We start from the raw sequence: 57,671 nt of genomic DNA on the forward strand, positions 1-57,671 counted from the left end.
CGTCACCACCATTACCTTTACCGTAATATCCAGACAATAACGCCCGCATCTTTGCCATTTTAGATTTTGGATGAAAGGATTTAAATTTTAGATTATCAACTTTTCTCTCAAAAATTGCTTAGATGTCCGTCACTCTACCAACTAAAGATAAATTTTCTTGTGGGAAGATGATCTTATAGAAAGACAGAGAACTAAATTACTTTTGACTTTTAACTTTTGACTTTTGACTTGTTATGCACGCCTTATCGATTCCCACCTGGATTATTCATATTTCTAGCGTTATTGAGTGGATTGTCGCCATTTGGTTAATCTGGACTTATGGCGAACTTACTAATAACCGCAGTTGGTGGGGATTATCCCTTGCCATGTTACCAGCTTTAGTCAGCGCCATGTGTGCTTGTACCTGGCATTATTTCGACAACGCCGAATCTCTGGAATGGCTGGTAACGCTTCAAGCTACCATGACCTTAGTTGGTAATTTTACGCTTTGGGCAGCAGCGTATTTGATTTGGCGTTCTACCAAGTCTGTTAACACTGTTGAACCAAAACCTATCAAATCAGAACAATGATTTCTAAAGAAACCCTGTTTGCACTTTCACTGTTTCCCTATTTGGGTTTCTTGTGGTTTATCAGCCGCAGTCCGCAAATGCCGCGTTTAGCGCTGTATGGATTTTATGGCACTCTCGTCTTTGTTGCCATCACCATCCCAGCCGGAATTTATGCTGTATTGCATTATGGCAAGTCTTTGGCAGATGTGGATTGGTTGCACGGTGGTGCAGAAGTATTTTTGACGCTTTCTAATATTTTGCTTGTACTGGGTTTTGGACAGGCTGTAAGGCAATTAAAAATGAAAAATTAAAAACATTGAGATCATCCCACCCCTAAAAGGGTATGGGATTTCACGTTGCCTGTTAACAGGCAACGTCAACGGCATCGGGGCATCTCTCACCCCATCTTTAAAAAGAGTGGGTTTTCCCGACGCCTTTTTATAAACCCAGCATAGCCAGTGTTTGATTGCATTGAGTTTTGAGGAAAAGGTAAATGGACGTAATTCCAGCGATTGATTTACTAGAAGGTCACTGTGTGCGACTGTATCAAGGAGACTACGATCGCTCGCAAGTTTTTAGCGATAATCCTGCTGATGTTGCCAAACAGTGGGTAGATCAGGGTGCTACCAGATTGCATATAGTTGATTTAGATGGTGCTAAAGCGGGTAAAGTAGTAAACCTGGGGGCAATCGAAGCGATCGCTCATGCTGTGTCAGTGCCCATTGAAATTGGTGGAGGATTACGCGATCGCACCAGCGTGCAACAAGTATTCAATCTAGGGATACAGTGGGCAATTCTCGGAACCATCGCTGTAGAACAACCCCAGCTAGTGCAAGAACTCTGCCAAGAATTTCCCGAACAGATTATTATCGGTATTGATGCCCGTAACGGCCGCGTAGCAACTCGCGGGTGGTTAGAAACCTCAGAAGTTTTAGCAACCCAACTGGCTGTACAAATGCAAGAATTGGGTGCAGCAGCGATAATTTACACAGATATCCACCGGGACGGTACACTTATAGGCCCCAATTTAGAAGCTTTGCGAGAACTTGCAGCAGTAATTTCCATCCCGATAATTGCTTCTGGTGGCGTAAGTTCTGTTACCGATTTGTTGAGTTTGTTAGCGTTAGAACCTCAAGGCGTGACTGGTGTGATTGTCGGACGTGCTTTATATACTGGAGATATTTTACTCAAAGAAGCGTTGCGAGCGATCGGGCCTGGGCGGATACAGGATATTCCACCCAATCTAGGTTTTTCAACCTTTGCTTGACATTTTCAACCTTTGCCAAAAGGTTTTGCCTATGTTTAATGTACAGATGTGTCTGTATACACAGATACATCTGTACTATGGCTATTTCAAACCAAAAGTCGCTTTCTAAAAGCTTACTACTGGTATCAAATGGACGAATTGATTCAATTACCAAGTCTGTTATTCTTTTATCAAATAAAATTTACGTGCTGACTGAAAGGATTTTCCTCTCAATGCATAACGCTTCCAATTTCTCGTTAGTGGAAACAACACTAGTAGAACAATTCTACAAAATCTGTATAACTTGATTCTAAATTAAGTATCGTTCAGAGTTAAGATAACAAAATTATCTAAAATTGTGCTTCAAACTACAAAAATTGTTAAAACAACTAACTAATACCATATTTCCAGCCTCGGTCTTCCGACTAGACAGTGGTTTAACTTTTATTCATCAAGAAATTCCCACTACTCCTGTAGTTGTGGCGGATGTTTGGGTGCGTGCTGGAGCAAGCCTAGAGCCAGAACCGTGGTTCGGCATGGCACACTTTTTAGAACACATGATTTTTAAAGGTACGGCGACGCTACCCCCTGGAATGTTCGATTCCAAAGTTGAAAACCGGGGTGGCGTGAGTAATGCGGCGACAAGCTATGATTATGCTCATTATTCACTCACCACAGCTGCCCCTTATTTAAAAGATACTCTGCCCTACTTGGGAGAACTACTGCTCAATGCGGCAATTCCAGAAGATGAATTTAGCCGCGAACGGGACGTGGTGCTAGAGGAAATTCGCTCTTGTCAGGATGATTCTGACTGGATAGGATTTCAAGCTCTGATTCAAAGCGTTTATCCGCATCACCCTTACGGACGTTCGGTGCTGGGTACTGAGCAGGAACTGATGCAGCAATCACCAGAAGCAATGCGCTGTTTTCACCACGCCCACTATCAGCCGGAAAACATGACGGTGGTAATTGCCGGGGGTATAGCCCAGGAATCAGCTTTGGAAATGGTAAATCATTCATTTGCTGATTTTGCCGAACGCTCTAATTGTCCGCAGTTTGAGAAAGTGACAAAGCCAACGATAACAGGAATTCACCGTCAAGAACTGTGTTTACCACGCATAGAGCAAGCGCGATTGTTGATGGCGTGGCTGGTACCCGGAGTAGAAGAAATCCGCGCTGGCTTTGGTTTAGATTTGTTGTCGGTGTTATTGGCAGAAGGTCGAACTTCGCGTTTAGTGCGCGATTTGCGAGAAGATTTGCAATTGGTACAAGGAATTTGCAGTAATTTTTCTCTACAACGGGAATCAAGTTTATTTACAATTACTGCCTGGTTAGAACCAGAAAATCTGGAGGAAGTTGAGTCCTTGATTTGCGCTCATTTAGATGATTTGCAGACTAGAGGAATTAGCGAACAGGAACTTGCTCGTACACGCAGGCTGTTATGTAACGAGTATGCGTTTTCTACCGAAACGCCCAATCAGCTTACAGGACTTTATGGCTATTACAATACCATCGCCCAAGTTGAATTAGCTGTGACATATCCGCAGCAGATTCAGTCTTTTGATGCCCAAGAACTACAAAAATTAGCTAAACAGTATCTTTCGCCGCAGAATTATGCGGTTACTGTACTTAAACCATGTTAGTCATTGGGGATTGGGCATGGGGCATTAGTTTTTGACAAATGACAAATGACAAAGGACAAAGGACAAATGACAACCTTGCTGCAAAAATCACCTATCCATCGCACCGTATTGAACAATGGCATTGTGGTGCTGGTGGCAGAAAATCCTGCTGCGGACATTATTGCGGCACGAATCTTTCTGCGTGCCGGTAGTTGTAACGAAAATCGGGAGCAAGCAGGGTTGGCACATTTGCTATCAGCAGTGATGACAAAGGGATGCGATGGACTTTCTAGTTTGGAAATTGCTGAAAAAGTCGAGTCTGTAGGGGCGAGTTTGAGTGCAGATGCTGGCAGTGATTATTTTTTGCTATCTTTCAAAACGGTAACATCTGATTTTGGAGAAATTTTAACATTGGCAGGGCAGATTTTGCGATCGCCTACTTTTCCCGAAACTCAAGTGGAACTAGAACGGCGTTTAGCACTCCAAGATATTCGTTCCCAAAAAGAGCAACCGTTCAATGTTGCCTTTGAACAAATGCGGCAGGTAATGTACCAAAATCATCCCTACTCCATGTCAGTGCTGGGAGATGAAACTACTATGAGCCGCTTAACTCGTGCAGATTTAGTGGAGTATCACCAAACTTATTTCCGTCCAGATAATGTAGTAATTAGTATTGCTGGTAGAGTCACACCCACAGATGCAGCAGCGTTGGTGGAAGAAGTTTTTGCTGATTGGCAAGCGCCAGCCCAAGCACTACCAATACTGAATTTACCTGAGATTAGAGTGGAACCGCAGGTAAGGATTAAGCCAATACAGACACAACAATCAATCGTGATGCTTGGTTATTTGGGAACCTCGGTGAGTTCTGTTGACTATGCCGCCCTAAAGTTGCTGTGTACCTACTTGGGAAATGGGCTTTCTAGCCGCTTGTTTGTCGAATTGCGGGAAAAGCGCGGTTTAGCTTATGAAGTATCCGCCTTTTACTCTACGAGACTATTTCCAGCCTCATTTGTGGTTTACATGGGTACAGCACCGGAAAATACCACCATTGCCTTAGAGGGACTACGTACAGAAGTAGATTTATTGTCTACCGTCGAAGTATCCCAAAGCGCACTCCAAGCAGCTAAAAATAAAATATTGGGGCAGTACGCCTTGGGTAAACAAACGAATGGGCAAATTGCTCAGATATACGGCTGGTATGAAATTTTGGGTTTAGGAATTGATTTTGACACCAAGTTTCAAGAATTGATTGCGGCTGTGAGTGCTAAGGATGCGATCGCATCAGCTTGTAAGTATTTAAAAGAGCCTTACTTGTCTTTGGTTGGTCAAGAAGAAGCGATTAATCGAGCGATCGCGTAACTGAAAATGTGGAATCGTAAAATGCAGCAGCTGTTTTTTAGAGCAAGCGGCTGTACCATTAGCATGAGAATATTCTGGGAGTAAATTCCATGCAAAGCAGCCTGACAGCAAGTATTTTGAGTTACTTAAAATTACTAGATCCAACTGTAAATCGCTGTAGAATGGAAAAACGGCAAAAGGGTTGGTGGGCAAAGAGGTCTAAATCGTTATCAGCCATTGAAATACTCTTGTTCTGCACTACGCCTCTGCTTATTGCTTCAACGGCTGTAGTATCAATAGCAGCACCACAAAAAATTGCCCAAGTAAATCCTGGAAATACTATCAACCGCCCTATCCTCAAAGTTGGTAGCCAAGGCGAACGCGTGGCTGAACTTCAGGCAGCTCTGAAACTTTTGGGTTTTTACTCTGGTGCCGTAGATGGTACATATACTGAGAATACCGCCAGCGCTGTTTCCCGATTTAAACAAGCAGCTGGCTTAAATCCAGATGGCGTTGTTGATGCCAGCACTTGGCAACGACTTTTCCCTAATCAACCAGAAGTAGCATCAACCGTCCCTTCATCCCAGCCAAGATTTAACTCAGCTACGAATTTTCCTGTTCCAACTCAGGCTAACAACCTCACCAGTGTTGCAAATCCCAACCCCCCAAGACAAGCTGTAACACAAGTCCCGACTAACCCCGAACCAAGACCTACTACCACAAGACAAGTTGCGACTAACCTTGAGCCAAGACCTACTACCCCAAAAAAAGCTGTAACACAAGTTGCTACTAGCCCTGAGCCAAGACCTGCTACCCCAAGAAAAACTACAACTTCAAGCACACAAAAAACGCCGAATCGTCCTACATCAAATACTAGAACTCAGTCAACTACACGGGCTGGGCAAACTACTCGAACTCAGTCAAAGACAACTACTCAGCGAACCCCTGGGATTCAATACACCTCAGAAGGATTGCCAATTTTGCGTATAGGATTACGTGGTTCTGAAGTTGTTAAGTTGCAACAACAATTGAAAAAGCTTGGTTTCTTGAAAGGCGATGCCGATGGAGACTTTGGCGAGACAACTGAGGCAGCTGTGAAAGCAGCACAAAAGCGCTATGGTTTAGAAGCTGACGGTGTAGTTGGTGGCTCTACCTGGGAGGCTCTTTTGCGGCGTTAGTCTTGCTAATGAGCATCTACTTTGCCTGTAACTAAAGGCGCGGACAAGATGCTTCAAAGTTCTGAACTTATTTCTTTTTTAGAAATCCCCAAAGTACAGAGGTTTTTCAACTTCAATAAACCTCTGTAAAGATTTTGCGCTTACAGAAATTTTTATGAATTTAATGCGGTACATCCTGCAATAGGATAAAGATACACCGATTAGAAGTATTTCTCTATGCCAGCACTGAAAAATTACATTACTTTTGGGCTGACAGAAAATAATGGCAACTTTAAAAGTCAAGCACAGGAACATCTGATAGTGTTACAGATCACAATCGGTAACAGTGAAATTAATTAAACTTACTGCTAATTCCTCTAAAAAACCTTATGAAACACTTTTTATTAACTTGGCTCGGTACTGCGGTGGCCTTATTTCTTACTGCTAATATCGTTCCGGGATTCTTTATCAAGAATTTTGTGACTGCCTTGATTGCTGCCCTTGTTATTGGTCTGGTTAATGCATTTATTAGACCAATCTTGCGGATTTTGACATTTCCGATTACCTTGCTCACCTTTGGTTTATTTACATTAGTGATCAATGCTTTAACTCTTTGGTTGGCAAGTGCTTTAACTCCTGGTTCTGGGTTTGAGATTCGGGGCTTTTTACCTGCTTTGTTAGGTTCAATTGTGCTAGCTATTGTTTCTAGCGTAATTAACTATTTTTTGAGAGTTGTTGACTAGAAAAATTAGTACAGTTTTGTAATAAGCTGTTCCACGTTTAACTTGCATAACTAGGGCGCTCATATTGCCCACCCCACAAGAGTTATGTATAATTCGCTTATGCAAATTATACCAATTCAAATAATGTTTGCGACACATCAATTATTTGTAAGGGCACAACATTGTTGTGCCCCTACCCATCTGTCGCATTCTTTTTTCAAATTGGTATTAAATGTTTTTCACTCTAGCAATTCCGGAGTGGGGGCTTGGGCAACAGCTAGTGTTACTGCTCCTGGTTGCCCTTCTAGCTTGAAAATCTGTTTAGGAATTAGGAATCTTACTCCCAATGCTTCTGTGCTGGTAAAAGGGGAAACAGTCAACAATGGGGTTTGAGTAGCTGCAAGAATAGCAGCTGCCTCTGCTACGCTAGGTGTACCTACTTTGTGTTCGGTAATTGTGGCAGGGTTGGGGACACAGACACAGCGAAGGATTTGGGCAGAAAAAGTTTTTAGGGGCAAGTTGCGGAGATGGCAAAGTTTTACTAAACCAAATTCTGAGGCTTTAGTGTCAATTGTAGCAATCCCTGCGATCGCACTTTGACAAAGTTGATTTTCTCGAAAGACTTGCTCTATTGCCCAATCAATTAACTGCCATGAGGTTCCCCGTTTACAACCAACTCCTACCCATAAAACCTGCTGCACTTGGTGTATTTCCTGATTCAATTCGTCAGATTTTGGTTTACTCCAACAGCCATCCAAATAAATCTCCCACCGTCAGCCTCAACTCACTTGCAAAATCTGGGACAGGGAGTAAAGCTTCTAATTCATCCAACATGATTGGCTGTTGATTGCGGATGTATACGAATACCGTTTGTTCTTCTGGATCAATCAGCCAACCCATTTGTGTTTCATAATTCAGGCAATGCAGAATATTTTTTGTAACTTTCGTTTGTCTTTGGTCAGGTGATAGAATCTCGATAGTCCAATCGGGAGCTGCTGAAAATAAATTTGCTACCCTGCCATTTTCTTTGCGAGGTATTCTCTCCCAAGTAAATACCGCTACATCCGGGATAATTGATCTACCTCCAAAGGTACACCGCAGTTCTGGATATGCTCGTGCAACTCTTTGGGGTTTCAATATAGAATTAATAAAAACAATCAGTTCACCTTGAATAGTGCTATGTTCTCCCTGTGCCTTTGGTTTTTGAATAATTTGACCATTGATGTATTCACTAGCGGGTTTCGTTTCTGGTAGCTTTAGAAACTCTGCCAAAGTTATGTTTTTAGATGGTGTTTGTACCATTTGCGATCGCCTCCAAGTCAAGCAATTCTGATTAAAAAACCGCAAAGTACACAAAGAAAAAATCAGCTTGACTCTTACTCTGCGTACCTTTGCGTTAAAAAAAATTACATCCTCTCCAATACCTCAATTCCCAACAACTCCAATCCCAACTTCAAAGTTCTAGCAGTCAAATCACACAGAATCAAGCGCGATGTTCGTTGTGGTTCCTGTGCCTCCAACACCTGAACCCCTTGATTGCGGTCATAAAACTGATTAAACTTTTTACTCAGTTCATACAAATACTCACATAAACGATTGGGGAGCAAATCTTGCTCTACATTACTAATAACTTCATCCAGTTGAAGTAAATATTTTGCCAGTGCTAATTCTGTTTCATGTTGCAACAAGACAGCATTGTTTCCCAACTTCTCAAAGTTAATGTCACCCTTGCGGCTAATCCCCTGAATCCGCGCATAAGCATACAGCATATAGGGCGCAGTATTACCTTTAAAATCCAGCATCTTATCATAGCTGAAGATGTAGTTGCTGGTGCGGTTTTGGCTTAAGTCTGCATACTTAACTGCACTGATCCCAACTACCCTAGCAACTTCATTAATAAATTCTTCAGTTTCTTGGCGTTCTTCTTCTTGTAATCTAGTTTTTAGATCAGTATGGGCACGAGAAACAGCTTCATCTAATAAATCCCGCAACCGCACAGTATCTCCAGAACGAGTTTTGAATTTCTTCCCATCTTCTCCTAACACCAACCCAAAGGGGATATGAACTAATTCCACATCATCGGGAATCCATCCAGCTTTGCGTGCCACCTGGAAAAATTGGGCAAAGTGGTTTCCTTGTCCAGCATCTGTTACATAAACTATCCGCTTTGCTTGATCCTTTTGAATCCGGTAGCGGAGAGATGCTAAATCTGTTGTAGCGTAGTTATAGCCGCCATCTGATTTCTGTACAATTAAGGGCAAAGGTTCACCTTCTCTATTTGTAAACCCTTCCAAGAAAACGCATTTTGCCCCTTGGTTTTCTACCAGTAAGCCAGATTTTTCTAAATCATCTACAACGCCAGATAGTAAAGGGTTATAAAAAGATTCCCCACGTTCAATTATCTGGACATCCAGCAAGTCATAAATTATTTGAAACTCTTGCCGCGACTGTTCGCACAGCAGTTTCCAAGCATGAAGTGTATCTTCTGCACCTGCTTGTAATCTGACAACTTCTTGCCGTGCTGTTTCTTGAAAAACTGCATCTGTATCAAACCGTTGTTTGGCTTTGCGGTAAAAAGAAACTAAATCACCAATGTCTAAAGCATTAGCGGTGGTAAGCGCGTCTGGGTAAACTTCCCGCAGATAGGTGATTAACATTCCAAACTGCGTACCCCAATCGCCCACATGATTTAACCGCAGAACATCGTGTCCTTGAAATTCTAAAATTCGGGCGATGGAATCACCAATAATCGTAGAACGCAAGTGTCCAACGTGCATTTCTTTAGCAATATTTGGACTGGAAAAATCCACAATTTCCCGCTTGGGCGTTTTTGCAGATGGAACTCCCAACCTGGGATCAGCTTGTATTTCGTTCAGTTGTGCTTCTAGGTATACCGTTTTCAGTTTCAGATTGATAAATCCTGGCCCAGCGATTTCTGGCGGTTCGCAGATTTCGGATACATTTAGTTTCTCAACGATCGCACCTGCGATCGCTCTTGGTTGCTTTCCTAATTTTTTACTCAAGGATAAAGCCACATTCGCCTGATAATCACCAAATTTAGGATTACTAGCAGAAACCAAAATTGGATCTACTCCAGCGAAGTCAGCGCCAAAAGCCGCAACTATTGCGGCTCTTAGCTGAACTTTTAGTTTTTCTTGTGTAGCGTTCATATATAAATTTTATCTGGGAGAGAGAAAATGTAGCTCTAGAAAAGCTTGATTATTAACTTTAGCATTTCATTTTGAGCCACTCGATTCATAGAAATGTTTTTGTCCCTCTACTTAGCAATGCTGAAACCCACGACAAAATTACGGACATAAATTACGACACAATGTCGTTTACTCTTCTTTCTCAATAAGACTACTCTATCTGTGATATAAATTTCACCTATACAGATAAGCGTTAGCATGACAATACGCGAAGTTATCAAACGACTAGAAGCTGATGGTTGGTATCTTGCCAGAACTAAAGGTAGTCATCGACAGTTCAAACATCCAGATAAATCCAGTACTGTAACAGTGTCTGGTAAACCAAATGTGGATGTGCCAATTGGTACTCTTAAAAATATCTGGAGACAAGCTCAATTGGAGGAATACTAATGCGTTATACAGTTGTGATTGAAAAAGGAGAAACTAGCTATGGCGCTTATATCCCTGATTTACCAGGTTGTGTAGCTGTGGGTGAAACTTTAGAAGAAGTCAAGCAGATGATTGCAGAAGCTGTTGAATTTCATATAGAAGGAATGCTAGAAGATGGTTTACCTATTCCTAAACCTACAAGCATCGCTCATGAGGTTGAAGTTGCAAACTACAGTAAAACATAATTATCGGAAACCACTAAATTAGCTCTAAACAATCCTTCTAGAAATTTAAGTCTATGTAAAATGCGATCGCACCGCACTTTTGGGTTACATAACTCATTCACTGTGTAGCTGCAAGTCACCCAGTAAATGAATTAAGGCAGAGAAGATGAAAGAATCGAGTTGTATTGAAGCTTCTCTCCTTCTGCCCAAGCAAGGCACAACTGACGGAAACGATCGCCCCGCACCTCAAAATTCGGGTACTGATCGAAACTCGCACAAGCCGGAGATAGCAACACCACAGGCGCTTCATACTCCTTAGCTAATTCCGCCGCTCTAGGAACTGCTCTTTCCATCGTTTCCACAATGTGGTAGGAATAATACCCTACTTCTTGGAGGCGTTGGGCAAATGCGGGTGCAGCAGAGCCAATCAATAACACAGCAGCAGCTTTGGTTTGAATTTGTGCTAGCCAGCCAGTATCATCACCTGCTTTAGCTTCTCCACCAGCAATTAAAATCGCTGGACTTTTCACAGATGCTAAACCAACTTCAGCAGCATCGTAGTTAGTGGCTTTACTGTCGTTAATGAAATCAATACCTTCCCAAGTGCAGATATGCTCCAAACGATGAGCAACACCGGGGAATTCAACAATAGCACGTGCGATCGCATCACGGTTAATTCCCGCTAATCGTGCCGTTGCTACTGCCATCAAGAGATTTTGTTGGTTATGTTCTCCCACCATTCGCAAAGTAGATACTTTCACAATCGGTTCTGGTGCAGAGGTTGCAGTCAATTTTTCCACAACCCAGTCGTCTGCTATGTAAAAGCCTTTTTCGCTAATTAGGAAATCTTTTCCTTTTACACTTGTCCAATAAGCATTAGGCCAAGCACTTAAACCTTGTTGCCTCAAGTAGGGATCATCGCCATTGAATACTTGGAATTCGGACTGACGCAACAACTTGGCTTTGATGTTGTAATAATTCTCTAAAGTCTTATGGCGACTAAGATGATCTGGTGTGAAAGTCGTCCAAACACCGATACGTGGTGCAAGAGAACTCGAAGATTCTATTTGATAGCTGCTAACTTCCGCAATCACCCAATCGAGTGAAGAGTGAGGAGTTAGGAGTGAGGAGTTAGGAGTTAAGAGTGAGGAATTATCAAATGCTTCCCCTGCCTCCCCTGCTCCCCCTGCTCCCTGCTCCCTGCTCCCTGCCCCTCTCCCCTTCCAAGATAGGGCAACATCACAAGCAGCGTAGCCAATATTACCGCAGGCAGGTGCATTTAATCCTGCTGCTTGAAAAATGGCAGCAATTAAAGCTGTGGTAGTAGTTTTGCCGTTAGTACCTGTAATTCCTACCCAAGGTAACGAGCGTAAATTTCGCCAAGCGAGTTCCATTTCGCCAATGGTTTCAATACCTAATTGGCGTGCCTTGATTAATACGGGAATATCCCAAGGCACGCCAGGACTAACAACTATTAATTGGGGTAAATTATCACCATTCAATTCTAGGGATTGGCCTAGTTTCACGGTTATTTGCTCGGCAGCGAGTTCTTGTTGTTGTTGTAGGAGGGTTTCGGAGGTGTTGCTATCACTTAGCTCAACCTCCCAACCTTCTCCTTTCAACAATCTCGCCGCAGCAACACCGGACTTTCCCAATCCAATTACAGTAGCTCTAGGCATAGATTGCAGCAGAGTCCCTGGTTAAGCACTCCCTATAGTAGCGTCTATTGGCAAAAATTACACAACTTTTTGTTGATCTACGCTACAGATTTTTGACGATCGCACCAAAATCAGCTAAGACACGGGCATGATTGCGAACCAATCCCAGTAAGTGCAATCGATTACGCTTAATTTCTGGATCGGAGTCCATAACTAATACGCTATCTGGGCCATCAAAGAAGTTACTAACTGTCGGAGCAATTTTTGCTAGTGCTGCTATTAACAGTTGATAATTTCGTGTCTGCTGTGCTGTTTTAGTTTGCGGTACTGATTCGATTAAGGCATTATACAAAGTTGCCTCAGAGGGTTTTTGGAATAATTCTGGACGAACTACTGTTGTCGGTTCTAGCTGTTTTGTATCCAGATCACCTTGGGCGGCTAATCGTGTGGAACGGTTAACGGTTTCGTAGATGTTATCTAAGGTACTGTCATTGCGAATTTGTTGTAAGTATAAGGCGCGATCGCGCACATCCAATAAATCCTTTAACGTCCGTTCTGTGTATTCTGGGTCATTTTCTCCCAAAACTGCATTTACCAAGTCGTAATCAATCTGCTTTTCTTCTTGTAGTAAAGTGCGGATGCGTTGTAAGAAAAAGTCTTGTAATGCTGCGGTTAATGATGCCCGCTCTTTTTGATACTTTGCTGCAAAATCTGTTGCTATTTGTGCCAATAAATCATCTAAATTTATCGGCAAATTATAAAACCAAGTAATTTTAACTACAGCATTAGCAGCACGGCGTAAGGCGAAGGGATCAGACGAGCCAGAAGGAATTAAGCCTAAACCAAAGATACTCACCAAGGTATCTAATCTATCTGCCAAACCGACAATTTGACCCGTCAGCGTTTCGGGTAAAATATCACCTGCTCCCATTGGCAAGTAATGTTGATAAATTGCTTTCGCTACTTCGGCATCTTCACCACTGGCTAAGGCATATTTTTCTCCCATGATGCCTTGTAATTCGGGGAATTCATATACCATTTGAGTAACCAAATCTGCTTTACATAATAAAGCAGCACGTTGGATTTTTTGGCTTTGATTTTCTGCTAATTCTAATTGGGTAGTTATTCGCTCGGCAATCTTAACTACTCTATCTACCTTGGTACGCACCGAACCCAATTCTTCTTGGAAGGTGACTTTTTCTAACTGGGGTAAAAAGCTATCTATTGGCTTAGTTAAATCAGCTTCGTAGAAAAATCTGCCATCAGCTAATCTGGCACGAATTACTCTTTCATTCCCGACGGCAACAATATCTGATTTCTTGGGATCAGCATTAGAAATGGTGATGAAATTGGGCAATAATTCTTGCTCAGAACTATCTGGTTTGAATACAGGAAAATAACGCTGATGAGTCACCATGACTTCAGTAATTACCTCAGTTGGTAATTCCAAAAATTCTGGTTCAAATTTACCGACAACTGTAGAAGGATATTCTACAAGGTTGGTTACTTCCTCTAACAAATCGGGGTAAATTACCGTATACCCGCCTAAATTCTCTGCTACTGCCCTTACTTGCTCTTTGATAATATTTGCCCGTTCTTCTGGGTCAACGTTGACATAACCAGACTTGAGGGCGGTAACATAATCACTCGCTTGAGCAATTGTCACAGGTTCAGGATGCAAAACCCGATGACCTTGAGAAATGCGATCGCTCTGAATCGTTTTAGAACCATTTACTAATTCTAGAGGTAGCACCGTCTCATCTAACAAAGCTACCAGCCAGCGAATCGGTCGAGAAAATCTCCCATCTCCATCTCCCCAACGCATTAAACGTTTACCTTCCAAACCCCAAATCCATTGAAAAACCAGTTCTGTCAAAATTTCTGCCACAGGACGGCCGGGAATTTTTTTTTGCACGAAGACAAATTCCCCTTTGTCAGTGGGGCGAAGGAAGAGCGCATCCAGTTCCACACCTTGCTTTTTGGCAAAGCCGACAGCTGCTGCTGTCGGCTGACCATCTTTAAAGGCGGCTTGGGCGGGGGGCCCTTTAATTTCTTCTTCTCGGTCTGCTTGCTGAGATGGTAGACCTTTAATCAATACCGCCAAACGCCGGGGAGTACCGTACACTTGGACACTTTCACCCTGAAGGCTGTTTGCTTCTAGGCTTTGGGGAATCCGTTCTCGCCATTGTATTAAGGCAGCACTGAGAAAGCTTGCAGGTAATTCTTCTGTACCAACTTCTAATAGAAACGCAGGCATAGGTCACTGTTTTCAACTTTGCGTAGCTCAACTTTATCAGTTATTCTCAGGCGATCGCTCGTGATTTTGAGGCAACTAGAGTTTGAATGTTTCTCGTGAGTCTTTAAATACCGCAGTTTTCATTTGTATAAAGTACAAAACTAATGGTTTTGAGGCGGGGGTTACATGAAGCCTGATGACCGATGACCGATAACTGATAACTGTTAACCGTCAACAGTTAACAGTTAACGACCGTAAAGAGTGAGCAGGGAAACAAAGCGTAGCTACTGCTGTACCATCTTAGCTCCACATCCAAAAATAGCCGTAAACACTTGACCAAGCTGGAAAATCAGTGAGTAAGCCTTGCCAGATACATCCCTAAAATGGATAAAGTCAAACTTAGGTTCGTTAAATAGACTTGGTATTTCTCCAAAACTTCACAAAAAAAGTGTTTATCTTCATTGATTTATTACAATTTTATCGTATTTTCATTCGGTATTTACTTATACATATTTTATAGTTAAGTTAGTGTTGTTTATAAATTGATATCTGCATGATCTAAATCAACTTTGGAGTTATCGCTCTTTTATATATCTGAAGAGATAAAAATAAAATACTGACCTTGAATCTTTTTCAAAGCCTCACTTGGTTGGAACCAAGTACGCAGAAACAAAATAATGTTCTAAATATTCTTTAACGAGAGTAATAAAAGAGCCTTATGACAATAAAAAATATTTTCGCCAAAATTCCCTTTACCACAGCAATCAGCGCTACTTTTAATGTTACGTAGGCTAGCAATAACCGCAGCATCTAACAATCTAAATCAAGGTGTTGATTTCAACTTTATCTATCAAGATGATGTTGCGCTGCATTACATTTGATGCATTACGGCTTTTTCCAGTCACAGATCCAAATACGAAGCTAATCAAGACACTAGCGCTAAAAAGTTAGTCCCTTTGAATTACTGAAAAAATCGGATGTTCACCCATGAATGCAATACTCATTACTTGGTTAAAAATACCTAATGTGCCAGTTTTTAAGGCGGAATGCGGGTTATATGCATGATATTAAATATCATGTTACAATCTCCTAAGTGTAAGTTTAACGATTAAATTCGCTTTTAAATAAGTTAACGATTATTACATATATATAGTAGAAACCTTAAATAGTTGAACAGTCAAAAGCCATTAGTTAACACTGGTAACTTGTTACTGTACCTTTAAGGGATTTGATTGAAGCAGAAAAACGAATATTTGAGAACTAATAACTGTTAAAATCTATTTAGAAAAATCTAAGTAGTGCTTATCGAAATTATGATTTAAAAAATCATAATTTAATTAAAATGTAAATTAAATAATTAAAGTAACAGTCCCTACTGAAATTAGCAATAAATGCGCTTATCTCAGGCTGTATTCACCAAATTTATAAATAGCCTATGCACATTCTGATATATTCCTACAACTATCATCCAGAGCCGATTGGAATTGCTCCCTTAATGACTGAATTGGCAGAAGGATTAGTAAAGCGAGGTCATGAAGTGCGGGTGATTACCGGAATGCCAAACTATCCTGAGCGTAAAATTTACGATGAGTATCGGGGTAAATGGTACGTTACTGAGCAAAAAAATGGTGTCACCATTCAACGAAGTTATCTCCGAATTAAGTCTAAACCTAACTTAGTAGATCGGCTATTACTAGAGTTAAGTTTTGTTTTCACGAGCTTACCCCAAGGCTTTAAAGGCGGACGCCCTGATGTGATTATCTTAACAGTTCCGCCTCTTTTAGCTATTTTACCAGCAACAATATTTAGTTGGTTATACAACTGTCCAGTAGTTCTAAATGTGCAAGATATTTTACCAGACGCTGCCGTACGTATCGGGCTATTGAAAAACAAGTGGATGATCCAAACTCTTGCAGCCTTAGAGAAATTTGGATATCGAACTGCACACACTATTACTGTCATTGCCGATGGGTTTCGGGAAAATTTAGTGAATAAAGGAGTACCTGTTAATAAAATCGTTTGTATTCCCAATTGGGTGAATGTAAATTTCATCTGCCCCTTACCAAAACAGAAGAATTCCTGGATATCTAGCCATCAACTTGATGGAAAATTTGTAGTCCTTTATTCGGGCAACATTGCTCTAACGCAAGGTTTAGAAACAGTAATAGAAGCAGCAGTTCACTTACGTCATATTAGGGATATTGTCTTTGTTATCGTTGGTGAATCAATAGCATTGCAGAGGTTGCAGGAATATTGCCTTGTAAATGGAGCAGATAATGTTTTGCTGCTACCGTTGCAGCCGCGAGAAAAACTACCCGAAATGCTAGCAGCATCTGATGTAGGGTTGATTGTGCAAAAGCGCAATGTGATTTCGTTCAATATGCCTTCAAAAATACCACTACTGTTGGCAAGTGGTCGCCCGATTGTGGGTTCAGTTCCTCCTAGCGGTACTGCTGCAAAAGCAATCCAACTCAGTGGGGGTGGAATAATTGTGAAGCCAGAATCACCCGATGCAATGGCTGCTGCGGTGCATGATTTATATGCTAATCCTACTCTAGGGGCGAGGTTAGGTAACGCAGGGAGACAGTTTGCCGAAGAAAACTATTCTTTGGAGCAAGCACTTGATCGGTATGAAGGGCTGCTTTCTCATGTTGTTACTACTCGAAAATCAACTGTGCGTATCTTACCGAAATTGAATTCCAAGAAATCAATTGTCGATGGTTGAACATAGCTGGAGACTGAGGATTTTTATTATCAAAATGGGATGCTCTGTTAATTAGCTATTGTGAAACCAAAACCCTAATTAGAAAAAATTAAATCACCCAAATGGGTGAGTTAATAATCAACCGCTCGGGTGACCTAAGTGTAGGAAGTTGAGATTGCTAAAAAATAGGAATCTAGAGAATACTAATTGATTGCACGTCGTTTGTGGTGAGGATAACTCGATGAAACTTGCAACCTTGCTTAGTAAAGCTGAACTAACAGCGTAGGCGTAGCCTGCCATTCGCGGGAGGGTGTCGCAGACAAGCCTCTCCAAGAGTTGGCATTGCTCCATACTCTTCTCTTCCCTAAGATCAGTATTCACTATAACTTAAGAGCGATAAACTGATCTGTAATTTATACGAATCTCGCCTTTTATGTGGTTATAATGCAAGCAAGCACTTGCAAACACTCATGGAAAACTTAGCATCAAGGACGGCACAAACCCATGCACGCTTGATAAAGGCAGCAACTAAAGTGTTTGCGACGGCTGGTTTAACTGGAGCTACAACGCGAGAAATTGCTCGCGTTGCTGCGGTCAATGAGGTAACTTTATTCCGTCATTTCCAGAACAAAGAGCAACTACTAGCTGCTGTGATTACCGAAGCGATGCCTTCGGCGGGCTACGCCTACGCTTTACAGGCAAAAGCTTTAGCCCATTAGGACAACTGGACTCAAGACCTATATATTGACCTCAAGAATTATGCAAGGCTTTGCAACCAGATTATGGAGGAGCATGAAGACCTGATTCGGACATTTATTGGGGAAGCGAAGCGACATCCCCAGGCTGCCCGTCTGGTCTTATACGAAACTGACAAATCATTGCGCGAACAGCTGGTTGTGTACTTGCAGAAAAGTCAAGAGAAGGGCACGGTGTCTTCAGATATAGATTTGAAAGCATCTGTGGATAGTTTCACGGGTATGTTGCTTCACGGTATCCTGCGTTTTAGCGATATCCCTAGCACACTAGAATACAGTCGTGAATGCTACATCGAAACTTGTGTCAATTTATTTGTGCGCGGTATTAGCACTTTGCCATTGAAAGAGGCAGGATGTTCTGTTAATTTGCCCGCAACAAGATAAACCGTGTTTTTCTTTGAGCTAGAGTCCTGAGGTTGTGCTGACTAAAAAAGTTTTATAAATTACACTTTAAAAAATTGCTAGGAGCCAAGTAATGTACAAAATAACCATAGTGTGATACGAGACATTGGCTCGTTTCAAGTGCTACACAACATGAGCGATCGCCCCAATACCTAAATTAATATTTGTCACCAACATCAAGAAAAGAGGGCTAAAAACTATTCAAACAATGCTTTTTTAGCAAAGAGTAGATTGCCCAAGTCTCAATCCACAAGACGAGAAACCGAAGATGTCCCATTCTGAGTTCCCTGATTCTCACCTGCCTGTTGAAATAGAACACTCTGCTGTTAATGATTCTAGTCAAGAGTCCCTCCCAAAACTAGAGCGATCGCCTAAGCCACCTCAAAAACGGCGTTGGCCCATGATATTGGGAATTGTTCTGCTAGTTGCAGGTATTGGTTTTGGTTGGCGCTGGTGGCAAACTAGTAATGCTAATAATCCAGGAGCAGGTGGGCCTGCTGCTGGTCAACCGATGGCAATTCCCGTCAAGCTAGCGACTGTGCAAACTGAAACAGTGCAAGAAAGTTCGGAGTTTATTGGCTCCTTAGAGGCTCCACGTTCGGTAATCATCAAGCCACAGGTTGATGGACGAATTACTAATATTTTCATTCAAGAGGGCAACCGTGTTCAACAGGGGCAAGCTATTATTAGCCTGGAAAGTGATAGTGTCCAAGCGCAATTATTACAAGCAAAAGCTGGACTAGCACAAGCTCAAGCACGTCTTGCTGAATTGGAAGCGGGTGCACGACAAGAAGAAATTGGCCAAGCTAGAGCGCAGTTAACCCAAGCTCAAGCTCGTCTTCGAGATGCCCAATCAGGATCGCAACCACAAGAAATTGCTCAGGCTGAGGCTCAAATTCAATCAGCTAAATCTGATGTGGAATTAGCACAATCACGAGCCAAGCGCTATGCCCAATTGAGAAAAGAGGGCGCAGTTTCTCAAGATACCTTAGAAGGATATGTCAAAGAACAGCAAAGTGCTGAAGCTGCCCTTGTCGTTGCCCAGAAACGCCTAGACCAACTTCGCCAAAGCAGAAATTCTAGTGTTAATGAACTAACTGGAGCCTTAGAACAACAGAAACAAAACTTAAGGCAACTAGAAAATGGTTCACGTCCAGAAGAAATTGCCCAAGCGCGATCGCAAGTAAGTCAAGCAGCTGCCGAAGTCCAAGCTGCCCAAGTCCAACTGCAATACACAAAAGTTCTGGCACCTTTCACTGGTATTGTTGGTGATATTCCAGCAAAGGTGGGAGATTTTGTGGAAAGAGCAGATCAACTCACTACACTAACTAGAAATGACTCTTTAGAACTGAATATTTCCGTTCCCATAGAAGAAGCTAAAAAGCTGCGCTTGGGATTACCAGTGCAAATGCTCAACGCCCAAGGTCTACCCACAGCAAGGGGTAAACTGAGTTTCATCTCTCCAAATGCTAGTTCGGATTCGCAGACAGTTTTGGTTAAAGCCAACTTTGGTAATTCTAGAAGTCAACTAGTCAATCGCCAGACAGTGCAAACCAAAGTGATTTGGAACGAACGTCCAGGAATTTTAATTCCAGTCACAGCAATATCTCGCTTGGGTGGGGAAACTTTTGTGTTTGTCGCTCAAGCGCCAGCAGAAAAGCCTAAACCTGGAGCGCCATCTTTAGTTGCTCAACAAAAACCTGTGAAATTGGGAGTTATTGAGGGAAATAATTATCAAGTTATCCAAGGACTAAAAGCTGGAGAGAAAATTGTTGTTTCCGGTATTCTCAACCTAACTAATGGCGCTCCCATCGCTCCTGCACCGCAAGAAGTGGGTAGTCAGAAGCTTTAGTTGAAGACGGGAGGTGTAGCTTTAGCTTCCCGCAGGGTGGGAGCAGGGGGAGCAGGGGGAGATGAGGGAGACAAGGAGAATAACCAATGCCCCATGCCCAATGCCCCATGCCCAATGCCCAATGCCCAATGCCCAATACCCAATTTTTTAAATTATGTTTGTTGACTTCTTTATTAAGCGGCCAATCTTTGCATCGGTTTGTGCAACCGTTATCCTTTTAATAGGATTAATCAGTATTCCCTCACTACCGATCGCTAGGTTTCCAGAAATTAGTCCCACCCAAATCAGTGTAACTTCCAACTATAGCGGAGCTAGTGCAGAAGTCGTAGAAAGCGGAGTTACAAATATTTTAGAAAGGCAGATCAACGGGATTGAGGGACTAAGATATCTCACTTCCAGCAGCAGTAACGATGGTACTAGTACCATTACAGCCACCTTTGACTCATCGCGAGATAAAGATATTGCGGCTGTGGATGTGCAAAATCGTATTTCCATTGCCCAACCACAACTACCAGACTCTGTACAGCGCACCGGAGTGCGGGTATCTAAAGAATCTAGCAACATTCTCTTAGCAATTGGTTTATTCGCTGAGAATAATCAATACGACAATATATTCTTAAGCAACTATGCCGACCTTTACTTAGCAGATGCTTTAAAAAGAGTCAAAGGGGTGAGCAACGCTCAAATTTTTGGTGAACGTCGCTATGCAATGCGCCTGTGGTTAGATCCAAGTCGGCTTGCCAATCGGGGGCTAACGACTAAGGATGTAGCAAATGCCTTGTCCGAACAGAACTTGCAAGTTGGTGCAGGGAGAATTGGACAAGAACCGGCTCCTGAAGGGCAGAGGTATCAACTTGATGTGCGTGCTGCTAGCCGATTAGCAGAACCATCAGAATTTGAAGAACTTGTCCTCAAAACTGAAGGTGATGGTACTTTAGTTAAGCTTAAAGATGTAGGTAGGGCGGAACTGGGTGCAGAAAACTACAGTTCATTTCTGCGATTTCGTGGCAACGATGCTGTCGGTCTAGGAATTTATCAGGTTCCTGGCAGTAATGCTTTAGATGTAGCTAGGGGAGTCAAAACCGAACTGGCCCGATTGGCACCGAGTTTTCCACCAGGACTGAAATATCAGGTAGCTTTTGACACAACATCCTTCGTAGAAGAGTCAATGACAGAAGTGGTCAAGACTCTGATTGAAGCGGTAGTGCTAGTTGTGATTGTAATTTTTGTGTTCTTGCAAGATTGGCGAACCACTTTAATTCCAGCCCTGACTATTCCCTTAGCACTAATTGGGACATTTGTTTTCATCAAAATTTTTAACTTTTCCATTAATAGTTTGACTTTATTTGGTCTGACTCTCGCATCGGGGATGGTGGTAGACGATGCGATCGTTGTGGTGGAGCAAATCAGCCGTTTTATTCAGGATAAAGGAATTAGTCCTCGCCGAGCGGCTAGTGAATCAATGGCGGAACTGTTTGGTGCGGTTATTGCCACTTCATTAGTGTTGATGGCGGTGTTTGTGCCAGTAGCATTTTTCCCGGGAACAACAGGCGCACTTTATCGGCAATTTGCCCTGACGATCGCTTTCTCTATTGCGATTTCAACTTTTTTGGCTTTGACCCTAACGCCTTCTTTATGTGGGGTGTTGCTGCGTCAAGGACAAAGACCGCCCAGGTGGATTGGCTGGCTGTTTGACCTAATTAATCGGTTCCTGGAATGGGTAAGGTCAAGCTATGAGCGATCGCTTACCTGGATGGTACGATTCAAAAGCATCGTCATTGGACTATTTATTGTTTCCTTGGGAATGACTGCTTGGCTATACACCACAGTACCGACAGCCTTTCTACCCGATGAAGACGAAGGTTACTTCATCACCATCATTCAAGGGCCGCAAGGGGTTTCGTTGCAATATACCAGCGATGTGATTGCACAGGTAGAAAAAGAAATTCTACAAATTCCTGAAGTCCTGGGAACTTTTGCGATCGGTGGATTTGGTTTTAGTGGTAGCACCGCCAATAGCGGTATCATATTTACCACTTTAAAATCATGGGATGAGCGCTCAAAACCCGATCAATCAGTACAGGCGATTATTGGCAGCTTGCAAGGGAAGTTGATGGCAATCCCAGAAGCCAGAGTTTTCCCTGTGAATCCGCCCCCAATTCAGGGTTTAGGCAACTTTGGCGGCTTCGTCTTTCAACTGCAAGACCGTAGAGGTAACAGTGGCTTAGAAAATCTAGTGCAGTCGATGGGTAAGTTGCTAGGTAAAGCTAATCAAACACCAGGATTACAAGCTGTATTTAGTACTTTTGCCGCAGATACACCACAATTGCTTGTGGAAGTAGACCGCAATAAAGCCAAAGCATTGCAAGTTTCTATAGATGATGTCTTCAGTACTTTACAAACTGCTTTGGGATCGCAATATGTGAATGATTTCAATCTCCAGCAGCGTAATTACCGGGTGTATATCCAGGCAGATCAACAGTTTCGTTCCAACCCAAAAGATATTGGTAAACTATACGTTCGTTCTCAAAAGAATCAAATGATTCCTTTGAGTAATTTAGTCACAGTTACTCCGACTGTGGGAGCGCAAACTATCAATCACTATAATCTGTTCCGCTCAATTGAAATTAATGGTGCCGCCGCCCCTGGCTCTAGTTCTGGAGACGCAATTAAAGCAATGGAACAAGTTGCTAAAGAAGTTTTACCAGCAGGTTATGGCTATGAATGGTCAGGGACTGCATTAGAAGAAATAGATTCTGGTGGTTTAGCACCCCTAATCTTTGGATTAGGAATAATCTTTGTGTTTTTGGTATTAGCCGCTCAATACGAAAACTACATTGACCCCTTTATCATTTTGTTATCAGTTCCCCTAGCTATCTTTGGAGCGCTTATAGCTCAATCAATGCGGGGTTTTGCAAATGATGTTTATTGCCAAATTGGTTTAGTAATGTTGATTGGTTTAGCTAGTAAAAACGCAATTTTAATTGTGGAATTTGCTAACCAATTGCGAGAAGAAGGGCTTTCTATTACTAAAGCAGTAATTGAGGCTTCACAAGAACGGTTACGTCCAATTTTGATGACTGCCTTTTCTACACTTTTGGGGATTTTCCCGTTAGCTATTGCTACAGGTGCTGGCGCGGGAAGTCGTCAATCTTTGGGAACAGCAGTTTTTGGTGGGATGTTAATTGCGACTTTTTTGAGTTTGTTTGTAGTGCCAATTTTGTATATCGTTATTAAGACAACGACAGAGCGCTTTATCAAACCAAATCGGCATCAAGAACTGCAAACAGACGGTATGTCATTGGATGGTAAAACTGTTGCATATTCAGCAAAAGCTGAAGATTAATTCGTAATTCTTAATTAATTGTTCTCTTTCGTTTAGATACAGTTCGGTTAGCTTGTTTACCCTGCGAAGATCCCCCCAACCCCCCTTAAAAAGGGGGGCTTTTTTTTAGTATCTATTGCCGCTAACTAACACATTTTTAGGGATATGTGCAGCATTGTGCCATGATGCTGAGACTGCACGCGGGGCACTGGAGTCATGCGAATGTCCTTGTATTAAGTTTACGTGCGACTACACTAGCGATCGCAAGCAAGAGGTCTATGAACCTATCCCACTATTCTAAAAATCCTTACTTCTTTTTGTAAAATGTGCTTGAAAACCTTAATTTTTCGTTTTCAGTTCTCAATAAGCTTAAGCTTTATAGCATAAATATTATTAGTGGGATAGGTTCATATTTTAACAAACCGCAGAGAAGCCAGTGCGCCCTTGCGGTTCCCCGACTTGTAGCAACTGGCGCGACACAGAGAAAAGAGAGAAAAGTAGTTTATTTCAGCAATCTTAGACCACTGAGGGTAACTAACACTGTAGAACCTTCATGGCCGATCACGCCGATAGGTAGGTTAATATTTCCGAGAAAGTTGCCCACTAAAAGCAACATAATGAAACCCAAGGCTACAACTATATTCTGTTTTACTATGGATTGCGATCGCCTTCCCAAATGCATCGCCACGGCAATTTTTTCTAACTTGTCTGCCATCAGTACTATATCTGCGGTTTCCAATGCCACATCGCTACCAGATACTCCCATCGCTATACCTACAGATGCTTGCGCTAGGGCTGGTGCATCATTAATCCCATCACCCACCATTGCAACTGTTTGATATTCTTGCTGTAAACGGCGGATAACATCCAGTTTATCTTCTGGTAAAAGTTGAGCATATACCCGATCAATTCCTACGGCTTTGGCAACACTGTGAGCAGTTTCTTCATTATCCCCAGTTAACATGACAATTTGTTCAATTCCCAATTTCTTTAACTGGGTAATAGTTGCGGCTGCTTGCGATCTTACTTCATCTGCGATCGCAATTGCACCCATCACATCGGCTCCCCTCTTCGCTTGCGGGGAGGGGTTGGGGGTGGGGTTCTTGGCTACCCAAACGACAGTTTTACCTTCTTGCTCTAAAGATTGAGCCATTTTTCGTAATTCTTCAGGTAAATTTGTGACATACTGTTGCACAAAAATGGCATTGCCGACAATTACCTGTTGTTCTTGAGCAATTCCGACAATTCCCTGTCCAGGTATGGCTTGTACTTGGATTGCACCAACCAAATCCAAATCACCCTTCGGGTTCAACAGTTTCGACTCGACGGGAACCGCCTTCGCAGAGCGTCTCGCAGAGAAGACTCGAACTGTTTCACCAGCCGCCTGCACAATTGCCTTACCGATGGGATGCTCTGAATAAGATTCCACACTAGCTGCGGCTTTCAATACATCTTGTTGGGTGTATTCACCAACTGAGATTACTTGAAACACCTGTACCTGTCCTGTTGTCAGAGTACCAGTTTTATCAAATGCGATCGCTCGGACTTTGCCAATTTTCTCCAACTGCGCCCCATTCTTAAACAAAATCCCCTGTCTTGCACCATTGGCGATTCCTGAAAGCAGCGTGGGCATAATTGCAGCCATCAGCGCACAGGGAGAAGCCACCACTAGGAAAGTAAGCGCCCGATAAATTGTTGTTTCCCAATCCCAACCCCAGAGAAATGGCGGCAAAGTTGCCAGTAATATCCCGGCTACTACAATGACTTTGGCATATCCTTTCTCAAAGCGAAGGGTAAACTCTTGCGAAGGTGGTGCTTCTGTTTGCGCCTGTTCTACCAAGCGAATCACACGCTGAATCAAGCTGCTTTGGGCTGGTTTGTGTACCTTAATCTGCAATGCACCATAGCCGTTGAGTGTGCCGGCAAATACTTCTGCGCCCACTGTTTTCTCTACAGGTAAAGACTCACCTGTGATTGCAGCTTGATTGAGAGTGCTGTAACCAGATAAAATTATCCCATCAGTAGGAATTAGCTCTCCAGGTTTGACGACAATCTCATCACCGAGTTTTAGCTGACTGATAGGAATTTCCTCTTCTTTTCCCTGAAGCAAAACCCTTGCTGTATCTGGTGTCAGGCTCATCAAACTCCTGATACTCCGCTCAGTTCGCGCCATTGCATAGCCTTCTAGTGCGCCACTGATAGCAAAAATCAGAATCAAAATTGCCCCATCAATAATTAGATGATATTCTCTTCGCCATAAGCCGAGGCTAGCAGCACCAATAGCCGCCACAATCATCAGCAAATCTACATCAAGTTCTTTTTCTTTGAAGAGGGTAGTCAATCCTTCCCGCGCACTTTCGTAACCACCAATCACGTAAGCAGCAGGTAGCAGCAGGAACGCCAATCCCAAAGCGCCAAGATGTAAGGCGAACCATCCGAGAAATAGCAGTAAGCCACACAAAAGGGCTGCTACAGTATCTGCGTGTTCTCTGGTAAATTGGCCCAAACGTTGGGGGTAGAGCATGAGAGGTGATTTTACAGGGACTCTCTTAGGCTAAACCTTGACATTAATGTTAATGTCAAGGTTTATAATGATTTTGAAACGCAGAGGGGCGCTGTAGACGCTTTTGCGGCTTGCCGCAGGCTGGGAAGCGCAGAGGTACGCAGAGTTAAATTTCTGTCTGTGTTATGGGAGCATTTTTCAAAAGCGGGATGTGGGTAAATGAGACGATTTAACTGTTAGCTTTAAAATTGCACTAGGAGGAAAAAATCTATGCTAAAGCGAATATATATTGATAACTTTCGCGGTTTAGTAAATTTTGAGATGAATTTTGACTCGATTAACCTGTTTCTTGGTGGTAATGGGACAGGTAAATCAACTGTTTTTGAAGCCTTACGAAGAATTCAACTTTTCATAAGTGGGGTCGCTAAGGTAGAAGGGATTTTCCCATTTTTTGACTGCACTCGCTGGCAAACTTTACCAATTCAGCGTTTTGAAATAGAAATTGACGGAAATAATGGCAACTATAAATATGAACTTTCTATTGAACACAATCGAGAAAATAGCCATGTACAATATGAACGTTTGTGGTTTGATAACCAACCTTTATTAAAGTTCGAGATGGGCGAAGTTCAAATTTTTTATGACAATCATTCAGTTGGACCAAAATATCCTTTTAATTGGTCTCAGTCCATATTACCTTTATTACTAGGGAACAATGACATCACAAAGCTGTCGTGGTTTAAACAGCGCATGGAGCGATTTATTATTGTACAAATTATTCCTAATCTGATAATTAATAGTAGTGAAAAAGAAGAAGCCCAATTGACTCCTAGAATGGAGAATTTTGTCTCTTGGTATCGCTATATTTCACAGGATCAGGGCAAGGTAGCTGAATTAATGAATGTTTTAAAAAATGTATTAGATGGTTTTGTAAGCTTTAAATTTGATCAGTTTAGAGAAGGCTATCGAACTTTAAAATTAAGATTTACAAGCGATGGAGAACGTTCAAATATTATTGATTATTATTTTAATGAACTATCTGATGGACAAAAAGTCCTAATTGCCCTGTACACGCTTCTTTATTGCACTCAGTCTGAAGATTATACACTGTGTATTGATGAACCAGAGAATTTTTTAGCCCTGCCAGAAATTCAGCCTTGGCTAATTCAGCTTTATGACCTTTGCAGTGAGGGAAAAATGCAGGCTTTGCTAATTTCTCATCATCCTGAACTAATTAATTATCTTTTAGCATCACCTATAGGTTATTGGTTTGAGCGTCAGAGTAATGCTCCTGTGCGAGTGAAAAAAATTAGCAATGAGGTTGCAGAAAATACTGGATTACTCATTTCAGAATTAATTGCGCGGGGATGGCTGTATGAGCCAGCGTAGAATACAGATTCTTGTCTTGTGTGAGGATAGGCAACAAGAGGTTTTTGCTCGTCATTTTCTAAAAATACGAGGCTTTAATGGAACAATCAGATTTTTGCCTTGCTCAGATGGAAGTCAATCGGCAGAACAGTATGTGCGATTGTGTTATCCAAAAGAAGTGAAAGCATACCGTAGCAAGGCAAGCTACTTATCTATTGGGCTGGTTGTAGTGATTGATGCAGATAAAAAAACGGTAGACGAAAGGTTGAAGCAATTAGATGATGTACTGATAGAAGATTCACAGCAGATTCGCCAGCCTGATGAAGCCATAGCAATATTCGTGCCAAAAAGAAATATTGAAACTTGGATACATTATTTACGGGGACAGGCTGTTGATGAAGAAACAGAATATCCAAAATTTCCTAAAAATGAGTCAGCTTGCAAACCATCTATAGAAAACTTGGTAAATCAGTGTTACCAAGGTTTGGATGAAGATGCACCGCCATCTCTTCAGGCGGCTTGTAAAGAGTTACAAAGAATTTTGCCGTTGTTGGAGTAAATCATGAATGCTGGTTGCTTAACTATTAAAGAACTCACTGATGCAGTAGGAGGCGGTTTAACTCCGCGCATGGTGCGACATTATCATCAATTGGGACTGCTACCGCAACCAGTGCGATCGCACAGCAATTACCGTCTCTACACCAAAAAAGATGTTCTCAGGTTGCAACGGATTGTAGCACTTAAGCAGCAAGGGTTTCAGCTAAACCATATCCGCAATATTTTGGAGGTGGAACCAGAGGCGGATACAACTGTTAACCTCATGGGACAACTTCAACAGCAATATCGGGCGGTGATGCAGCAAATTTCTCAACTGCGGCAAACGGCATCAGCACTAGAAGGATTATTGGGGCGCGATCGCCATTGTCAAATTATGCAGGCGGAGGTTTTGGCACAACTTAAGTTACTCGATGTCGAAACTCAAGCTGGATTGGGGGGATTGGAAAATCTGTGGAGTGGTTTGGATGCAGAAATTCATACCCACTCGGAAGCTTTTTCAGAATCGCTACAACGCTTACTACCTGATTTGTCTCACCGTTCGGAAATTGAACAACATTTAATTTCTCAATTGGTTTTGGCTTGTGGCGATGTCAGTTTGGTGTCCTTTATCAAGTTGAGTCGAGGTGCGATCGCAGCTAGTCGAGAAGCCTTATCTTCAAGCTGTCAAATCGTTGTCGATACTCAAACGGTTGCTGCTGCCTTAGATCAAACTCGATTACTTCACTTGGGATGCCACATTGAAACCTTGATTGATAATCCTCACATTACTACTGCCACAGAAGCAGAAGTTGCTTTTTGGCAGCATCGAGAATGGCGAGAAAAATTGCTGCAAGTAAGTCAGGGTTGCGTGTTGGTAGTTGGTTATGCTCCCTCAGTACTTGTAGAAGTTTGTGAAGCGATAACCAATCAAAAAATTCAGCCTGCATTAGTAATCGGAATGCCCATTGGCTTTAGCCATGCTCCCGCAGCCAAGCGACAACTGATGCAACAAGAGATACCTTTTATTACAGTCGCAGGGACTTTGGGAGGTGGCGCTTTAGCTGCTACTGCCTTAAATGCCTTGGTAGAGTCACTGATTGATAAGCCAGATTGTCATTGTTATCTCAAAAATGTAGTAGATTCTGGTGAATGCTGAAAAATTAGTACTCAGTACTCAGCACTACTGAAAATAATATTGTTAAATAATATTGAATTTGCTACACTTTACCAGTTTTAGTAATTCAATAATTCATAATTGTGGCCATAAGCTACAAACTTGGTATAAGTTGCAATATAAATTAGAACATTTTATAGTAAACAGACTCTAGCAATCAGAGTATAAATTATCATGCTATACAAGCTGTTGCAGAGTATAGATTAATACAAGTGCGTTAAAGAAACTTAGAAGTAAAGATAACTCAGATGTATAATTAGCGCGTCTCCTCCATAATTCTTAAAAAGATCGCGATTTAGGATTGGCAGGCTTTCTATTTTTTACTTTAATAAGGGGCTTATGTGGCAACAAGAAAAAAAAGATATTTCGATAGTTAGACTGGTATTATGGCTTGCCTTAGCTACAACCCCTATGGCAGCAAATTTACTGGTGTCAGAACCCATGCTGGCACAATCTAAACCTGATTCTCCTGCTTTTACACTGTCGCAAACATTGCAAAATGAAACGACAGTAAGGATTGATGGTTCAAGTAGCTTGGGCGCAATTAACCAAAGCTTGAAAGAAAGTTTTGAAAAACAGTTTTCTGACAAAAAGGTTGAAATTGCCACTAACGGCACTGATACAGCACTGAAAAACTTGCTAGATGGCAAAATCGACATAGTAGCAATGGGGCGTGGGTTAACACCAGAAGAAAAAGCCCAAGGACTAGACCAAGTTCGCTTATACCGTGAGAAGATTGCGATCGTGGTTGGTGCTGATAATCCTTTCAAGCAAAGCTTAACCAGTAGGCAATTCGCCCGCATTTTCCGAGGACAAATTACAAATTGGTCACAACTGGGAGGGCCTTCAAAGAAGATTCGGTTTATCGATCACCCGAACACGAGTGAGACTCGCAATACTTTTCGCACTTATCCAGCCTTCAAGAATGCCGAATTTGCTACAGGGGCAAATGCTACTCAACTGAGTGAGGATAATACCGCAGAAATCATCAAACAACTGGGCAACGACGGTATTAGCTATGTCTTGGCTAATCAGGTGTCGAAGTTGCCAGGTGTGCGAGTTCTGCAATTACATCAAGCCTTGCCAGATGATGAGAAATATCCCTTCTCGCAACCTTTAGTTTACGCTTACAAAAAAAATCCGAGTTTAAGCACAGTAGATTTTCTCGGCTTTACCCTTGTACCCTCAGGACAGCAGGCTATAGAACAAGGTAGAACGGCTGAAGCTGAGGCGATCGCAACTAGCGTATTACAACCTGCTGTTACAGCTTCCCCCGATGCCCAGACGACACCTGCTGCTACGCCTTCCCCTGATGCAACTACTTCTGCATTTGGCGAACAGCCATTTGTGGCTCCTGCTACAGCACAAACCAGTCCAATTGTAAATAGAGAAGCACCATTTTGGTTGCTCCTACCTTTGTTTCTTGTAACTGTAGCTGCATCGTTTGGATGGTGGATTTGGGGAAAACGTCTATCGCCCACAGAAAAAACAGACAATTTACCAGAATCAGATCCTCATCCACCCAACACAGAAGATGGAGAAATGGCGGCGCTCAACGCCAGCACAGATCCCTCCCTTAACGGAGCGATGCATGAGGAACACCCAGTGCAGCAGTTCCAAGAGCCAGAAAGTCCAGAGCGCACTCCTTTCAACATCTATGCTCAAACACAATCTGACCTGACGGAAAATGCTACTCAAGGGACATCAAATTTAGTACAAGAGGGAACTAATGGTACCTCTAACTCTTATGAAGGCACAACATCAGGTGTAGCTAATGGCTCAGAAAATAACAACTTGGGAGCCGCAGCTTTAACCAATGGTGCAGCTCTGGCAACCGGCATCGGGGCGGCTAGCTGGTCTGCTTTTACCAACAAAAAAACAGAAACAGATGCCATTGATGAGACAGTTGAGCTAAACAATTATGCGGAGACAAGCAATCCTGAGTCTGATTCTGATGAAATTGCATGGGACATAGAAGCTCCAGCAGCTGTAGTCAATACTTCATATCCTCACCTGGCTAATATTCCAGAAGAGGCATCTGATGTGGAACTACCTTTATCTGAGGAGACAACCCCACTCCCGGAATTACCCGATGTAACAGAAATAACATCCAAATTTGGATATTGGGACACCGAAGTTACTGAAGATCAGATAGGTGACGAACTTCTAGATGACGAACTTCAGGCAGAATTGAACTGGCTAGAGAGTATTACCTCAACTGAAGATATAGACTCAGTAGATGAAGTACCCTTACCAGAGTCTGACGAAGTGGCAGCCGATATAGAACTCCAGGCTGCTACTTCATCAGCGCCGGATTTCCCAGAATTGCCAGAAGATGTATTGAATGTAGTAGCAGATGCAGCTGAACCCACAATAGATTTGCCAGAGGAAGAATCTCAAGCAGAGCCTACTGTTGAGCAAAGTATTGCCGAAACTGACTCCACGGATTTTGCTGCTGCTTTAGCAGCAGGTACAGGCATTGGAACCTGGGCTACTATTTCTGCATCAGATGCCGAAAAACAACCCGATACTACAGTTGACAATATACCCATTGCGGACGAAACAGCAATTGACTCCACAGATTTTGCCACTGTAGCAGCAGGCGCAGGGATTGCAGGCTGGGCTACTATTTCTGCATCAGATGCCAAAGAACAAACTGATACTACGGTTGACAATGTACCCATTACGGCCGAAACAGCTATTGACTTAGTAGATGTAGAAGAAGAGAGTAGTATTGTCTTCACAGCACATACTTCTACATCGGCTCATGTCTCTTGGGAGATTTCCGAAACCAAGAAAGCAGCGCTACGCCAACAGGGCGGCTCTCAATTGGTAGTGCGGCTGTATGATGTCACCGGAATAGACTTGAGTTATCAAAGTCCCCAGCTTATCCAGCAGTATGAATGTGAAGAGACAGCACACGATCGCTTTGTAGAAATTCCCATCAGCGATCGCAATTACATAGCTGAAATTGGCTATGTTGCTGATGGCGATGCCTACGGCGGTAAACTACGCTGGTTATTCATCGCCCGTTCAGCAATTGTTCGTGTCTTCAGTCCAGTTCTTGCAGATCTCATAGTTGATGATATGGCGATTGCTGGTGAAACAGATATTAACTGGGATGTAGAAGAAGAGATCAGTGAAGAAGAAAGCAAAATACAGATCACAGCTCGCACTCCTAAGTGGGCTTATGTTTCTTGGCACATTTCCAAGGCTCAGAAAGAAGCACTGCATCAACAGGGCGGCTCTCAATTAGTAGTGCGGCTCTACGATGTAACTGGGATTGACTTGAGTTATCAAAGTCCCCAACTCATACAGCAGTATGAATGTGAAGAGGTAGCACGCGATCGCTTTGTGGCCATTCCCGTCAGCGATCGCGACTACATGGTTGAAATTGGCTATATCGTTGATAGCGAGCGTTGGTTACTCATAGCCCGTTCACCTAATGTTCGGGTTTTCAGTCGTTCCCACGAAGATTTTTGGTTTGTGGCAGATGCTGAGTTGATTATTCACGGAGCAACCCAACCAAATACAAGCGTAAACATTAGTGGTCATGCCGTCAAAATCAAACCCGATGGTACTTTTCACCTACGCCTTCCCTTTTCAGATGGTTTAATGGACTATCTCATAACGGTAGCTGCTGATGGGGAATCCACTAAAACTATCCATAAGAAGTTCTCTCAGGAAACTTCAGAAAGCTAATATTGACCTTGAGTTATCAATGAAGGCAGGAGTTAGGGGGCAGGAGGCAGGAGGAAAACTGACGCCTAACTCCTGCCTCCTGCCTCCTTCATCAAGTTTCTAAAATCTCAATATTTCCAAGATTTGTAATGCATTATTTTAGCCTTGACACGCCAGTAGGGTGCGTTATGGGTTCGCCGAAATAACAAATGAGTTCGCCGAAATAACAAATGAGTTCGCCGAAATAACAAATGAGTTCGCCGAAATAACAAATGAGTTCGCCGAAATAACAAATGAGTTCGCCGAAATAACAAATGAGTTCGCCGAAATAACAAATGAGTTCGCCGAAATAACAAATGAGTTCGCCGAAATAACAAATGGGTACGCCGAAATAACAAATGGGTTCGCCGAAATAACAAATGGGTACGCCGAAATAACAAATGGGTTCGCCGAAATAACAAATGGGTACGCCGAAATAACAAATGGGTACGCCGAAATAACAAATGGGTACGCCGAAATAACAAATGGGTACGCCGAAATAACAAATGCGTTGGCGTAGATCGGTGTAGGCATCGCCATGATTGCAAGAATTTAGCTTTGTCACGCCAGCGTAACGCACAGAAATTCTTTGATAGATGAAGTTTTTCCGACTTGTGTATACAACGTAGCCTAAAAGGAGAGAATAGGGACAGCGTTCATTTGCTAAAAGCCTTGCTGTATATCAGTCAATACGCTTGGATTGTAGCAAGATACCGCAGAGTACGAAGTGAAACTGCCTTTACACTTGCGGAAAACACCAAAATGAGAAAGCAAACTGGGGTTTGAGTAAGCCAAAGGTTATTTTACTTGCGAAAAACACCAAAATGAATAAGTTAATAATTGCGTATGAAACGGCTAAATCATTTTCTACTAGCGCTGTTGACTGCGTTTCTATGCATAGCTTTATCCCCTGTTTTGGCAAAACCTCCTGTTGTCTACTCTGCCATGCAAAATTTGCTTGAGCAAGAGAAGTGGGGAAAACAAGGAAATGCAGAAAACAAGGAATTGGTGAATGCTCAATCCCCTAGTCCCTACTCCCTACTCACTCTTAAAAGCCAAGCATCCCAAGCGGAAAGTTTAGTGGAGCAGGGAAAAACATTATATGAAACGGGACAATTCACTGAAGCTGTCAAAGTTTTGCAACAGGCTGCTGCTGCGTTTACAGCCTCTAGGGATGAATTAAAGGAAGCGATGACACTGAGTAATCTCTGTTTAGCTTATCAGCAACTTGGTTTGTGGGCTGAAGCTGAGAAAGCGATCGCCCAAAGTTTAAAGTTATTACACCCAAGGGAAAATACGGACACTTCTGGTCACCAATCGCAAATTCTCGCACAAGCCTTAGATATGCAAGGGCAGTTACAACTGGCACAAGGACAAGCAGAAGCGGCCTTAACTACTTGGCAAAAAGCGGCTGATATTTATCAGCAAATAGGAGACAGGTCTAAATTAACTCGTAACCGCATTAACTCTGCACAAGCTTTGCAAGCTTTAGGGCTTTATCTTCAAGCTAACAAAGTTTTAAACGAAGTACAGCAAACCCTTACAAGCCTTCCAGACTCACTTCTGGTAGCTACAGGATTGCGTAGTCTTGGCAACATTCGCCGAGTTGTCGGAGATTTAAACGTATCACGCTTGGTATTGGGGAAAAGTTTAGAAGTGGCAAAGCGAGTGCAATCTCCAAAAGCGATCGCTGAGGCTCAACTTAGTTTAGGCAATACAGCCCGCGCCCAACAAGATATTGAAGCAGCTTTAAAATACTACCAGCAGGCTGCTACTGTATCTGTCTCCTCAATTACACGCATCCAGGCTCACCTAAATTTACTTAATCTACTTTTAGAGAAAAAGGAAGATAAAGATACATTAGCGTTGTCGTCCCAAATTCAGTCAGAAATTAGCAGCTTGCCACCCAGCCGAACCTCAGTATATACTCGGATCAAGTTTGCCCAAACTCTTACAAAATTAAAAGAAAATACTAGCATAGATACCCCTTCATGGCTGAACATTGCCCAGCAATTATCCACCGCTATCGAGCAGGCGCAAAGCTTACAAGACAGACGAGCAGAATCTTATGGTATGGGCAGCCTTGGTGAGTTGTATGAAAAAACCAGCCAGTTTTCTGATGCTCAAGAGCTTACCGAGAAAGCTTTATTCATAGCGCAAAGTATTAATGCATCGGATATTGCTTATCAATGGGAATGGCAACTGGGACGCATACTGAAAAAAAAGGGAGATATTAAAGGCGCGATCGCATCCTATAATGTAGCCTACAAGACCCTTCAATCTCTGCGTGGTGATTTAGTAGCCATTAATCCAGACGTTCAATTTTCCTTCCGGGAAAATGTTGAGCCGGTGTATCGAGAGTTAGTTGAATTGCTGTTGCGTTCTGACGTTCGTGTTGGCGCAGTCTCTGGTACAGAAACGGAACGAAGTTCAGGGAGTATCGCTTCTTTTGGAGATGCTTCTAACGTCGCTGACGCTCGTTCGCTTTTGGCATCCCCGCTTGGAAAAGGACTCGCTAACACTCTACTATTGCCCCAAGAGAGTATCAATCAAAACAATCTAAAGCTTGCTCGCGATGTAATTGAATCTCTGCAATTGGCAGAACTGGATAATTTCTTTCGGTCAGCTTGTTTAAATCCTAGGCAGGAACTTGATCCAGTAGTTGACAAGCAAGACCAACAAGCAGCAGTGATCTATCCGATTATTTTGGCAGACCGCTTAGATATTATCCTCAAGTTGCCTAATCAAAACTTGCACCACTACAAGACTGTAATAGCTCAAGCTGATATAGAAAACACAATAGCAGAACTAAGGAAAAACTTACTAAATGTCACTGCAACTGTTCGAGTTAAGCAGCAGTCTCAACAAATATATGACTGGTTAATTCGCCCTGCACAAGCAGAGTTAACCAAAAATGGGATAAAAACCTTAGTGTTTGTACTAGATGGTGAGTTGCGGAATATTCCGATGGCGGTTTTATACGACAAACAGCAGGAGAAATATCTGGTAGAGAAATATGCGATCGCCTTAACGCCAGGTTTACAACTCCTTGACCCCAAACCTTTGCGACAGGTACAGCTAAATGCTTTAACTGCTGGAGTCAGTGAAAAACGCCCAGTCGAAGGCAGAGAATTTCCCGAATTGCAAAATGTGCCACGAGAATTAAAAGAAATCAAATCTGAGGTATCCAAGAGCGAGGAACTGTTAAATCAACAGTTTACCCAAACAAACCTGCAAAACAAGTTGCAAACAGTTCCCTTCTCTGTGGTTCACCTAGCAACTCACGGTGAATTTAGTTCTGATGCTGAAAACACCTTTATTCTCACCTGGGATAAACTGATTAAGGTTAAAGAATTTGATAATCTACTGCGAGTTAGCGACAAAAACAGGTCTAACAACATTCAATTACTTGTCCTCAGCGCTTGTCAAACTGCTGAGGGAGATAAACGAGCAGCTTTAGGATTAGCTGGGATAGCTATGCGGGCGGGGGTACGAAGTACACTAGCAACATTGTGGTCAATAGATGATCGTTCTACCACCGATGTGATGAGTGAGTTCTATCGACAGTTAAAAGCTGGGGTGAATAAAGCCGAGGCACTCCAGCGTGCCCAATTAGCAGTTTTTGCTAACGAAAAAGCTCCATATTTCTGGGCACCTTATGTTTTAGTAGGCAATTGGCTCTAATGTGCCCCAAAAATCCGGTTTCTTTAAACTAATAGCAATTTTAAAAAAGAATGTGACAGATTTAAATCTGGAAACCCACATGAAATCTGGCTTTCTTATTTTTAAATTTTGAATGTCTACACGGCGTTTACAATTGGCGGGGTCTGAATCCCCGCCCAATTGTTCCTTCTACCTCCTGCCTTCTTAAAACTGTTTGGACAACATAAAATATAAAGTTTTGTGAAGAAATGGCATAATTGACAGAAAAATTTCTGCTGCAACTTGGGTTATTAAATAGAGGAGATTTTACCTCTAAGGAACAACAATCAATTGGCTGATTACTATGCATTATTCCTTGAAAAGAAAAATCCTGGTTTTAGACTCTAGTAAATCAATTGTTGAGCAGGACATCACATCTGTGAACGCTGAAAAAATGATAGTACCAGAAGTAAAAAAAGAGGAATGTGCTCCTGATGACTACCACTGTATAATGAATGTACTTCCTATGGTTGACCCTGGTTCTTCTTCCTGGCTTCTTGCTCCAAAGAAAACGCATCTAGATTAAAACTACTCTTGATCACAAATAAGGTTAAAACCAACGAAAAAATCAGCACTTCTTGTTTGGTTTAGTTTCCAAGAGTCAAAGCCATGCCTAGTTTTTTAGCAATAAGCATAAGTTAATAAGATTAATTTAAAAGTTTATTGCTAATATAGCACTCTTATTGAGATTATAAGTTTGCTCTGGTGCTTGCCCATAAGCTCAGGCTAGGTGTATATAAATCACTACAAGCATTACAGCAATACTTTGGCAGACATTTTATTCTTTAAAAGTCACCACTTTATTGTTTAAACTATAATTTTTCTGAACTAGAACGCGCAACAATTCGCGCAGAGGCAAATTCTAGCAAACCAACAGCTTTTAACAAATAGTCTAATCATCACTTCAGGTGCGATCCCTGAATTAGTACGACACATATCAGCCAAAGTAATTACACCATCCTGCCAAATAAAATTAACAGCATAGGCAACTTACTCCCTTGATTTTGCCGTATTTAATTGGCTTTTAAGGTTACTCATGAGCGGCACCCATTGTACCCATGATCTTACATAACAATACTCACAAGTGATTTAGCGATCGCCACAATAAACTTCTAAAGGCTAACGCAGGTATTTATATCATTAATTAAGTAAAACGGTATAACCTGGTTTTTTAGAAACAAGAAGCAGGGGTAAGCCAGGAACTATGAGGCAAAGCTGTAGGCACATCAGCCGTGAGTACAACTTCACCTTTAGCATTTCTCACCCACCCTTGTGCTTCTACAATCGTTTCTGGACTAGAGCTATTTGCCTGAGTTGAAACACTTGTACTAGAGAGGTTTTCAGCCTTTGGGTTGAGAGTTACCCAATCTAGTTGAAGTGCATCAGGAGTCAAGGGTTCGGTTCTAGGGTTGGGTGGTAAGCCACCGCGTCCGGCGATGGTAAAACTGCTTTGATTTTGTGCTGTACGTGCTTGACAGACTTGTGAGACTTGAGTATCGACTGGCACGACTGGTAAGTTGATTAATCCTCGATAGGGATCAACATTGAGGGTATTAATATCTACAATGCCACTTAAATCAGGTCTTATTTGGGAAATTGCCGTAATATCATTTGTCGGAAGTTGACGCGGGTCTGGATCATTAGGGCGCAATCTTCTAAGGTCCTCGCTAGTTAGTGGTGCAATACCGAAAATCTTAGTAGCGTTGATTTTAACTATTCCCCCATTTCCATTGTAGGCATTGGCGGTGATGTCGCTGTTTTCATTTGGTTTGGCGACGATGAAGCCGTCATGGGCATTGATGGTGATATTACCGCCATTTCCACCAGCCCCTTGAGTGCCTGCTGAGGTAGAAACTTCACTGTTTCGGCCCAGTAACAATAAGTCTTGCAAGTTCAGCGTAATATTGCCACCATCACCGGAGTTAGCTTGCCCAATGAGCTTACCTTTCTCATCCAATTTGACAGAACGAGCGGTGATTTCCAAATCACCTGCCCTTTTTGTGCCTTGACTGCTCACAGTTATGTCAGCGTTATTTAAGACATTTAATTCTCCAGCCTTAACTATGATGCTTCCCCCCTGTCCGGTAGACTCACTAGTAGTAGAAGCTGAAATTCTTGCTCCATTTTGAACAATCAATTGCCCAGTTTCTATCTCTAAGTTTCCGGCATCTCCAGTAGCTGTAGTCCCAACAAATAAGCCGCTTCTACTCGCATCTTTTGTTCCAATGAGTTGGATAAAGTCTGCGGTAACAGACAATGTTCCTCCCCCTCCCTGATTACGAGTATTAGCTGAAATCTGCGCTCCATCTTGAACAATCAACTGCCCAGTTTCAATCTTCAATTCTCCGGCTTTTCCAGTGCCTTGTGTTACAGTAAACAAGCCACTAGCTCCAATTCGCGAGGTTCCAATTAGTTGGATAGAGTCCCTTGCCTTGACAGATAAAGTTCCTCCCCCTCCTGTAGATTGTAAAGAAGTGGAAGCTGAAACCTGCGAACCATCTTGAACAATCAACCGCCCAGTTTCAATCCTTAATTCTCCGGCGGTTCCAGAGCTTGTTGTCTCAGTCAACAGACGGCTTCCTCCCAAGAGTTCTACTGACTCCGATCCGTTTACCACTAATGTTCCTCCTGATTTTGAGACTACGGTATTAACCGCAATCTCTGAATCATCGAAGGTAACGCGCCTGCCTTGTACCTGGATACCACCACCGCCTTCACCACTAGCATTTACTGTACTTAGATTGGTAATAGATACATCTGCTCGCGCTACACTATCAGGAAAACTTAAACGGAAGTTGTTGTTATCAATATTCAACCCTACCGTTCCTACTCCTGCCAATCCTCCTAATTCGACTCGACCATCTGGAGCATTTAATATCGCTCCTTCTAAATTCACATCGCCTCCCAATAGCACTAAACTCTGACTTTCAGGAACGAACAGAATTGCTTCATTAACTTGAATCGGTTTAATAGGCTGAGATTCAATTTGATTGAATAGAAATGCAGAAGGATTAACTCTCAGCAAGGGGTTAAGCGGATTGACGGGTGAAGTCATGGAAAATTCTCCACCACCCGGAAACTGGATCGCACTAGCTGTTGTTCCAATAAATGAACCGTTAATATTTAATAGGGCATTTTCTCCAAAGATGATGCCGTTGGGATTTATTAAAAAGAGATTAGCTTGAGCCTGAAGTGTTCCCTGGATATCAGAGGGATTTCCCCCTGTAACTCGCACCAAAATATTGTTGATGTTAGGGGCGTTACGGAAATTGACTGTCTCCTCACTTGGAACACTAAAGTTGCTGAAACTATGGAATAAATTTGTATTACCAACGGTTGTACCCCCTGTAATATTCAAGGTAGTGTCGTCGATTCGCTCCACTTGAGTTCCCACAGAGGGATCAGGAGTCACTTGAGCAAATGTGCGATCGCCTCCTTCTATTCCAATCACACCCACTAGAATCACTAAGCCCAACAACCTTAAGTGACAACCCTTACCAAACCAGCTTCTTAAACTCACAAAACTTGTCTCCTAACCCTTGAAAGTTATTTTATTGCAGCGAAAACTCGAAGCGGCGGTTTCTGTCGCTCTGGTAGTAACGGTAGCGTACACCTACCTACAGAGAAGCAAGCTACGCAGAAGTCTTGTAGAGAGGAACAAGCATCCGCAGGAGCGTCACTGTTAAAGACAGACATTGCAAAAAGGTAATTGAAAAATCTAATTAGAAGCCTTGAAAACCATACCTGCTATTTTGGCTTTTCTGTCACTGCGTAAATGCTAAATCGTTAGGAAAGTAAAGGTTAGGAGGTAGCCAAGCTAATTGCCGACCCTCATAAAATAGAGCACCAGTGTTTCCGTCATAGCTTAAATAATTAGGAAGTTTGATACCACTACCAAATATTGCTGATACAGGTATTGCTGTTTGAAGTTCACTCAGAACTATTTTTGATGGCAAAGCATTAGTTTTAGACTTAGTAACTTTAATATCATTCTCAGAAGATTTAATAGAAGGAAAGGTGTTATTATCCTTGCCACCAGTGAGAATGTCATCACCACCTCCTTTCATTAAGTAGTCTTTACCTGATCTATCTATTAAAATGTCATTGCCTTCATAACCTTTAGAGCTGGAGTTACTTATAACATTAGTAGAAGGGATAATAGGGGTAGTAATTTTAACAATATCGTTATTAAATGAGAAGTCTGTAATTGTATCAATACCACCACCTGAGTAATCCAAAACAAAAGTATCTCTACCACTACCACCAGTGAGAATGTCATTACCACCTCCTCCCACTAAGTAGTCTTTACCCGACCCACCTATTAGAGTGTCATCCCCTTCATCGCCGTTTATTTGCTCGTTTGCTTGAATCGCAGTTAGATAGTCGTTTCCAGGGGTGCCTTGAATTGCCACGTTCTTTACTCCCGAAGAAATTAGTGTTTCCACTGATAATTTTAACCAGCAATGAGCATTGCAGATGAGATTGGTTAAGAAACAAAATAAGGCGATCGCACCTAGAACATCAATTTCGTAATCAAAGCGCGAATCCCTCGTTTTATACACAGTAAAAGGGGAGTTTGGCTGCCTCCAACATTAGTAGAAAACTCTGCTGGGGAGCTAGATTTTTTATTTATCAATATTATTAATCGAAGCCACTACAACAGTTGTATTCCAGCCAAGGTTACGAGGTAGCAAGCCTAGCTGCTGATCCAAATAACATAAAGCACCAAGACTTGCAAAAAATAAATTATCCAAAATATTTTTAGATTTATAGGGGCGCAAGACCTTGCGCCCCGGAGATGGAATGTTTTTTTAACTGTAAGTTCTTAAAGTGAAACGGTATAACCTGGTTATTTAGAAACAAGAAGCAGGAGTAAGCCAGGAACTATGAGGCAAAGCTGTAGGCACATCAGCCGTGAGTACAACTTCACCTTTAGCATTTCTCACCCACCCTTGTGCTTCTACAATCGTTGCTGGACTAGAGCTATTTGCCTGAGTTGAAACACTTGTACTAAAGCGGTTTTCACTCTTTGGATTGAGACTTACCAAATCTACTTGAACTACATCAGGAGTAAGGGGTTCGGTTCTAGGGTTGGGTGGTAAGCCACCGCGTCCGGTGATTGTAAAACTACTTTGATTTTGTGCTGTACGTGCTTGACAGACTTGTGAGACTTGAGTATCGACTGGCACGACTGGTAAGTTGATTAATCCTCGATAGGGATCAACATTGAGGGTATTAATATCTACAATGCCACTTAAATCAGGTCTTGTTTGGGAAATTGCTGTAATATCATTTGTATGAAGTCGACGCGGATCTAAATCCGTAGGGCGCAACCTTTTAAGGTCTTCGCTTGTTAGTGGTGCAATTCCAAAAATCTTAGTAGCGTTGATTTTAACTATTCCCCCATTACCATTGTAGGCATTGGCGGTGATGTCGCTGTTTTCATTTGGTTTGGCGACGATAAAGCCATTAGGAGCATCGATAGTGATATTACCGCCATTTCCACCTTGTTGATTAGTGCCTGCGGTAGCAGATATTTGGCTATTGCCGCTTAGTAACAATAAATCTAGGTCGTAGAGTGTAATATCACCGCCATTACCAGATGCGGTTTCAGCAGTGATTTCCCCTTGATTCTCTAAGCGAATGAAAGGAGATTGTACCTGAAGCTTGCCTGCACTCCCTGACCCTTGAGAGCGAACAAACAAGCCACTGTTAAGAGACTCATCCTCAACAAGACCCCCACTACTTGGGACAAACCGTTTGAAGGTAGCACTGCCAGATATAGTCACCTTCTCAGTAGCATTAATCGTGATATCACCTGCAAACCCACTACTGCCTTTAAAAGCATTGGCAAGGATTTGTCCACCATTAACCGCTTCCAAAGTTTTCACATTTACTGTGATATTGCCAGCATTTCCCTCACCTAGAGTGCGGGCATCTACAACCCCATTGCCTGCTACCCGGAAAGCATTGGTATTAATAGTGATGTTTCCTCCCTGCCTCTCTTTATCGGTACGTGAAAATAATCCACTTGCCGTTGCATCTGTGCCAACTCCAAAAACATTAACACCTTCAGTTGCATCAACCCTTATATCTCCACCTTTTCCTTGGCCCAAAGAACCAGTAACTATCTGTGCGCCATTTCCCACAATTAACTGCCTAGTCTTAATCGTCAAATTACCAGCATCTCCAACATTTGTTGTTTGAGTAGATAAAAAACTAGGGATTTGCTGCCCATCGGATGATATTCCTGTTCCTTGTAATTCCACCAAATCGCTAGAAGCCACAAATAAACTTCCTCCTTGCCCCTTGCCTAGAGTAGAAGTTAATACTTGTGATCCATCCTGGACACTCAAGCGTCTAGTATCAATTGCTAAGTTTCCAGCATTTCCAGCACCGAAAGTTAGAGTGAACAAGCCGCTACCAACACCAATAACTTCCACCAAATCGGTGGCGCTTACAGTCAAATTTCCCCCTTGTCCCTCCCCTGAAGTAGAAGTTGATACTCGCGCTCCATTCTTAAAAATTAACCTTGGAGTGGTAATTGTCAAGTTTCCAGCATTTCCAGTACCTTGAGTTTCAGTAAACAAGCCGCTTGTTGTTCCTGCTAGTTCCACAAACTCCGAGGCGCGAACGGTAAGCTCTCCCCCCCGTCCCTTGCTCAACAAATTCGTGCCAGCTCTTATCCTTGACTGATCCCCCTGAATATTCAACTGTCCAGTTTCAATCGTTACATCTCCCCCGGTTCCAGTCGCTTCTGATAAAACATCGGCTGTAATCTGCGAACCCTCAGTGAGAGTCACCGCCTTTGTTGTGTGGATAAGCACCTCTCCACTAGCCTCTGCGCCTTGTGTGTCCGCATAAATCAATGAGCCTTGAGTTAAAGCCAAATTATTGCTCTGAATCTGAACATCACCACCGCCAGCACCGCTAACATCAACATACGCTCCGTCTTCCAGCCGAATATCGCCAAAATTATTTACAGAGGCGTACCCTAATACCCAATCGTTATCTTTCTGGTTCAAGCTCACTTCTGCAACACCAGCCACACTACCTAGCTCAACCCGTCCTCCTGGAACTGCCAAATTCGGTTGTCGTGGTTCTAAAGCTGCTCGTTCACCTCCCTGCAACGTCACATTACCACCCACGAGTGTTAAAGTTTTATCAGGTTGCACTTTTAGGTCAGATCCTTCTACACGAATCTCTCCTGCTGCTCCCTCAAATTGCAAACCAATGGGAACACTTACTGTTAGCAGAGGTGTGGTTTGGGGAGGAAACGCGCTAAACAGAGCGCCATCTGCAAATTTGAGGCGGTTTGCTGTAGTTGCGATGAAAGAACCCTTGATGTCCAATTGGGCATTAGTCCCAAAAATAATTCCATTGGGATTGAGAAAAAACAAGTTAGCAGAGCCATTGGCTTTAATGGAACCGTTAATTATAGAAGCAGAACCACCCGTGACGCGGCTGATGATATTTTGAATATCTAGAGCGTTGTTGAAGTAAGCCTGACTGCCACCGGGTACAGAAAACTGCTAAAAACTGTGGAAAAGATTACTTCCAGCTTGAGTCCCTCCTTCAATAATTCCGCTATTCTGCTCAAATTTGGAATTATTGGGTAAAGTGCTATCAGGCGTAATTTGAGCAAAGGCGCAATCCCAACCATTGACGTATGCGCCACTAATAGCAAAAAAAATTATTACCCTTAAAAGCCAGCACGAACCGCGTAAGCTTTCAGTCATTTGATGAATTTCCCTTAACGACAGAAATAATCAGGGATTTTTGTGCTGTTTGGACAGTAGAAATTATAAACTTTTGTGAAGAATTGGCACAATTGGCAGAAAAATTTATGCTGCAACTTGGGTTATTAATATAGAGGTGATTTTACCTCTAAGGAGAAATAATCAATTAGGTGATTACAATGCATCATTCCTTGAAAATAAAAATTTTGGATTTAGACCATATTGAATCAATTGTTGAGCAGGACATCACAGATGTGGAGGCTGAAAAAATTGTCGGAGGCTTAATAGGGTCTTCAGAAAAGACTATACATATCCCTCTTCTTACTGCCTGGCTGTTTGTTCAACCCCTAGATTCGCTGAACGAACAGGATAAGCTTGTAACAAATTCCTTGTTAGCGACACCCGTTGTACCCATGATCTTAGATGAAAATACTCAGATGTGATTTAGTGATCGCCACAATAAGCTTTGAAGTACCATTGATATTTGTTGTTTGTTTTCAGAGCATCTCCAGTGCATAAGTTTGTAAGTAACTATGGTAGCTAAACCCAAAAGGTCGGATACTCAAAGACTGTTAATGTAAAATTTACTTTGACAAAATTTATAAATCCTAACGAAAAAGGGTAAGGTGCGATCGCCACCTTACCCTTTCATATTTACAACAAATAGCAGCTAATATCGCTAGCAATAAGTTGGAAATTAATATTTGCAGTTCGTTATCCACAGGCGTGTCATCAGAATCTGGCAATTCTGCTGATGAAGGTAGGCACTCTAATGGATCGTAGTTGAACATAAGCAGTTCTCAATCCCAATTGATAAATATAAACCTGTTTTACCATAGCTTTAGGTAGCTCAGGCTGTACATAATACTTGGTGAGTTCGTTGCCCTTAATTTCGGTAAATCACTATACCTCTTGCATAAATGAGAAATAAAAAGTCTATCTATTAAAGACTAAGTAAGGGTTGTAGTCTACGCTTAGTGGACTTGGGCTATAAGAAAAGAGAATTTATTCTCAGGCGGGATAGGCAGGTGCAACATATACAGCAGTTTTCTTTTGCATGAGGTACAAAGTCACTGGTTTTGAGGCAGGAGGCAGGAGGAAGAATAATTTGATTTGTGAATCCTTGGTTCTGCACCTCATTAGAGTTGTCGGGAAATAGTGACTAAAATCGCTGAAAGGCTTAGGGAGTCTGGGTTTCAATAATTTTGGTCAGAAATCAATAAAAAGCTTGCCACAAGCAGATTTCAAGGATTTTTGAGCTTATTACCCAACAAGTCTATTTAGTTGCAAAGTGCTGTAACTCACCTCAAATGCAGAAACTGTCCTGGCAACATCAGGACTGAAGTGGTTCCTGTTAACTCTGGAGTGGTTCCCGTTAAGTCGGAAGTGACTCCCGTTAAGTCGGAAGTGACTCCCGTTAACTCTGGAGTGGTTCCCGTTAAGTTGGAAGTGGCTCCCGTTAAGTCGGAAGCGGCTCCCGTTAAGTCGGAAGTAACTCCCGTCACAACTGATTTTATGTCCGCTTGATTACTTACTAAACCACAAGAACCCCAAAGAGCCAAAGCTACCCTTCGTCTCCCCTCTACGGTGTACACACAAGTCGAAGTAAACTACGTATCTGCGCTCTGAGTGCAGGAGCCACTGAAAATTCATTTCTTTAGTTTATCTAAAGTCGCATCTAAGTTATCAAATTACCTTTCTAAGATAGAAGCAGCAACTATAAGTTGCCATACACAACTAAAACCCAACTAACAGCTAGTGGCTGCGGAGAACGTAAAAATGGCTAAAGCGCCAGATTCTTTAGATTTATCTACCTACGATGCTACAGACAAATCCTTAGATCGTGATTGTACAACCTTATCGCGTCACGTCTTACAGCAACTTCAGAGTTTTTCGCCAGATGCACAAGATTTAAGTGCGCTGATGAATCGCATCGCCCTTGCAGGCAAACTAGTTGCTCGCCGCATGAGCCGCGCTGGTTTAATGGAAGGCGTTCTCGGGTTTACTGGGGAAGTTAATGTCCAAGGAGAATCCGTCAAAAAGATGGATGTTTATGCCAATGATGTATTTATCTCAGTTTTTAAGCAAAGCGGCTTAGTCTGTCGTCTAGCTTCTGAGGAAATGGAAAAACCCTACTATATCCCGGAAAATTGCCCCATTGGTCGCTATACCCTGCTGTATGACCCAATTGATGGCTCATCTAACACTGATAATAATCTCAGCTTAGGTTCTATTTTTGCTATTCGCCAACAAGAAGGAACTGATAGCGATGGTAAGGCAACTGACCTCCTGACCAACGGACGTAAGCAGCTTGCTGCTGGATACATCCTGTATGGTCCCTGCACGATGCTGGTTTATAGTATAGGTAAGGGCGTTCATTCTTTTGTGCTTGATCCTAGCTTAGGAGAATTTATTCTCACAGAAGAAAATATTCGGATTCCTAACCACGGCTCTGTTTACAGCGTGAACGAGGGGAACTTCTGGCAGTGGGAAGAATCGATTCGAGAATACATCCGCTACGTTCACCGCACAGAAGGCTACAGCGCTCGTTATAGCGGCGCAATGGTGAGCGACATCCACAGAATTTTAGTTCAAGGTGGCGTATTTCTCTACCCAGGCACAATTCAAAACCCAGAAGGGAAATTGCGCTTACTTTATGAAACCGCTCCTCTAGCCTTTTTGATTGAGCAAGCAGGTGGCCGTGCGACTACAGGACTAATGGATATATTGGATGTAGTACCGAAAAAACTACATCAGCGCACACCTTTAATTATTGGTAGCAAAGAAGATGTAGCGAAGGTGGAGTCTTTTATTCAAAACGGACACTAGTGTAAAAAGGCACGGTTTAAAAGAAAACAAAGCTTGTAAATAAAGCTTTTTAAACTTTTTCAATTGATAGTTACTTTTTGCCCTGCTGCACTAGAAGACGGTAACAAGAGGATCAAGGATGCGTCTAGCATTTGGCATTAATTAAAAGTTAATCATGGTGATTTAGGATTGGCAATGCAAAATAGCAGTTCTTGAAGATGTATTAAAGATTATCTCAGCTGGCCGATGCGATAAGTGGTTGGCAACGCCACAATTCAAAAGTAACCATCAATATTTGATGCGTTTTGCCAATTTACTTAGAAACATAACTATACAGGAGTGAAACAAATTAGAGCTATGTCTACCAATCATTTACTAGAAATTAACCAATACGGTCAAAGTATCTGGATGGATAACTTGAGCCGTGACATTATTCAATCAGGCGAACTCAAAGACATGGTTGAAAACCAAGGTATCTCTGGTATTACCTCTAACCCTGCTATCTTTGAAAAAGCGATCGCAGGTAATGTAATTTATGATGCCGATATTGAAGCCGCAGTTCGCGCTAACTTACCCACAGACAAAATTTACGAATCGCTAGTTTTTGCAGATATCCGTTATGCCTGTGATATTTTACGCCCTGTTTATGAAGCCTCGAATAGACTAGATGGTTATGTGAGTATTGAAGTCCCACCAACTATCGCCCATGATACTGAAGCAACAATAACCGAAGCCCGGCGCTATTTCCAAGAGATTGGTCGAGAAAATCTGATGATTAAAATTCCCGGTACAAAACCTGGTTTACCAGCAGTAGAGCAGGTAATAGCCGAAGGGATGAATGTTAATATCACGTTGCTGTTTTCTGTAGAAAGCTACGTAAACACAGCTTGGGCTTATATTCGTGGCTTAGAAAAACGGCTGGCTGAGGGCAAGGACATCAGTAAAATTGCTTCAGTCGCTAGCTTCTTCCTCAGTCGGATTGATAGCAACGTTGACGGCAAAATTGATGCTAAGTTGAAAAAAGGCGTTGATGATATTTCTGTGGAAGCAAAGCTAAGAGCTGTTAAAGGGAAAGTAGCGATCGCTAACGCCAAGATTGCGTACCAAGAATACAAGAAAATTATTGAGAGCGATCGCTGGAAAGCCTTAACAGAAAAAGGGGCTACAGTACAACGGCTACTTTGGGCTAGTACTAGCACCAAAGACCCCCACTACAACGACGTGATGTATATCGAAGAGTTGATTGGGCGAGATACCGTTAACACCGTACCCCCAGCGACCATTAAAGCTTGTGCCGATCATTGTAACGTAAGCGATCGCTTAGAAACAGATGTAGATAATGCTTACACGCTGATCGAAAACCTCAAAGATCCCGACATCAACGTTGATCTTAATGCCGTAATGGATGAACTGTTAGATGAAGGTATTGACAAGTTCATTCAGCCCTTCCAGTCCTTGATGAACTCTTTAGAAGAGAAGATCAAGGTATTGTCACCAGTGTAAGGGCTGGGGAGTGGGGAGTGGGCAGTGGGGAGTAGGGAGTGAGGGAGATGAGGAAGACAAGGGGAATAGCCAATTCCCCATGCCCAATCCCCCATGCCCAATCCCCCATGCCCCATGCTCAATTCTCCATTCCCCATACCTAATCCAAAACCCCTAATCCAAAATCCAAAATTCCTATGGTTAGTCTGCTAGAAAATCCCTTGCGCGTTGGTCTGCAACAACAAGGGATGCCCGAACCCCAGATTATAGTTATCTTTGGCGCTTCTGGTGATCTCACCTGGCGCAAACTAGTGCCAGCACTTTACAAATTGCGGCGAGAACGGCGTATACCGCCAGAAACTACTATTGTCGGCGTAGCACGACGAGAATGGAGCCATGAATACTTCCGTGAACAAATGCAGAAGGGCATGGAAGAGGCACATCCTGATGTCGATTTAGGGGAACTTTGGCAAGACTTCTCTCAAGGTCTGTTCTACAGTCCTGGTGATATAGACAACCCCGAAAGCTACCAGAAACTAAAAACCTTATTGAGTGAATTAGACGAAAAACGGGGCACGCGAGGTAATCGCATGTTCTACCTCTCAGTAGCCCCCTCATTCTTTCCCGAAGCGATTAAGCAGCTAGGAAGCGGCGGGATGCTAGAAGATCCCTACAAACATCGTCTAGTAGTTGAAAAACCCTTTGGTCGGGACTTGGCTTCTGCCCAAAGTCTTAACCAAGTGGTGCAGAAATATTGCAAAGAAAACCAAGTATACCGCATTGACCACTACTTAGGTAAAGAAACAGTCCAGAATTTGCTGGTGTTTCGCTTTGCCAATGCAATTTTTGAACCCTTGTGGAATCGTCAATTTGTTGACCACGTACAAATTACCGTGGCAGAAACCGTGGGAGTGGAAGACCGGGCTGGCTACTATGAAAGTGCCGGCGCACTGCGGGATATGTTGCAAAATCACCTCATGCAACTTTACTGTCTAACGGCGATGGAAGCACCCAACGCAATGGATGCCGATAGCATTCGTACAGAAAAAGTGAAGGTACTCCAAGCTACTCGTTTAGCTGATGTTCACAATCTGTCGCGGTCAGCAGTCCGTGGTCAATACAGTGCTGGCTGGATGAAGGGTCAAGCAGTGCCAGGGTATCGAACAGAACCAGGCGTTGACCCCAACTCCAGCACACCCACCTATGTAGCGATGAAGTTTTTGGTGGATAACTGGCGCTGGAAAGGTGTTCCATTCTACTTGCGGACTGGAAAGCGGATGCCGAAAAAAGTGAGTGAGATTGCCATTCACTTCCGCGAAGTTCCATCTCGGATGTTCCAATCGGCTGCCCAACAGACAAACGCCAATATTTTGACGATGCGGATTCAGCCAAATGAAGGGATTTCCCTGCGTTTTGATGTCAAAATGCCGGGGGCAGAATTCCGCACCCGTTCCGTTGACATGGACTTTAGTTATGGTTCCTTTGGCATCCAAGCAACATCCGATGCCTACGATCGCCTATTCCTTGATTGTATGATGGGTGATCAAACATTATTTACACGGGCGGATGAAGTAGAAGCAGCTTGGCAGGTAGTAACACCAGCCCTTTCCGTTTGGGATGCACCCGCCGATCCTACTACTATTCCTCAGTACGAAGCCGGTACTTGGGAACCAGCAGAAGCAGAACTCTTAATTAACCAGGATGGCCGTCGCTGGCGCAGACTCTAAATATTAGTCATTAGTCATTAGTCACTAGTAAAAACAAATAACGAATGACAAATGACGAATGACAAATGACAAATGACAAATGACAACTCAAAACTACTATGGTTCTCCAAGCTTCTACAATTTTTTCACTCCAGGCACCGAAAGATATTTCGCTTAACGAAATAGATGCCGAACTCAATCAAATTTGGCAAAGTTACGGCATTACTGGCGAGGACGGTGGACTTCCTAGTGCTACTAGGGCAACGACATTTACTTTAGTGGTCTACGAACCAGAAGAAACTCAGTATTTGTTGGCTGCTTTGGGATTTTACAACGGCCCAATTGATGGGATTTTGGGGCCACAGATGGTGGCAGCATTGCGGGAAGTGCAAAAGAAATATAAACTCCCAGAAACTGGAACAGCAACACCAGAAACTCTGACTGTATTACGAGAAGAATTCGCTAAAGGTCAGCGAGGTGGTTCTGGAGGAGAACATCCTGCTGCTGGGTTAAGTAGCGGTAGCCCCAGAATTGCCGATGAAATCGCTCTCCGCAACCCCTGCCGCATCATTGCGCTATTTCCCATTGCTGGTGAAGATGAAGGGGTTAAAGCTCAAGTTTCTGCCTACTGCCCCATCCAAAAGCAATCTTCAAGCACACTTATTTGCTGCGAATACATCACTCTCAGTGGTACTGCTGCTGCTTTAGAACGCATCGGTGGTATGATTCCGGCATTGTTGATTGGCGGCTTGCCGAAGTTTCTCTGGTGGAAGGCAACACCAGACCCTAACAACAGTCTATTTAAGCGCCTAGCAGCAATCTGCAATAATGTTATTGTAGATTCTTGCAACTTTAACGAGCCAGAAAGTGATTTACTACACCTACAAGAGTTGGTAGAAACGGGTGTGCCTTTAGCTGACTTAAACTGGCGTCGCCTCGCATCATGGCAGGAATTGACAGCTGAGGCTTACGACTCACCTAAGCGTCGCGCCGCCCTCAAAGAAATTGACCGCGTTACGATTGATTACGAAAAAGGCAACCCTGCCCAAGCTTTGCTGTTTTTGGGTTGGCTGGCAAGTCGGTTGCAATGGCAGCCAGTTTTTTATGAAAAGGAAAGCGGTGATTACGACATCACTCGCATCCGTTTTATTGCTCAAGAGCAGCGACAAGTAGAAGCAGAGTTAGCAGGAGTTCCAGTTGCTGATGTAGGCGATATTGTTGGTGATTTGATTGCCCTGCGCCTCAGCTCGACAAATTCCCAGGCAGACTGTGGTACAGTTATCTGCTCAGAAACTGGTGGTTGTATGCGGATGGAAACCCACGGTGGCGCTCAATCTGCCGGTCTGTTTCAACAGGTGACTTCACTTTCGGAACAAAAGGCAGAAGCTTTGCTGAGTCAGCAGGTGCAACGCTGGGGCCGCGAGTCACTTTTTGAAGAAAGCCTCGGAGTGACAGCGAATATTTTCAAATCGGCGAATTAATTCAGTCCTAACCCTCTTACCCCCTTCCCGATGCGGGAAGGGGGGAATTTTTTTAATTACTAAAGTGAATGGCAAGGAAAATTTAATTTATAAAATAGTGAAGATTGTTGATTAAAATATTTTGTATCTTTCTTAAAAAGAATTATGGAGTTTGAATTTGATGCTAACAAAAGTGCAACTAATAAAACTAAACATGGCATTGATTTTATTGAAGCACAGAAACTCTCGTGCTGAAGAGGTAAATATTTATGAAAGCTGAAGAATTTGATGCTAAGTTCGATAATGGAGAAGATATTACTGAGTTTATAGACTTATCTAACGCACATCGCCCACGCTATGAGCAAAAAAGAGTTAATATTAACTTTCCCCTTTGGATGATTGAAGCCTTAGAACATGAAGCCAAGCGTTTAGGAGTGACATCTGATTCTATTATTAAATTATGGCTGGCTGAACGTCTTGATAGAAAAATCATTACTGATTAGCATAAAAGCAATGATTTTCATAAAATAAATATTTTTGTTTGACTTTGATTTAATTTAATCTTACTAAGATAGTCGACTATTTAGTTTAACCAATTAACAATTATCCATGTCTGTAATCATTGCTGGAGAACGTAGTGGGGTGGGCAAGACAACAGTTACGCTCACCCTTTTAGCATCTTTACGTCGTCGCGATCGCCTGGTGCAATCTTTCAAGGTAGGCCCAGACTACATTGATCCGATGTTTCATCAACACGTAACTGGTCGTCCTTGTCGCAATTTAGACCCAGTGTTGACTTCCGAAGCCTACGTTCAGCAATGTTTTGCCCGTCATAGTCAACTGAGCGAATATGCCCTAGTAGAAGGGGTGATGGGGTTATTTGATGGAATTGGGCATGGGCAAGAAAAGCAAAAATCAACAGACTTTGCGAGTACAGCACACATCGCACGGCTTTTAGATTTACCTGTGGTGTTGGTGATTGATTGTAGTCGTTTATCTGGTTCTGTCGCTGCGATCGCTCACGGCTATCAATCTTTTGATCCCCGAATTAAAATAGCTGGGGTAGTATTAAATCGCGTAGGGAGCGATCGCCATCTCTCTCTACTAAAAGATTCTCTACAACCCTTGCAATTACCGATTCTCGGCGTACTGCGCCGTCAAGATAACATCACAATTCCCGATCGCCATTTGGGTTTAGTACCTACAGCAGAACTTCCCGAACTCAATGCTTTAATTAATCGCCTCGCTGATTTAGGAGATACCTGTTTCGATTGGCAACACTTATTACCTTTATTAAAATCAAAACCACTTCCCACCTTTGTCCCATCCTCTTTATCCACCTCATTCCCAGTTAGGATTGCAATAGCCCGCGATCGCGCTTTTAATTTTTACTACCAAGACAATCTCGATTTGCTGCAACAACTTGGCGCAGAACTGGTTTTCTGGAGTCCTTTAGAAGATGCTGCAATACCAAAAGATGTGCAGGGAATGTATTTTGGCGGTGGTTTCCCGGAAGTTTTTGCCCAGCAACTAGCAGAAAATACCAGCGTTCGTGATGCAGTGAAAACAGCAATTCTTAGAGGAATGCCGACAGTTGCCGAATGCGGAGGATTGATGTATTTATGTGAGCAAATCATCAATTTTGAGGGTAAATCTTGGTCGATGGCAGGAGTTTTACCGACATCTGCTGTAATGGGTGGGCGTTTAACTTTGGGCTATCGTCGTGCAGTAGCTTTGCAAGATAATTTGTTAGTGAAGGCAGGTACAACTGTTTATGGACATGAGTTTCATCGTTCCCATTTAACCTTAACTCCCACTCAGCCCCTATTTGAAACTTCTCGCTACGATTGCGACGAAAATATGGGATGTGAAGGATGGGGTTTACCTGCAAATGTTCATGCTTCTTATGTTCATTTACACTGGGGAGAAAGTAGAGAAATTCCCCAACAGTTTCTTAAAAAATGTCGGAAATTAGCGTCTATAGAAACGTAGATTTAAATATGCCTAGAACCCAGTAGGGTGAATTAAAAACTATCAAAACCTGAGTTCGGGATAATGCGACAGATGGGTAGGGGCACAACATTGTTGTGCCCTTACAAATAATTGATGTGTCGCAAACATTATTTGAATCAAGTGAAACAATATTGGAGTGATGCGTTTCCCAGTTATCAAAGATTTATAGAGTGGATACCATCAACATTGATACCTTTATGCGTGTATCTGAAGCATTATTTTGGAACTTGTACGGGTATCGGTTTTATCGATTCAACGTGCTTGAAAGTCTGCTATAATCGACGAATTTCGCGCCACCCTTGTGTTCAAAGGTTTAGCCAATCGTGGCAAAATTTCCGTGGATTGGTTTTTTGGTTTCAAGTTGCATCTTGTCGTCAATGAATTTGGTCAACTCTTCAATGTGATTCTAACTTCCGGTAATATTGATGATCGTCAGCCCGTAGAGGATTTGCTGAGTAGTCTGTCTGGCAAAATCTTCGCTGGCTGATAAAGGTTCGGTAAGAGCGATGCCTACGGCGGCAAGCTACGCAAAGCTTGTGAGAAATCCGGGTGTTACGTATAATGAAAAATAAGAAAAGAACAGTAAAAATACTGTATATTTCTTGTCTAGCACAGTTTAGCCTAAAGCAAAGATATTTTGAGCCAGCAAATAAGACAAATAGTAATTAAAATTACCAGAATTAATTGCAGGCCAAATAAAAAAGTGAACATTGATTTCAATAGGAGCCAATAATGATTCGGGAAACAAACAATCACTCTATGCAACAAGAAAGCAATAGCTCAAAATTAAGTGAGGATGTCTCTGCTAGAAGCTCATTTCATCCTCCAAATATTAAGTCAGCAATTGATTGGGAAAAACCAGATTTTGATGAACTTGACTTGTGTATGGAAATTACCACATACATTCTCAATGAGCAATAATTGTAGATACTAAGTTTAATTGCTGAATTAAAACCTCTACCTGCTTTCTGTTTTTATGTTCCTAAAAATTCTTGGTACTGCCGCAGGTGGTGGTTTTCCCCAATGGAATTGTAACTGTCCCAATTGCCAAGCAGTCCGCACAAATTGTGTAGGTGTAAATTGGCTGAACCAGTCATCAATTGCAGTGAGGAAAAACAATCAGCCCTGGTTTTTGGTCAATGCCTCTCCAGATGTACGTCCGCAGTTGGAGAAATTGCGGGAAGGACAACCGTCTACAATTCGGTCAAGCCCGATCGCAGGTGTCTTGTTAACTGATGCAGAGATTGACCATACCACTGGCCTCATTATCCTTAGAGAATCTACAGAAAAGCTGCGCGTCTACGGTACAGAAACAGTACGTAAGGCTCTGACAGAGGGTTATCCCCTGCTATCTACGTTAGCAAGCTATTGTGGTGTGGAATGGTCTGTACTTGAACCTCATGTACCTATAAACTTGGGGTTGAATGGAGCAGATGGTTTGGAAGTGGAAGTATTTCCATTAGCAGCCAAACCACCAAAATATATGCGCCACCAGACAAATTTAGATGGAATTTGGGTTATAGGTTTGACATTTCGCGATCGCACAACTGGCAAAGTTGCTACTTATGCTCCCGGTTTAGCTGAACTTGACGAAAAAATCTTAGAGCGGTTTGAGTCTAGTGACTGCATTTTAGTAGATGGCACTTGCTGGGAAAATGATGAGTTGTTGGCTTTAGGAATATCCAAGTTGCAAGCCCGAGATATGGGACACTTACCCCTTAACACTAGTTTAAAAAGCCTTGCTAATCTGAGCCGTCCTCGTAAAATTCTGGTTCACATCAACAACACTAACCCAATTCTTTTACCTGATTCAGAGGAGCGCAAAATTGTTGAAGCCGCAGGAATAGAAGTTGGTTACGATGGTCTGACCATCGAATTGTAATTTTGGCGTTGCTGAAATTAAGGGATGATTTAGCAACTGATAAAATTCTCCCCCTGCTCCCCTGCTTCCCCTGCCCCCCCTGCCTACCTAAATTCATCCCCCTGTTCTGCAACACCGTAATTTCGAGGTGCAAAAAAAAGCGTGTTGGAATTAGTTAAAGAACCTCTCCCGTGGACTCAGACAGAACTAGAGGCGGTATTGCGATCGCAACATCGCCGCTATCATCATCTGCATCCATTTCATACAAGAATGAACAGTGGTGATTTAACGCCAACAGAAGTAAGGCGCTGGGTAGCAAATAGATTTTACTATCAAAAAAGTATTCCCCTTAAAGATGCTGCTATCTTGTCAAACTGCCCTGATTTAGAAGTGCGGCGGGAATGGATTCAACGCATCATTGATCATGACGGTCAAGGTGAGGGCGAAGGTGGTATTGAGGCATGGTTAAAACTCGGTAAAGCTGTAGGATTGTCTCGTCAAGAACTCTTAGAAGACCAGCACGTACTGCCAGGAGTTCAATATGCAGTGGATGCCTACGTTAACTTTTGTCGCACTCGACCCTGGATTGAAGCAGTGGCTGCATCACTGACTGAACTGTTTGGCCCAGATGCAATTCGAGTCCGCTTAGTTGCATTAGAACAGCATTACCCGTGGATCGATCCTGCTGGATTTGACTACTTCCGGGCCCGTCTTCACCAAGCACCAAGAGATGCTCAATATGCCCTAAAGCAAGTCCTCAAACACTGTCGGACTCGTGATTCTCAAGAGAAAGCAGTACAGGCTTTAGTATTCAAGTGCAATTTATTGTGGAGCCAGTTAGAGGCGATTGAACAGGGCGATACTAGACCTCAAGAAGGGCATAGAGAATAAACCAATTCGCAATTCGCAATTCGCAATGACGCTCCTACGTCGCTAACGCTGCGCTAACGCAATTACGTTTTATCACAGGGTTTTAACCCCGTGACAAAACTTTTCGCCTTCAAAGGCGTTAGCGTAGCGGGACGAAGTTCGGTTTTAGACCCGATTGTTTTGATAAAATAAATAGGGGCATCAGCATTGGGTTCTGATTTTGCTAATTACGAATTACGTTAGCGTAGCGGTAGCGTTCGCGCAGCGTCTCGTAGAGAGGAACGAGCGTCATTACGAATTAAATGAGTACTATAGAAAATCATGCCCAACCGCGCCTAGTTCGTGGTGTGCGTTTACGCTGGGATAACCTGAGAAAACAGCATTGGCTCCTGGTTCCAGAAGGGGCACTAAAATTAAACTCCACAGCAGCAGCAATTCTAGCACTTTGTAACGGTGAGCGAACTCTGAATGCGATCGCAGTGGAGTTGGAGAAAGAGTACGAAGGCGAAAATATGCTAGAGGACGTGCGCCATCTGCTCTCTCGAATTAGTCAACGAGGACTATTAATTGTAGAAGGCAACAGCCAGGAGGCAGAAGTTAGTTTAGGAACTGACAAATAAAAAAATATCCAACTATCTCTTGTGGGGTAAGCGTCTTGCCATTAATGTCAAGTTAAGGCAGAAGCCCAAATGTCAAAGGTATGTTCATCGAATTCGGGCAGTCGTTTATTGAATTCGGGCAGTCGTTTATTGAATTCGGGCAGCCGTTTATTAAATTCGGGCAGTCGTTTATTATTTTTATTAAATTTTAATTTTATGACAATTGATAGACCTTTAAGCTTAATAGCAGAATTAACATATCGCTGCCCACTGCGTTGTCCGTACTGCTCCAACCCGCTTAATTATGGCGATAACGAGTATCGTCAAGAGCTTTCCACCGAGGATTGGTTGCGAGTGATTCAGCAAGCCTCGGACTTGGGTGTGTTGCAGCTTGGCTTGACCGGCGGCGAACCACTGCTACGAAAAGATATAGAATTACTTGTGGCAGCAGCAGCCAAAGCCGAACTATATACTACTTTGATTACTGCCGCTACACTGTTAACTCCAGAACGAGCTACACAGCTGCGTGATGCCGGACTCGATCACGTACAAATTAGTATCCAAGATAGTCGTGCTGCTGAGTCAGACTATATTGCTGGAACTCCCTCTTTTAAGCAAAAACTAGAGGCAGCAAGATTAGTAAAAGCTTTGGGTTTTCCGTTGACACTTAATTTTGTTCTGCATCGGCAAAACCTAGACAGGATTGATGAGATTTTAGAGCTGTGTGAGGTTTTAAAAGCAGACCGAGTTGAATTAGCGAAC

At 42.6% G+C, this 57,671-nt stretch carries 42 protein-coding genes and 4 pseudogenes (2 of these 46 cut by a window edge); 33 read left to right on the plus strand and 13 right to left on the minus strand.

Translation table 11 applies throughout. The annotated features are described in order from the left end of the window. Window positions 1-49, minus strand: the 5' end (the start) of a protein-coding gene (csaB, locus tag H6G26_RS15510) for a polysaccharide pyruvyl transferase CsaB (protein WP_190730149.1). It extends 995 nt beyond the left edge of the window; the window shows 49 of its 1,044 coding nt (coding positions 1-49); its start codon is at window positions 47-49; its stop codon lies beyond the left edge, outside the window. A gap of 184 nt (window positions 50-233) precedes the next feature. Here csaB and H6G26_RS15515 point away from each other — a divergent pair, with 184 nt between their 5' ends. From H6G26_RS15515 to H6G26_RS15545, 8 genes are all read left to right on the plus strand, one after another. Beyond that, complete coding sequence (locus tag H6G26_RS15515; RefSeq protein WP_190730105.1) at window positions 234-569, plus strand: DUF2499 domain-containing protein; 336 nt, start codon at window positions 234-236, stop codon at window positions 567-569. After that, window positions 566-859, plus strand: coding sequence for a DUF3593 domain-containing protein (locus H6G26_RS15520; protein WP_109012120.1), 294 nt, complete (start codon window positions 566-568; stop codon window positions 857-859). The genes H6G26_RS15515 and H6G26_RS15520 overlap by 4 nt, the downstream gene beginning before the upstream one ends. 182 nt (window positions 860-1,041) lie before the next feature. After that, the gene (hisA, locus tag H6G26_RS15525; RefSeq protein ID WP_190730106.1) at window positions 1,042-1,815 is read left to right on the plus strand and encodes a 1-(5-phosphoribosyl)-5-[(5-phosphoribosylamino)methylideneamino]imidazole-4-carboxamide isomerase; all 774 of its coding nucleotides are present in this window, start codon (window positions 1,042-1,044) and stop codon (window positions 1,813-1,815) included. Between the two features lie 380 nt (window positions 1,816-2,195). Then, window positions 2,196-3,437 carry a pitrilysin family protein gene (locus H6G26_RS15530; RefSeq protein WP_190730150.1) on the plus strand — a complete coding sequence of 414 codons (1,242 nt, stop codon included), beginning with the start codon at window positions 2,196-2,198 and terminating at the stop codon, window positions 3,435-3,437. Window positions 3,438-3,503: 66 nt separating this feature from the next. Then, window positions 3,504-4,775, plus strand: a complete 1,272-nt coding sequence (locus H6G26_RS15535; protein WP_190730151.1) for a pitrilysin family protein — start codon at window positions 3,504-3,506, stop codon at window positions 4,773-4,775. A gap of 89 nt (window positions 4,776-4,864) precedes the next feature. After that, a complete protein-coding gene (locus H6G26_RS15540; RefSeq protein WP_190730107.1) occupies window positions 4,865-5,932 on the plus strand; it encodes a peptidoglycan-binding domain-containing protein in 1,068 nt (355 codons plus the stop codon). Window positions 5,933-6,148: 216 nt separating this feature from the next. Then, entirely contained in the window at window positions 6,149-6,271 is a 123-nt protein-coding gene (locus H6G26_RS43785; RefSeq protein WP_277883875.1) for a hypothetical protein, read from the plus strand. A gap of 29 nt (window positions 6,272-6,300) precedes the next feature. Continuing rightward, a complete protein-coding gene (locus tag H6G26_RS15545) occupies window positions 6,301-6,654 on the plus strand; it encodes a phage holin family protein (RefSeq protein ID WP_190730108.1) in 354 nt (117 codons plus the stop codon). Between the two features lie 218 nt (window positions 6,655-6,872). Here the strand turns inward: H6G26_RS15545 and H6G26_RS15550 are convergent, their stop codons facing one another. The 3 genes from H6G26_RS15550 to argS all read right to left on the minus strand — a co-directional run bounded on the left by H6G26_RS15550 (window position 6,873) and on the right by argS (window position 9,803). Then, complete coding sequence (locus H6G26_RS15550; RefSeq protein WP_190730152.1) at window positions 6,873-7,334, minus strand: cobalamin biosynthesis protein; 462 nt, start codon at window positions 7,332-7,334, stop codon at window positions 6,873-6,875. Between the two features lie 37 nt (window positions 7,335-7,371). Further along, complete coding sequence (locus H6G26_RS15555; protein WP_190730109.1) at window positions 7,372-7,935, minus strand: Uma2 family endonuclease; 564 nt, start codon at window positions 7,933-7,935, stop codon at window positions 7,372-7,374. A 104-nt stretch (window positions 7,936-8,039) separates the two neighbouring features. Further along, a complete protein-coding gene (argS, locus tag H6G26_RS15560; RefSeq protein WP_190730110.1) occupies window positions 8,040-9,803 on the minus strand; it encodes an arginine--tRNA ligase in 1,764 nt (587 codons plus the stop codon). 237 nt (window positions 9,804-10,040) lie between these two features. Between argS and H6G26_RS15565 the strand changes: the two genes are divergently transcribed. Both H6G26_RS15565 and H6G26_RS15570 read left to right on the plus strand, forming a co-directional pair. Then, complete coding sequence (locus H6G26_RS15565) at window positions 10,041-10,232, plus strand: type II toxin-antitoxin system HicA family toxin (RefSeq protein ID WP_190730111.1); 192 nt, start codon at window positions 10,041-10,043, stop codon at window positions 10,230-10,232. After that, entirely contained in the window at window positions 10,232-10,456 is a 225-nt protein-coding gene (locus H6G26_RS15570) for a type II toxin-antitoxin system HicB family antitoxin (protein ID WP_190730112.1), read from the plus strand. Before H6G26_RS15565 ends, H6G26_RS15570 begins: the two co-directional genes overlap by 1 nt. A gap of 131 nt (window positions 10,457-10,587) precedes the next feature. Here the strand turns inward: H6G26_RS15570 and murD are convergent, their stop codons facing one another. Both murD and glyS read right to left on the minus strand, forming a co-directional pair. Further along, a complete protein-coding gene (murD, locus tag H6G26_RS15575) occupies window positions 10,588-12,114 on the minus strand; it encodes a UDP-N-acetylmuramoyl-L-alanine--D-glutamate ligase (protein WP_190730113.1) in 1,527 nt (508 codons plus the stop codon). Between the two features lie 82 nt (window positions 12,115-12,196). Then, on the minus strand, window positions 12,197-14,350 hold the full coding sequence (gene glyS, locus H6G26_RS15580) for a glycine--tRNA ligase subunit beta (protein WP_190730114.1): 2,154 nt from the start codon (window positions 14,348-14,350) through the stop codon (window positions 12,197-12,199). 1,414 nt (window positions 14,351-15,764) lie between these two features. On the opposite strand from glyS, the gene H6G26_RS15585 reads away from it, so the two are divergent. The 5 genes and pseudogenes from H6G26_RS15585 (at window position 15,765) to H6G26_RS15600 (ending at window position 23,388) form a co-directional block, all read left to right on the plus strand. Then, complete coding sequence (locus tag H6G26_RS15585; RefSeq protein WP_190730115.1) at window positions 15,765-17,054, plus strand: glycosyltransferase family 4 protein; 1,290 nt, start codon at window positions 15,765-15,767, stop codon at window positions 17,052-17,054. Window positions 17,055-17,503: 449 nt separating this feature from the next. Next, window positions 17,504-17,752, plus strand: coding sequence for a helix-turn-helix domain-containing protein (locus H6G26_RS44260; protein ID WP_347242466.1), 249 nt, complete (start codon window positions 17,504-17,506; stop codon window positions 17,750-17,752). A 21-nt stretch (window positions 17,753-17,773) separates the two neighbouring features. Next, a pseudogene (locus tag H6G26_RS44265) lies at window positions 17,774-18,172 on the plus strand (TetR/AcrR family transcriptional regulator C-terminal domain-containing protein); the annotation flags it as partial. A gap of 286 nt (window positions 18,173-18,458) precedes the next feature. Next, window positions 18,459-20,042, plus strand: coding sequence for an efflux RND transporter periplasmic adaptor subunit (locus H6G26_RS15595; protein WP_190730116.1), 1,584 nt, complete (start codon window positions 18,459-18,461; stop codon window positions 20,040-20,042). A 154-nt stretch (window positions 20,043-20,196) separates the two neighbouring features. Next, on the plus strand, window positions 20,197-23,388 hold the full coding sequence (locus H6G26_RS15600) for an efflux RND transporter permease subunit (RefSeq protein WP_190730117.1): 3,192 nt from the start codon (window positions 20,197-20,199) through the stop codon (window positions 23,386-23,388). Between the two features lie 481 nt (window positions 23,389-23,869). On the opposite strand, the gene H6G26_RS15605 is transcribed toward H6G26_RS15600, so the two are convergent. Continuing rightward, complete coding sequence (locus H6G26_RS15605; protein ID WP_190730118.1) at window positions 23,870-25,891, minus strand: heavy metal translocating P-type ATPase; 2,022 nt, start codon at window positions 25,889-25,891, stop codon at window positions 23,870-23,872. Window positions 25,892-26,140: 249 nt separating this feature from the next. Here H6G26_RS15605 and H6G26_RS15610 point away from each other — a divergent pair, with 249 nt between their 5' ends. The 5 genes from H6G26_RS15610 to H6G26_RS15630 all read left to right on the plus strand — a co-directional run bounded on the left by H6G26_RS15610 (window position 26,141) and on the right by H6G26_RS15630 (window position 36,353). Next, the gene (locus tag H6G26_RS15610) at window positions 26,141-27,259 is read left to right on the plus strand and encodes an ATP-binding protein (RefSeq protein ID WP_190730119.1); all 1,119 of its coding nucleotides are present in this window, start codon (window positions 26,141-26,143) and stop codon (window positions 27,257-27,259) included. Continuing rightward, window positions 27,246-27,797, plus strand: coding sequence for a hypothetical protein (locus H6G26_RS15615; RefSeq protein ID WP_190730120.1), 552 nt, complete (start codon window positions 27,246-27,248; stop codon window positions 27,795-27,797). The genes H6G26_RS15610 and H6G26_RS15615 overlap by 14 nt, the downstream gene beginning before the upstream one ends. A gap of 3 nt (window positions 27,798-27,800) precedes the next feature. Beyond that, complete coding sequence (locus H6G26_RS15620) at window positions 27,801-28,931, plus strand: precorrin-8X methylmutase (RefSeq protein ID WP_190730121.1); 1,131 nt, start codon at window positions 27,801-27,803, stop codon at window positions 28,929-28,931. Between the two features lie 357 nt (window positions 28,932-29,288). Beyond that, window positions 29,289-32,651 (plus strand): DUF4912 domain-containing protein, encoded by a 3,363-nt coding sequence (locus tag H6G26_RS15625; RefSeq protein WP_190730122.1) that lies wholly within the window; start codon window positions 29,289-29,291, stop codon window positions 32,649-32,651. 864 nt (window positions 32,652-33,515) lie between these two features. Continuing rightward, window positions 33,516-36,353 carry a CHAT domain-containing protein gene (locus tag H6G26_RS15630; protein ID WP_242053730.1) on the plus strand — a complete coding sequence of 946 codons (2,838 nt, stop codon included), beginning with the start codon at window positions 33,516-33,518 and terminating at the stop codon, window positions 36,351-36,353. A 1,189-nt stretch (window positions 36,354-37,542) separates the two neighbouring features. On the opposite strand, the gene H6G26_RS15640 is transcribed toward H6G26_RS15630, so the two are convergent. From H6G26_RS15640 to H6G26_RS15655, 4 genes and pseudogenes are all read right to left on the minus strand, one after another. Next, window positions 37,543-39,891 (minus strand): filamentous hemagglutinin N-terminal domain-containing protein, encoded by a 2,349-nt coding sequence (locus H6G26_RS15640; protein ID WP_190730124.1) that lies wholly within the window; start codon window positions 39,889-39,891, stop codon window positions 37,543-37,545. Window positions 39,892-40,135: 244 nt separating this feature from the next. Next, window positions 40,136-40,933 (minus strand): calcium-binding protein, encoded by a 798-nt coding sequence (locus tag H6G26_RS44270; protein WP_190730125.1) that lies wholly within the window; start codon window positions 40,931-40,933, stop codon window positions 40,136-40,138. A 291-nt stretch (window positions 40,934-41,224) separates the two neighbouring features. Further along, window positions 41,225-43,891: pseudogene (locus tag H6G26_RS15650) on the minus strand (S-layer family protein); the annotation flags it as partial. Window positions 43,892-43,903: 12 nt separating this feature from the next. Further along, window positions 43,904-44,110 carry a hypothetical protein gene (locus tag H6G26_RS15655; RefSeq protein WP_190730126.1) on the minus strand — a complete coding sequence of 69 codons (207 nt, stop codon included), beginning with the start codon at window positions 44,108-44,110 and terminating at the stop codon, window positions 43,904-43,906. Between the two features lie 179 nt (window positions 44,111-44,289). On the opposite strand from H6G26_RS15655, the gene H6G26_RS15660 reads away from it, so the two are divergent. Next, window positions 44,290-44,553, plus strand: a complete 264-nt coding sequence (locus tag H6G26_RS15660) for a hypothetical protein (RefSeq protein WP_190730127.1) — start codon at window positions 44,290-44,292, stop codon at window positions 44,551-44,553. 225 nt (window positions 44,554-44,778) lie between these two features. On the opposite strand, the pseudogene H6G26_RS15665 reads toward H6G26_RS15660, so the two are convergent. Beyond that, window positions 44,779-44,901, minus strand: a pseudogene (locus tag H6G26_RS15665) (Uma2 family endonuclease); the annotation flags it as partial. A gap of 510 nt (window positions 44,902-45,411) precedes the next feature. Next, window positions 45,412-45,705 carry a hypothetical protein gene (locus H6G26_RS15670; RefSeq protein ID WP_190730128.1) on the minus strand — a complete coding sequence of 98 codons (294 nt, stop codon included), beginning with the start codon at window positions 45,703-45,705 and terminating at the stop codon, window positions 45,412-45,414. 184 nt (window positions 45,706-45,889) lie between these two features. On the opposite strand from H6G26_RS15670, the gene fbp reads away from it, so the two are divergent. From fbp to pqqE, 12 genes and pseudogenes are all read left to right on the plus strand, one after another. Beyond that, window positions 45,890-46,939 (plus strand): class 1 fructose-bisphosphatase, encoded by a 1,050-nt coding sequence (fbp, locus tag H6G26_RS15675; RefSeq protein WP_190730129.1) that lies wholly within the window; start codon window positions 45,890-45,892, stop codon window positions 46,937-46,939. A gap of 336 nt (window positions 46,940-47,275) precedes the next feature. Continuing rightward, the gene (gene tal / locus H6G26_RS15680; protein WP_190730130.1) at window positions 47,276-48,421 is read left to right on the plus strand and encodes a transaldolase; all 1,146 of its coding nucleotides are present in this window, start codon (window positions 47,276-47,278) and stop codon (window positions 48,419-48,421) included. 176 nt (window positions 48,422-48,597) lie between these two features. Beyond that, complete coding sequence (zwf, locus tag H6G26_RS15685) at window positions 48,598-50,127, plus strand: glucose-6-phosphate dehydrogenase (protein ID WP_190730131.1); 1,530 nt, start codon at window positions 48,598-48,600, stop codon at window positions 50,125-50,127. Window positions 50,128-50,225: 98 nt separating this feature from the next. Next, window positions 50,226-51,587 (plus strand): glucose-6-phosphate dehydrogenase assembly protein OpcA, encoded by a 1,362-nt coding sequence (gene opcA, locus H6G26_RS15690; RefSeq protein WP_190730132.1) that lies wholly within the window; start codon window positions 50,226-50,228, stop codon window positions 51,585-51,587. A gap of 248 nt (window positions 51,588-51,835) precedes the next feature. Continuing rightward, on the plus strand, window positions 51,836-52,069 hold the full coding sequence (locus tag H6G26_RS15695) for a CopG family antitoxin (RefSeq protein ID WP_190730133.1): 234 nt from the start codon (window positions 51,836-51,838) through the stop codon (window positions 52,067-52,069). A 106-nt stretch (window positions 52,070-52,175) separates the two neighbouring features. Then, the gene (locus tag H6G26_RS15700) at window positions 52,176-53,558 is read left to right on the plus strand and encodes a cobyrinate a,c-diamide synthase (protein ID WP_190730134.1); all 1,383 of its coding nucleotides are present in this window, start codon (window positions 52,176-52,178) and stop codon (window positions 53,556-53,558) included. Window positions 53,559-53,810: 252 nt separating this feature from the next. Beyond that, a pseudogene (locus H6G26_RS41790) lies at window positions 53,811-54,009 on the plus strand (transposase); the annotation flags it as partial. A 302-nt stretch (window positions 54,010-54,311) separates the two neighbouring features. Beyond that, window positions 54,312-54,500: a pyrroloquinoline quinone precursor peptide PqqA gene (pqqA, locus tag H6G26_RS15710; protein ID WP_190730135.1), complete on the plus strand. Its 189-nt coding sequence runs from the start codon at window positions 54,312-54,314 to the stop codon at window positions 54,498-54,500. A 55-nt stretch (window positions 54,501-54,555) separates the two neighbouring features. Further along, on the plus strand, window positions 54,556-55,461 hold the full coding sequence (gene pqqB, locus H6G26_RS15715) for a pyrroloquinoline quinone biosynthesis protein PqqB (protein WP_190730136.1): 906 nt from the start codon (window positions 54,556-54,558) through the stop codon (window positions 55,459-55,461). A 141-nt stretch (window positions 55,462-55,602) separates the two neighbouring features. Next, window positions 55,603-56,331, plus strand: a complete 729-nt coding sequence (gene pqqC, locus H6G26_RS15720) for a pyrroloquinoline-quinone synthase PqqC (RefSeq protein ID WP_190730137.1) — start codon at window positions 55,603-55,605, stop codon at window positions 56,329-56,331. A gap of 281 nt (window positions 56,332-56,612) precedes the next feature. Next, entirely contained in the window at window positions 56,613-56,930 is a 318-nt protein-coding gene (pqqD, locus tag H6G26_RS15725; RefSeq protein ID WP_190730138.1) for a pyrroloquinoline quinone biosynthesis peptide chaperone PqqD, read from the plus strand. Between the two features lie 195 nt (window positions 56,931-57,125). Then, window positions 57,126-57,671 carry the 5' portion of a pyrroloquinoline quinone biosynthesis protein PqqE gene (gene pqqE, locus H6G26_RS15730; RefSeq protein ID WP_190730139.1) on the plus strand. Its footprint extends 552 nt past the window's final position, so 546 of the gene's 1,098 nt are visible here — the first part of the coding sequence; it begins with the start codon at window positions 57,126-57,128; its stop codon lies off the right edge, out of view.

This window comes from Nostoc sp. FACHB-888 (genome assembly GCF_014696655.1).
In the GTDB taxonomy this organism is placed as follows: domain Bacteria; phylum Cyanobacteriota; class Cyanobacteriia; order Cyanobacteriales; family Nostocaceae; genus Nostoc.

Excerpts from the sequence above, each read along its gene's own strand:
- H6G26_RS15515 (WP_190730105.1), top strand. The coding sequence starts at position 234 with ATGCACGCCTTATCGATTCCCACCTGGATTATTCATATTTCTAGCGTT.
- H6G26_RS15520 (WP_109012120.1), top strand. The coding sequence starts at position 566 with ATGATTTCTAAAGAAACCCTGTTTGCACTTTCACTGTTTCCCTATTTG.
- hisA (WP_190730106.1), top strand. The coding sequence starts at position 1,042 with ATGGACGTAATTCCAGCGATTGATTTACTAGAAGGTCACTGTGTGCGA.
- H6G26_RS15535 (WP_190730151.1), top strand. The coding sequence starts at position 3,504 with ATGACAACCTTGCTGCAAAAATCACCTATCCATCGCACCGTATTGAAC.
- H6G26_RS15540 (WP_190730107.1), top strand. The coding sequence starts at position 4,865 with ATGCAAAGCAGCCTGACAGCAAGTATTTTGAGTTACTTAAAATTACTA.
- H6G26_RS43785 (WP_277883875.1), top strand. The coding sequence starts at position 6,149 with ATGCCAGCACTGAAAAATTACATTACTTTTGGGCTGACAGAAAATAAT.
- H6G26_RS15545 (WP_190730108.1), top strand. The coding sequence starts at position 6,301 with ATGAAACACTTTTTATTAACTTGGCTCGGTACTGCGGTGGCCTTATTT.
- H6G26_RS15555 (WP_190730109.1), bottom strand. The coding sequence starts at position 7,935 with ATGGTACAAACACCATCTAAAAACATAACTTTGGCAGAGTTTCTAAAG.
- argS (WP_190730110.1), bottom strand. The coding sequence starts at position 9,803 with ATGAACGCTACACAAGAAAAACTAAAAGTTCAGCTAAGAGCCGCAATA.
- H6G26_RS15565 (WP_190730111.1), top strand. The coding sequence starts at position 10,041 with ATGACAATACGCGAAGTTATCAAACGACTAGAAGCTGATGGTTGGTAT.
- H6G26_RS15570 (WP_190730112.1), top strand. The coding sequence starts at position 10,232 with ATGCGTTATACAGTTGTGATTGAAAAAGGAGAAACTAGCTATGGCGCT.
- murD (WP_190730113.1), bottom strand. The coding sequence starts at position 12,114 with ATGCCTAGAGCTACTGTAATTGGATTGGGAAAGTCCGGTGTTGCTGCG.
- glyS (WP_190730114.1), bottom strand. The coding sequence starts at position 14,350 with ATGCCTGCGTTTCTATTAGAAGTTGGTACAGAAGAATTACCTGCAAGC.
- H6G26_RS15585 (WP_190730115.1), top strand. The coding sequence starts at position 15,765 with ATGCACATTCTGATATATTCCTACAACTATCATCCAGAGCCGATTGGA.
- H6G26_RS44260 (WP_347242466.1), top strand. The coding sequence starts at position 17,504 with ATGGAAAACTTAGCATCAAGGACGGCACAAACCCATGCACGCTTGATA.
- H6G26_RS15595 (WP_190730116.1), top strand. The coding sequence starts at position 18,459 with ATGTCCCATTCTGAGTTCCCTGATTCTCACCTGCCTGTTGAAATAGAA.
- H6G26_RS15600 (WP_190730117.1), top strand. The coding sequence starts at position 20,197 with ATGTTTGTTGACTTCTTTATTAAGCGGCCAATCTTTGCATCGGTTTGT.
- H6G26_RS15605 (WP_190730118.1), bottom strand. The coding sequence starts at position 25,891 with ATGCTCTACCCCCAACGTTTGGGCCAATTTACCAGAGAACACGCAGAT.
- H6G26_RS15610 (WP_190730119.1), top strand. The coding sequence starts at position 26,141 with ATGCTAAAGCGAATATATATTGATAACTTTCGCGGTTTAGTAAATTTT.
- H6G26_RS15615 (WP_190730120.1), top strand. The coding sequence starts at position 27,246 with ATGAGCCAGCGTAGAATACAGATTCTTGTCTTGTGTGAGGATAGGCAA.
- H6G26_RS15620 (WP_190730121.1), top strand. The coding sequence starts at position 27,801 with ATGAATGCTGGTTGCTTAACTATTAAAGAACTCACTGATGCAGTAGGA.
- H6G26_RS15625 (WP_190730122.1), top strand. The coding sequence starts at position 29,289 with ATGTGGCAACAAGAAAAAAAAGATATTTCGATAGTTAGACTGGTATTA.
- H6G26_RS15630 (WP_242053730.1), top strand. The coding sequence starts at position 33,516 with ATGAAACGGCTAAATCATTTTCTACTAGCGCTGTTGACTGCGTTTCTA.
- H6G26_RS15655 (WP_190730126.1), bottom strand. The coding sequence starts at position 44,110 with ATGACTGAAAGCTTACGCGGTTCGTGCTGGCTTTTAAGGGTAATAATT.
- H6G26_RS15660 (WP_190730127.1), top strand. The coding sequence starts at position 44,290 with ATGCATCATTCCTTGAAAATAAAAATTTTGGATTTAGACCATATTGAA.
- fbp (WP_190730129.1), top strand. The coding sequence starts at position 45,890 with ATGGCTAAAGCGCCAGATTCTTTAGATTTATCTACCTACGATGCTACA.
- tal (WP_190730130.1), top strand. The coding sequence starts at position 47,276 with ATGTCTACCAATCATTTACTAGAAATTAACCAATACGGTCAAAGTATC.
- zwf (WP_190730131.1), top strand. The coding sequence starts at position 48,598 with ATGGTTAGTCTGCTAGAAAATCCCTTGCGCGTTGGTCTGCAACAACAA.
- opcA (WP_190730132.1), top strand. The coding sequence starts at position 50,226 with ATGGTTCTCCAAGCTTCTACAATTTTTTCACTCCAGGCACCGAAAGAT.
- H6G26_RS15695 (WP_190730133.1), top strand. The coding sequence starts at position 51,836 with ATGAAAGCTGAAGAATTTGATGCTAAGTTCGATAATGGAGAAGATATT.
- H6G26_RS15700 (WP_190730134.1), top strand. The coding sequence starts at position 52,176 with ATGTCTGTAATCATTGCTGGAGAACGTAGTGGGGTGGGCAAGACAACA.
- pqqA (WP_190730135.1), top strand. The coding sequence starts at position 54,312 with ATGATTCGGGAAACAAACAATCACTCTATGCAACAAGAAAGCAATAGC.
- pqqB (WP_190730136.1), top strand. The coding sequence starts at position 54,556 with ATGTTCCTAAAAATTCTTGGTACTGCCGCAGGTGGTGGTTTTCCCCAA.
- pqqD (WP_190730138.1), top strand. The coding sequence starts at position 56,613 with ATGAGTACTATAGAAAATCATGCCCAACCGCGCCTAGTTCGTGGTGTG.